Origin of the sequence: Burkholderia sp. COPS (assembly GCF_019425585.1) — a bacterium.
Taxonomy (GTDB): domain Bacteria; phylum Pseudomonadota; class Gammaproteobacteria; order Burkholderiales; family Burkholderiaceae; genus Burkholderia; species Burkholderia cepacia.
Genome location: NZ_WIXR01000047.1, coordinates 3,264 through 58,392 on the forward strand (window position 1 = coordinate 3,264; position 55,129 = coordinate 58,392).

The window sequence follows — 55,129 nt, forward strand, 5'->3', positions numbered from 1 at the left end:
CGGCAATGACCAACCGGCAGTGACCAACCGGCAGCGACCAACCGGCAATGACCGACCAGCATCTACCGCCACGGCGGCGCGCGGTCGCCCGCATGCGCGCGGCGCCGGCGTGCCGCCGCACGACTCAATGCTTCTCCATCTGCTCCAGCGCCTTGATGTCTTCTTCGGACGTCATTTCGCACGCAAGCAGCGTCTTGCCCTTCAGCGCCGGGCCCTGGCGCGCCGACACGAGGATCAGCGCGCCGCCCGGGCCGCGCACCGTCAGGCGGCGCGAATAGCCTGCCGACGACGCGCCCAGCAGGTGCCCCTTTTCCGGCGCGAGCTTGTAGCGTTGCGCGAGCTGGCCGGCGACTTCGCCGTCCACGAGCACGCCGATCCCGGTGCTGGTGAACACGACGTGCTGCGTCGTGAAGCCGTCCCGGTGGATCGGCTCCGGCAGACGGAAGACCGCGGCGCCCAGCATCGATTCGTCCGGCTTCGGATCGGTGGCCTTGACGGTGTTGTAGATCGAGTCCATCAGGTCCGACGTGAACGGCGGATTGCAGATCGCGGCGTTGAAGATGTCGGGTTGGGCGGGCGGCGCGGCGAATGCAGCGAGCGGCGCGGCGGAGAGGGCAATGGCGATGGCGGCGGCGCCGACGGCAGCGGCGCGACGCCCGGACAGGCGAAGGGACATGAATGCAGTTCTCTCAGGTTTTATTGTGAGGCTGCATGTTAATGCATCGCCGCACGCCGGCCGATCGACGGAGAGCGGCCGGGTGGCGGCAATGCAACAGGCGCGCACCCGCGCGCCGCGATCGATTCCGTTGCCGGATGATCGATGCGCGGCGCGTCGGGGCTTGCGCGTCAGGCAGCCGGTGCGATGCGGGTTCGCGTTACGGCGCGACGACCGGATGCTTCAGCGCGTGCGCGGTCTCGATCCACTGCGCGTGGAATTCGACCGCGTCGGGCTTGAGCCCGAGCTCGCCGTTGCGATAGGCCATCGCGAGCGTCTGCACGGCTTCCGGCAACTCGTGCTCGGCGGCCCGGCGATACAGCGCGAGCGCGCGTGCGTCGTCGCGCGGCACGCCGCTGCCGTCGCGGTACGCGTTCGCGAGCATGAAGTCCGCGGCCGGGATGTCCGCGCGCGACGCGACCTCGAACCAGTGCGCGGCCTGCACGGGATCGGCGGCGATCCCGTAGCCGCTGCGATAGATCAGCCCGAGGTAATACGCGGCGGCCGGGTCGCCCTGCGCGGCCGCTTCGCCGAGCAGTGTGCGGGCGCGTGCATAGTCCTTCGGCATGTCGCTGCTGCCGAGCAGCAACGCCTTGCCGAGCGCGAGCTGCGCCCGCCGGGCGGCCGGCGCGTCGGCCTTGCCGTCCGCCGTCGCGGCCGTTTCCAGCCAGCCGCGCCCCTCGTCGCGCAGCCCCGGTTCGCGCGCGTCGACGAGCGCGATGCCGAGCGCCGCCTGCGCGTCGCCCGAGCCGCGGCGCGCCAGCGTGCGCAACTGCGCGAGCGCGTGCGGCTCGGTGGCCTGCGTGACCATTGCCTGCCACTCGTCGAGCTGCGCGGCGCTCGGCGTGGAGCCGGCGCCGTGCAGGCCGGTCGCCGCGACGACGGCCGCGACGGTCACGGCCGCCGCCGCGAGCAGCGCGGCCGGCGGAAGTTTCGCGCGCAGCACGCGCCGCGCGGCAGCGGCGAGGCCGGATTCGGCCGGCCGCATCGTCCGGATCGGTTGCATCGCGTGTCTCATTGCGTGAGGTCGATCTCGTAGGTGGCGAGGTTCTTGCCCGAGCCGTCGTCGGCCGCGACCTGCGTGACGCCGGTCAGGCCGGCCGCCGCCGCGTCGCCGAGGCGGTTCGGTGCGGACGCGAACTGCACATGCGCGACCGAGCTCGCGAGCTTCGTGAAGCGCCAGCTGCGCTGCGCGCCGTCCGCCGTGCGCGTGATCGCGCCGCGTTTCTTGATGAACGCGATCAGCACGTCGCGGTTCGCATCCGGCGACGCGAAGATCGTCTTGCTGCCGTCGAGGCCCGGGAAGTTGCCGCCGCCGCTCGCGCGGTAGTTGTTGGTCGCGACGATGAACTGCGCGTTCGGGTCGATCGGCGCGCCCTTGTACGTCAGGTTCCTGATCCGGCTGCCGACCGGCTGCGTGACGTCGATTTCATACGCGAGATCGGCCGACGTGAACATGTCGAAGTTGTAGCCGGGGAAGGTGCTGACGAGCGGCTGCACGGTCGCCTTGGTCGGGTCGATCCGGTTGAAGCGCTTCGCGGCGGTTTCGAGCCAGTTCTTCACGTCGGCGCCGCTGACCTTCACCGCATACACGGTGTTCGGATACAGGTACAGGTCGGCCGCGTTGTTGATCGCGAGCGCGCCCGGTGCGACGTCGGTGTAGTCGGTGCCGCCGCCGAAGCCGCTCTTGAACGGCGCGCTGACCGACAGCACCGGCAGCGACGCGTATTGCGGCAGGTTCGCCTGCACGTAGGTCTTCACGTAGTCGGCCTGCGCCTCGTTGACGATCTGGATCGCGCCCGGATCACCGACATCGGCGAAGTACGAGTTCATCCGGTAGTCGGTCGAGCCGATCGGCGTCTTCACATAGTCGATCGTCGCCTGGTGCTCGGCGGCGATCGCGGCGGAAACCGACGGATCGGCCGCCACGTAGCTCTTGTCGGCGTTCTGGATCGGCCGCGCCTCGACGGTCGTCTGCGACTTGTCGACGCTCCACGTCTTGCCGTCGAACTTCAGGCCGAGCTTGATCACGCCGAGGTGCTTGCCCCAGTAGTTGGCCATCACGGTCGGCACGCCGTTGACGGTGCCCTTGACCTTGTCGACGCCCGGCAGGTTGAACTGCGACACGGTGCTGTTCGCGTCCGGGAACACCTGGTGCGAGTGGCCGATCAGCATCGCGTCGATGCCGGTCACCTTCGACAGCCACCAGCTGCCGTTCTCCATCGTCGGCGAATACGCGGAATTGTCGAGGCCGCCGTGCGAGATCGCGACGACGAGATCGGCGCCCTTCGCGCGCATCTCCGGAATGTACTTCTCGGCCGCTTCCTTCAGGCCGGTCGTGTAGACCTTGCCGTCGAGCCAGCGCTTGTCCCAGTTCATGATCGCGGGCGGCGTGAAGCCGATGATGCCGATCTTCACGGGCGCGCTGACCGTCTTGCCGTCCGGCGTGGTCGCGGTCACGGTGCGGGTCAGGATCGTGTACGGCGTGAACAGCGGCGCGTTGGTCTTCGCGCTGATCACGTTCGCGAGCACCTGCGGGAAGTTCGGGCCCGCGCATTTCTTCTGCTGGGCCGGCGCCGGCAGGCCGTCGACCTCGAACGTGTTGCCGGTCACCTGCGACAGGTACGGCAGCCCGTAGTTGAATTCGTGGTTGCCGATCCCGCCGCCGTCGAATTTCGCGGCGTTCATCACTTTGTAGATCGCGAGCGTCTGGTCGCAGCCGACCGGCTTCACGAGCGCCTGGTAGTCGGACAGCGCGGTGCCCTGGATCGTGTCGCCGTTGTCGAGCAGCAGCGTGTTCGGGTACTGCTTGCGCGCCTGCGCGATCAGCGTCGACACGCGTTCGAAGCCGAGCGAATTGTCGGCGGCGAGCTTGAAATAGTCGTACGACAGCACGTTGGTGTGCAGGTCGGTCGTCTCGAGCAGGGCGAGCGTGGCCGTCGTGCCGACGGGCGCCTGGGCTGCCGGCGGCGTCGCCGGCGGCGAGGTCACGTCGTCGCCGCCGCAGGCGGCGAGGATGAAGGCGAGGCTGGCGAGCGCGGCGATGGCCGGCACGCGACGGCGGGAAAGCAGGGGGAGACGCATCGGTTGTCCTGTTCGGTGTTCTGTTTTATGAAACGCGAGGTGCGCAACGATTGGCGGCGCGGGGCGCCGACGGCCTGATGTGCGGCGCGAGAGAGTATCGAAAGGAAACGTGACGGAAGAATGAAAGGTGGTGACGTCGGCATCGGGCAACGGGCGGCGGCTTCCTCCCGCACGCCGGGGCGGGCTCCCCGGCTGCGCGCCCCGAGCTGGCCGCCCGCACGGAAATCCTCACGTCGCGGCGCCGGGCGGTTCGCTACAATGGCCGCTGTCACCTTTTTGCAAACAACCTGCCCTTGGACTTCGAGACTCCTCCCGGCCTGTCGGTCGACGCCGGCGGCCAGGGCCAGACGGTGCGCCTGACCGGCCAGTGGACCGCGCTCGCGCTTGCACGCAATCGCGGCGCGGTGGCGCGCCGTATCGCGAGCATCGCGTCCGGGCGCGTGAGCGAATGGGATCTGTCCGGCATCGAGCGGCTCGACCACGTCGGCGGCCAGGCGCTGTGGCGCGTGTGGGGCCGCAAGCTGCCGGACGGCGTCGCGCTGAGCGCCACGCAGCGCACGATCTTCGAGCGCATCGAGCGGCTCGACAGCGAGCGCGAGGCGCCCGAGCGCGTCGTGCGCGTCGATCCCGTCACGCGGCTCGGCCAGGCGATCTTCCGGTTCGGCGAGCACCTGCAGGGCGGCATCGCACTGTTCGGCCTCGTGATCCTCGATGCGCTGTCGGTGTTGCGCCGTCCGCAGACGATGCCGTGGAAGGAGACCTCCGCGAACATCTACAGCGCGGGCGCCCAGGCGCTGCCGATCACCGCGCTCGTCGCGTTCCTGATCGGCATCGTGCTCAGCTACCTGTCCGCGCAGCAACTGCAGATGTTCGGCGCGAACCGCTACATCGTGAACATCCTCGGGCTGTCGGTGATCCGCGAACTCGGCCCGGTGCTGTCGGCGATTCTCGTCGCAGGCCGCTCCGGCTCGGCGATCACCGCGCAGATCGGCGTGATGCGCGTGACCGAGGAGCTCGACGCGATGCGCGTGATGGGCATCCCGCACGGGCTGCGGCTGATCCTGCCGCGCGTGCTTGCGCTCGGCGTCGCGATGCCGCTGCTCGTGATGTGGACCAACATCATCGCGCTGACGGGCGGCGCGCTCGCCGCGAAGCTCGTGCTCGGCATCGACGTCAACTATTTCGTGCGCTCGCTGCCGGGCGTCGTGCCGATCGCGAACCTGTACATCGGGGTCGGCAAGGGCGTCGTGTTCGGCATGCTGATCGCGCTGGTTGCCTGCCATTTCGGCTTCCGGATCAAGGCGAACTCGCAGAGTCTCGGCGAAGGCACGACCACGTCGGTCGTGACGTCGATCACGGTCGTGATCCTCGCCGACGCGGTGTTCGCGATCCTGTTCCAGAACGTGGGGCTCGGATGAACGCATCGAACGAAACGACCGCGCACGCCGCGGCCATCGGTGCCGGGTCGGTCGGCGAGCGGCCGGCCGCGGCGGCCGCTCCCGGCGATCTCGTGATCGAGGTGCGCAACCTGACCAAGCGCTACGGGCGCAACATCATTCACCAGAAGCTCGACTTCGACGTGCGACGCGGCGAGATCGTGTCGATCGTCGGCGGCTCGGGCTCCGGCAAGACCACGCTCGTGCGGCAGATCCTCGGCCTCGAGCGGCCGACGTCGGGCACGATCAAGGTGTTCGGCGAGGATACGGCGACGATCGACGACGCGAGCGCGCGGATGATGCGCACGCGCTCCGGGATGCTGTTCCAGCAGGGCGCGCTGTTCTCGTCGATGACGGTGTTCGACAACGTCGCGCAGCCGCTGCGCGAGCTCGGCCGCGTGCCGCCGGACCTGCTGCACGACATCGTGATGCTCAAGCTCGAGATGGTCGGGCTGCCGTGCAAGCATGCGTCGAAGATGCCGGCCGCGCTGTCGGGCGGGATGGTCAAGCGGGTCGGCATCGCGCGCGCGATCGCGCTCGAGCCCGAGCTGCTGTTCCTCGACGAGCCGACGGCCGGCCTCGATCCGCAGGCGTCGGACGAATTCGTCGAGCTGATCGCGACGCTCCACCGCACGCTCGGGCTGACCGTCGTGATGGTGACGCACGATCTCGACACGATGGTCGCGCTGTCGACGCGCGTCGCGGTGCTGGCCGACCGCAAGGTGCTGGTCGCCGCGCCGGTGGAGGAGGCCGCGAACGTCGACCATCCGTTCATCCACGAATATTTCCTGGGGCTGCGCGGGCGCCGCGCATTGCAGGCGCTGCCGCCCGAGCGGCGCGCGAAGCTGCCGAAGGCGGCCCTCGAACCGGCGCTGTCGAGCGTCGAGCTGTAGGCACGAAGGAATCCTCGAATGGAAAACAAATCACATGCGTTCTGGGCCGGCCTGTTCACGATCGCGCTGACGCTCGCGATCGCGGGCACCGTGTTCTGGTTCAACGTCGACCGCACCGTGCGCGTGCCGTACGACCTGCTCGCGCGCACCAACGTGACGGGGCTGTTCCCGGACGCGGCCGTGCGCTTTCGCGGCCTCGACGTCGGCAAGGTGCAGTCGATCGGCTTCGACCGCGCGCACCCGGGGCAGATCAGGATCCGGATCCTCGTCGACCACGACGCGCCGATCACGCAGTCGACCTACGGCAGCCTCGGCTTCCAGGGCGTGACGGGGATCGCGTTCGTGCAGCTCGAGGACACGGGCCGCGACCTGGCGCCGCTGCCGTCGTCGCCGAAGGCGATCGCGCAGATCCCGATGCGGCCGAGCCTGTTCGACCAGATCCAGGAGCGCGGCGACGTGCTGCTGCGGCAGCTCGAGCTGGCCGCGAAGAGCGCGAATGCGCTGATGTCGCCCGAGATGCGCGAGCAGTTGCGCGCGACCGCCGAAAGCCTGCAGCACGCGGCCGACGGGGCCGCCACGCTGACGAAGCAGCTCGGCCCGGCGGTCACCGCGCTGCCGGAAACGATGCACGAGGTGAACCGCGCGATGGCGTCGGCGAACACGCTGCTGCAGCCGAACGGGCCGCTCGTGTCGAACCTGAACAAGGCCGGCACGGCCGCCGAGCAGGTCGGCGTCGCGCTGAACGATCTCAACGCGCGCGTGCAGTACGACACGCTGCCGCGCTTCAACGCGCTGGCCGGTAGCGTCGGCGATGCGTCGCGGCAATTGAAGGACGTGGCCGGTGAACTTGGCCGCAACCCGCGCAGTCTGTTGTTCGGTTCGCCCGGCGCGGCGCCGGGGCCCGGCGAAGCGGGCTTCGTCTGGCCCGGCGCGACGGCCCGGCAGTGACCCCCATCGAAACCGGAAACATCATGCAGGAACACGCCATGCCACGAATCCTTGACCGCGCGCTGCGTCCGGCCGCGGCCGCGCTTGCCGTGCTGACGCTGTCGCTCGCGGCCGGCTGCGCCGGCAACAGCGCGGCGCTGTCGAATGTCCGCTACGACCTCGGGCCGGCCACGCCCGTCGTGACCGCGGGCACGGCCCCCGCGCTGAAGGTGCTCGACGTCGTCGTGCCCGACGCGCTCGACTCCGACAAATTCGCGTACCGCCTCGCGTACGTGGACGCGCAGCACGTGGCCGTCTATCGCGACAGCCGCTGGACGGCACCGCCCGCACAACTGCTCACGCAGCGGCTGCGCGGCGCGCTGTCGTCGCGCGGCACGGTGCTCGAAGGGGCCGACGGCGTGCGCGCGCCGACCCTCAAGGTCGACCTGAACGAATTCGAGCAGGTGTTCGACGGCCAGTCGCAGAGCTACGGCGCCGTCACCGCGCGTGCGACGCTGACGCTGGACGGCAAGGTGCTCGGCCAGCGCACGTTCGTCGCGCGCGCGCCGTCGAGCACGCCCGACGCGGCGGGCGGCGCCCGCGCGCTCGCGGCGGCGAGCAACGAGCTCGTGTCGCAGATCGCCGCATGGGTCGGCATCCAGGCGTACGCGGGCACGCCGTGACGCGTGCCGCGCAGCCGCGATGAGCGCGACCGGCACGCCTCGCGCATCGCCGCTCGCGCGGCAGGCCTTTGCCGCCTACGCGGCACTCATCGTCTACGCGTCGCTGTATCCGTTCGCAGGCTGGGCATCGCTCGGCATCGGGCCGTTCGACTACCTGTTCGCGCCGATGCAGCGCTACGTGACCGCATTCGACGTCGTCACGAACGTGCTCGGCTACCTGCCGTTCGGCGCGCTCGGCGTGCTCGCGCTGCACCCGCGCTGGCGCGGCGTGGCCGCGACGCTGATCGTGGCCGGGCTCGGCGTGCTGCTGTCGGGCGCGATGGAAGCGCTGCAAACCTACCTGCCGACGCGCGTCGCGTCGAATCTCGATCTCGCGGCCAACGCGCTCGGCGCGCTGCTGGGGGCGGCGCTCGTCGCGCCGGCCACCGGTGCGCTGCTCGATCGCGGCGCGCTGCGCCGGCTGCGCTTCGCGTGGTTCGAGGACGACGGTGCGACGCCGCTGCTGCTCGCCGGGCTGTGGCCGTTCGCGATCCTGTTCCCGTCGCCGTTCCTGTTCGGCATCGGCGACTGGCCGGCCGCGCTGTGGGAGCGTGCCGACGCGTCGATGCAGGACACGCTGATCGCATGGCTGCCGGCCGCGTGGCGCGTGGGCGAATGGCCCGAGCGCGTCGACGGCTGGCTGTCCGACTCCGCGTGGGAGGCCGCGCTCGGCGGCCTGATGCTGTTCGCCGCGCTGGCGATCGCGTCGCTCGCGATGCGGCCGCGCGCACCGCGCATCCGGCTGCTGATCGCGCTCGTCGCCGCGACGCTCGTGCTGAAGGCGGCCGCGACCTTCATGCAGTCGGCCACCGGACTCGTCGTCGTGTGGGCGACGCCCGGCGCGCGCCTCGGGATCGAGCTCGGCTTCGCGGCCGCGCTCGTCGCGCTGCACGTGCCGGCGACGTGGCGCGCGACACTGGCTGCGCTCGCGCTGCTGGCCGGCGTGGCGCTCGTGAACCTGCTGCCCGTCAACCCGTTCTTCGACTTCACGCTGTCGGGCTGGCGGCAGGGCCGTTACGTGCACTTCAACAGCCTCGCACGCTGGCTCGCGTGGATCTGGCCCTACGCGGCGCTGATCTGGCTCGGCCAGCGCGTCGAGCACGCATGGCTGCCGGCCGTGCTGCGCCGCTGACGCGAAGGCTGCGGCGGTTGCGCCGCGATGGCCGCGGCGGTACCGCGGGCAGCGGCGTGCGCCCCTCGTTATAATCGTCCGCACGAGTGCAGTGTTCGGCACCGATCGGCACGTGTGTGCGGCGCCTTCGCACCCGTGGCCGCGTTGCAAATCCTCGCGATGCCGCCAGGCATCGCTGCGGTTTGCGCGTCGCCACGAGCACGAATCCGCTGGCACCCAAGCGCCGCCGGGCGCCGAACACTACACGCCCGTTGCCCCGCGCAGCGGCAACCGCTCCTCTTTCCGCACGGCCTTGCGCCGGGCAGCTCGCCATCACCATGGATTCCTACTACCAGCACCACGTCTTCTTCTGCCTGAACCAGCGCGAACCGGGCGCCGAACGCCCGAGCTGCGCGCAATGCGACGCTCAGACCATGCAGGAATACGCGAAAAAGCGCGTGAAGGAGCTCGGCCTCGCGGGGCCCGGCAAGGTTCGCATCAACAAGGCCGGCTGCCTCGACCGCTGCGAGGAAGGGCCGGTGATGGTCGTGTATCCGGAAGGCACGTGGTACACGTACGTCGACCAGGCCGACATCGACGAGATCGTCGAATCGCACCTGCGCGACGGCAAGGTCGTCGACCGCCTGAAGATCTGAGCGGGCCGGCCGAATGAACGTTCATACGCAGAAATCGCTGATCGCGGGCCCGGTCGGGCAGATCGAAATCGCGGTCGACCTCCCCGATGCCGTGCGCGAAGGCGGCGCCGCGCCGCGCGGCATCGCGCTCGTCGCGCATCCGCATCCGCTGTTCGGCGGCACGATGGACAACAAGGTCGCGCAAACGCTCGCGCGCACGCTCGTGCAGTTGAACTACGTCGTGTTCCGGTCGAACTTCCGCGGCGTCGGCGCGACCGAAGGCGTGCACGACAACGGCACCGGCGAGGCCGACGACCTGCTCGCGGTGCTCGCGCACATGCGCGCGCAGCCCGCGTATGCGGACCTGCCGCTCGTGCTCGCGGGCTTCTCGTTCGGCACCTTCGTGCTGTCGCACGTCGCGAAGCGGCTGCGCGACGCGGGCGAGACGATCGAACGGATGGTGTTCGTCGGCACGGCAGCGAGCCGCTGGCAGGTGGCCGACGTGCCCGAGAACACGCTCGTGATCCACGGCGAAACCGACGACACGGTGCCGATCGCGTCGGTGTACGACTGGGCGCGGCCGCAGGAACTGCCGGTCGTCGTGATTCCCGGCGCCGAGCATTTCCTGCATCGCAAGCTGCACGTGCTCAAACGCATCATCGTCGACGCCTGGCGCTAGCCGGCACGCGGGAGGCCGGCGCGACGCCGGCCCGCACGGTGTTGCTATACGTGCTCCGGCCGGCGCCGGATGCGCGTTTCCCTTCTCGCGACATCGCGCCGCGGCGTGCGGCGCGACCCGACTTCTCCTTCGCCTGCGCACACCTTTCGCACACCTTCGCGTGCGATGACGCGCAGCTTGCCGGCACCCCGCGCCCGATGAAGATGGACGGCGATCCTGCGCCAGGTTCGCGAAAACGCGCTGCGCGGCCACGTATAATGGCCGGATTCCGCGTCGCCCGCGGCCCGGCTGGGCCCATGCGGCGCTCGTTTCGCCGCCTGTCCGCCCGCTCGCGACGGCCGCGAACCGAACGCGTCCGCACGAGTCCAACCGGCGCGTTTCGCGTCGCCCGACGATTTCGGGCGAGTGCCCGAAACGCCCGCCGCCTTGCCGTTCAACCCTGCGCGTTTCGCACCGCACTTTCTGCCATCAGCCTGAATCGATCATGCGTCTGTCTTCCCAAGGCCTCAAGTCCCTCGCTTCCTCCATCGCCTTCGGCACCGCCGCGCGCAACGTCGCGCTCGGCGTGATGCTGCCTGTCGCGCTCGCGTCGACGATCGTCGTCGCCGAGGCCAAGCCGGCCGCCAAGGCCAAGGCCGCGCATGCGGCGCCGGCCGCCGAGCAGTTCACCGGCGCGCCCGCGACCTACATGCCGGGCGCGGTGCCGCCGCCGGGCGTGAATGCGCGCTCGTGGGTGCTCGTCGATGCGACCAGCAACACGGTGCTCGCGTCGGGTAATGCCGATGAACGCGTCGAGCCCGCATCGCTGACGAAGCTGATGACGGCGTACCTCGTGTTCGAGGCGCTCGACAAGAAGAAGATCTCGATGGAGCAGATCGTCACGCCGAGCGAAGCCGTGCGCCGCGTCGGCCGCGACGAGTCGCGCATGTTCATCGAGGCGAACAAGCCGGTGTCGGTGCACGACCTCGTGTACGGGATGATCATCCAGTCGGGTAACGACGCCGCGATCGCGCTGGCCGAACTGGTCGGCGGCAGCGAAGGGCAGTTCGTCACGATGATGAACGACGAGGCGGCGCGCCTCGGCATGAAGGGCACGCACTTCGCCGACGTGAACGGCATGCCCGACCCGAACCACTACACGACGGCCGGCGACCTCGCGAAGCTGTCCGCGCACCTGATCCGCGATTTTCCGCAGTACTACAGCATCTTCTCGGAGAAGGAATTCAAGTACAACAACATCCGCCAGGGCAACCGCAACCGCCTGCTGTGGCTGGATCCGACGGTCGACGGCCTGAAGACGGGCCATACGCAGGCGGCCGGCTACTGCCTGATCGCGTCGGCGAAGCGCGCGATCCCGGGCGTGGACGGCCAGCGCCGCCTGGTGTCGGTGATGATGGGCGAGCAGAAGGAAAGCGAGCGCACGCAGGACAGCATGAAGATGCTGAACTACGGCTACAGCGCGTTCGATTCGGTGCGCCTGTTCAAGGGCGGCCAGGCGATGTCGACGCCGCGCATCTACAAGGGCAAGGAAAACACCGTGCAGGTGGGCGTGAAGGGCGACCAGTGGGCGACCGTGCCGCGCGGCCTCGGCGACAAGGTCAAGACGGAAGTCGACGTCAACGCGCCGCTGATCGCGCCGCTCGCGGCAGGCCAGCAGGTCGGCACCGTGAAGATCGTCGCCGACGGCAAGACGCTGTCCGAATTCCCGGTCGTCGCACTGCAGGCCGTGCCGGAAGCGGGTATCTTCGGGCGTATCTGGGACTCGATCCTGCTGATGTTCAGCAAGAAGAAGTAAGCACGACGGGCCTTTGTTTTCACGACTTCATCCCCATCTGTCATAACCATGAGCCAAGCCGAATTCGAACCGATCGTCTACCTCAGCGTGTCGTCGCAGGAGGAAATGGTGCCGCTGTCGGAAGCCCGTGTACCGGTGCTCGACCGCGGGTTCATCTTCGGCGACGGCGTGTATGAAGTGGTGCCCGTTTATGCGCACGACGGCGCGCACGTGCCGTTCCGGATCGAGCAGCATCTGGCGCGGCTCGAGCGCAGCCTGAAGAAGATCGGCATCGCCAGCCCGCACGACGACGCGGGCTGGCGCGCGCTGATCGAGCGCGTCGTCGCGGCGAATGCCGAAGGGCTCGGCGACGGCAACGCGCTCGTCTACCTGCAGGTGACGCGCGGCGTCGCGAAGCGCGGCCACGCGTTCCCGGCGAACGCGGTGCCGACGGTGTTCGTGATGACGAGCCCGCTGCGCCTGCCGTCCGCCGACGAACGCGCGCAGGGCGTGCGCTGCGTGACGGCCGAGGACCGCCGCTGGCTGCATTGCGACATCAAGTCGATCTCGCTGCTCGGCAACGTGCTGATGGCGCAGCATGCGGCCGAACGCGATGCGTTCGAGACGCTGCAGCTGCGCGACGGCAACCTGACGGAAGGTTCGTCGTCGAACGTGTGGATCGTGAAGAACGGCGAGCTGCTCGCGCCGCCGCGCAGCAACAAGATCCTCGAAGGGATCCGCTACGCGCTGATCGAGGAGCTGGCCGACGAATGCAAGATCCCGTTCGTCGCGCGCGAGATCAGCGAAGTGGAATTGCGCGCGGCCGACGAGATCATGATCACGTCGGCCACGAAGGAAGTGCTGCCCGTCACGTCGCTCGACGATCTGCCCGTCCATGGCGGCAAGCCGGGCCCCGTATTCGCGGCGTTGTATGACGCGTACCAGCGTGCGAAGGCGCGCGAGTTTGAACAGTTTGACCTAACCCGGAGAAAATGATGAGCGAACCGACCAAAACCATCGAGGTGACCGGCGCGATCGATACCCGGAAGGAGTCGCTGCTGGAGTTTCCGTGCGATTTCCCGATCAAGATCATGGGCAAGGCGCACCCCGAGTTCAAGGACACGATCTTCAAGGTCGTGGCCGTTCACGACAACGAGATCGACGTCGAGAAGATCGAGGAGCGTGCGTCGAGCGGCGGCAATTACACGGGCCTCACGATCACCGTGCGGGCGACCAGCCAGGAACAGCTCGACAACATCTACCGCGCACTGACCGGCCATCCGATGGTCAAGGTCGTACTTTAAGCGCCTTCCATCCTCCTTCCTGCGCGCACTCGGCGGGGGTCTTCCCCGCCGCGCGCCGCGCGTCCAGCTCGTCGCACAGCCGCTTGTATTCGGCGACTTCCTCGAACAGCCAGGTCCTGAACGCCTGCACGCGCGGCGTGTTCAGCAGCGGCGGCGGACACACGAAAAAATAGTGCCACGGGCTCGGCCCGTCGATGTCGAACAGGCGCACGATGCGCCCGTCGAGCAGGTCGTGCACCGCGAGCGAGCGGCGCACGAGCGCGATGCCCTGACCGTCGATCGCGGCCAGCAGCAGGTTCGACGAATCCTGGTACAGAATCCCCCGTTTCGGCTCGGTCAGCGTCTTGAGTCCGGCCGCGTCGAACCACGGCCGCCACAGCTCGTCGTCCGAGCGCAGCAGGTTGTAGTGCACGAGATCGGCGGGCGTTTGCGGCAGCTTGCCGCCGTTCAGCGTCGGCGCGCATGCCGGAAAGAACACTTCGTCGAACAGCGGCTCGACATGCAGCCCCGGATAACTGCCGTGGCCGAAGCGGATCGCGAGATCGACGTCGTCGCGCGCGAAATCGGTGAGCGAGTTCGTCGACTGCAGCTCGACGTCGATTTCCGGATGCCGTTCGATGAACGAGCCGATGCGCGGCGTGATGAAGCGCGCGGCGAACGACGACAGCATCGACACCACGAGCCGCCGGTCGCGGTCGCTCGCGCGCACGTCGCGTGTCGCGTCGGCGATGACCATCAGCGCGGTGCGGATCTGCTGCGCATAGCGCATGCCGGCGTCGGTCAGGCACAGCCGCTTGCCGTTGCGCGTGAACAGCTGCACGCCGAGCTCTTCCTCGAGCGCGCGCACCTGGTGGCTGACCGCGCCGTGCGTGACGTACAGCTCGTCGGCGGCGCGCGAGAAATTCTCGTGACGGGCGGCGGCTTCGAACGCGCGAATCGCGTTCAGCGCAGGCAGCTGGCGGAGGTCCATTTGCTAATTTTCCTCACATCGACGTGAAAATTGGTCGTTTTGTCGGACGCCTTGAAGTGACTACGATTGTAGCCATCGAAGCACTTATTGGCGGAGTCGATCATGCAAGAAATTTCTTCAAGCATCACGTTCGAAATCCCGGTGGGCGAAACCGTGCCGTTGAAGGTACAGCGCAGCACGCGGCTGGTGGTGCAGTGCGGGCCGGTGTGGGCGACGCGCAGCAACGACGTCGACGATTACTTCCTGGTCGACGGCGAGACGCTGAAGCTGCGCCGCGGCGAGCGGCTGTGGCTCAGCGCGGAAGGCCGGGAGGGCGCGCGCGTGGCGTTCTCGGTGTCGCGGCCGCCCCGGGAAGTCGCGCTCGGCGGGCTGGCCCGGCTGCGCGAACGCGTGAGCGCGCTGCTCCACGACGGATGGCGCACCGTCTGACCATCATTTCCTCCGACGGATACCGGCGATCCGTCCCCCTCCGAGGCCGGCGAGACCGACGGGTTTTCGGTAAACTACCGCCCATGTCCGTTTCGCCGGTTTCCATCGTGTCCACGCCTGTTGCCGTTTCCGCATCGCCCGCCGGGTCCCCGGATCAGCCGGCCCCGCCGGTCACCGTGCGGTGGCGGGGCGTCGAGACCTACGAAACGAGCTTCGACGCGATGCGCGCGTTCACCGACACGCGCACGGCCGATACCGGCGACGAGATCTGGCTGGTCGAGCACCCGCCCGTCTACACGCTCGGCCAGGCCGGCGACCCGGCCCACCTGCTGGTGGCCGACAGCGGCGTGCCGCTCGTGAAGGTCGACCGCGGCGGGCAGATCACCTACCACGGCCCCGGCCAGATCGTCGCCTACCTGCTGCTGGACCTGCGCCGGCGCAAGCTGATGGTGCGCACGCTGGTGACGAAGATCGAGGAGGCCGTGATCGAAACCCTCGCGGCGTATAATCTCGCTTCGGTCCGCAAGGCGGGCGCGCCCGGGATCTACGTCGCATCCGGCGCGCACGAGGGCGCGAAAATCGCGGCCCTCGGCCTGAAGATCCGCAACGGCTGCAGCTATCACGGGCTGAGCCTGAACGTGAAGATGGATCTGCGCCCGTTTCTTGCGATCAACCCGTGCGGCTATGCCGGACTGGAAACTGTCGACATGGCGAGCCTCGAGGTTGCCGCCGACTGGAACGACGTCGCCCATACGCTGGTGCGCCGTCTGATCGCCAACCTCGACGGCGCATCCGCGGCCGCCGACAAGCCGCAGGCACTGGAACAACATTCGAATGACTGACGTTACCGCTTCCCCCGCACCGGCCGATCCGGCCGCGACCCCTGCCTACGATCCGACCGCCAAGCAGAAGGCGCAGGCGAAGACGGCGCGCATCCCGATCAAGGTCATTCCGATCGAAAAGCTGAAGAAGCCCGAGTGGATCCGCGTGAAGGCGGCCACCGGCAGCTCGCGCTTCAACGAGATCAAGACGATCCTGCGCGAGCACAACCTGCATACGGTGTGCGAGGAAGCGAGCTGCCCGAACATCGGCGAATGCTTCGGCAAGGGCACCGCGACGTTCATGATCATGGGCGACAAGTGCACGCGCCGCTGCCCGTTCTGCGACGTCGGCCACGGCCGTCCCGACCCGCTCGACGCGGATGAACCGAAGAACCTCGCGCGCACGATCGCCGCGCTGAAGCTCAAGTACGTGGTGATCACGAGCGTCGACCGCGACGACCTGCGCGACGGCGGCGCCGCCCACTTCGTCGAATGCATCCGCGAAACGCGCGCGCAGTCGCCGGACACGCGCATCGAGATCCTGACGCCGGACTTCCGCGGCCGTCTCGACCGTGCGATCTCGATCCTGAACGCCGCGCCGCCCGACGTGATGAACCACAACCTCGAAACGGTGCCGCGCCTGTACAAGGAAGCGCGCCCGGGTTCGGACTACGCGCACTCGCTGAAGCTCCTGAAGGACTTCAAGGCGCTGCATCCGGACGTCGCGACGAAGTCGGGCCTGATGGTCGGCCTCGGCGAGACCGAAGAGGAAATCCTGCAGGTGATGCGCGACCTGCGCGCGCACGACGTCGACATGCTGACGATCGGCCAGTACCTGCAGCCGTCCGAGCACCACCTGCCGGTGCGCGCGTACGTGCATCCCGATACGTTCAAGATGTACGAGGAAGAGGCGTACAAGATGGGCTTCACGCACGCGGCCGTCGGCGCGATGGTGCGGTCGAGCTATCACGCCGACCTGCAGGCGCATGGCGCAGGGGTGGTCTGAGCCCGCTTGCTTCGTCGTCCTCTGACGAGCCAGAAAAAAGCCCGCAGCGATGCGGGCTTTTTCGTTGGTGCGGCCGCCGCCCGCGCATTCGCACGGCAATCGTCACCCGACCGGACACGCAATCCGGTCGAGCATGGAAAGCAAAGCTGAAACGGCATCGATAGCTTCGCAGGATAAGTTCGCTCCCGCCGCGCGCAAAGCTCCTATAGTCGGCTCTCCCGCAGCAATGCCCGCATTCGAAGGAGAGCCGCATGTCCCGTTTCAGCTTCATCCGCCGCGCCGTCGTCGCGCTGACCGCCTTTGCCGCGCTGGGCGCGGCGCACGCCGAATCGCGCGAAGTCGTGATCGCGTACCAGGACATGGTCGTGCCGTGGCGCTATGCGCAGGCGAGCGGTGAAGTCGAAAAGGCGACCGGCTACAAGGTCACGTTCCGCAAGCTCGACAGCGGCGCCGACGTGATCCGCGCGCTCGCATCGGGCTCCGTGCAGCTCGGCGAAGCCGGCTCGAGCCCGATCGCGGCCGGGCTGTCGCAGGGGCTCGACATCTCGCTGTTCTGGGTGCTCGACAACATCAACGACGCCGAGGCGCTCGTCGCGCGCAACGGTTCGGGCGTCACCAACATCGCCGCGCTGAAAGGCAAGAAGATCGGCGTGCCGTTCGTGTCGACGTCGCATTTCCATACGCTCGTCGCGCTGCAGGCCGCGGGCGTCAATCCGAACGACGTGAAGATCGTCAACCTGCGTCCGCCCGAAGTCGCGGCGGCGTGGGCGCGCGGCGACATCGACGCGACCTACATCTGGGATCCGGTGCTCGCGAAGGTCAAGCAGTCGGGCACCGTGCTCACGACGTCGGGTCAGGTGGCGAAGGAAAGCGGCAAGGCGACCTTCGACGGCTTCGTCGTGAGCCGCAAGTTCGCGCGCGAGAACCCCGAGTTCGTCACGCGCTTCGTGAAGGTGCTCGCGGCCGCCGATGCCGACTATCGCGCGCACGCTGCCGCGTGGAAGGTCGGCTCGCCGCAGGTCGCGGCGGTCGCGAAGGTGTCGGGCGCGAACGCGCAGGACGTACCGGCCAGCCTCGCGCTCTACGCGTTCCCGACGCCGGCCGAGCAGGCGTCGCCGACGTGGCTCGGCGGCGGTGCGCAGTCGGGCGCCGCGAAATCGCTCGCGGCCACCGCCACGTTCCTCAAATCGCAGGGCACGATCCAGACGGTGCTCGCCGACTACTCGGCCGGCGTCGATCCGCAGTTCGTGCAGAAGGCCGCGCGCTGAGTGCGGCCACTCAACCCACTCGTCGCGGAGTCCTGAACATGAGCACGCTGGAAGTCCGTCAGGTATCGGTCGACTATCCGGGCGAACGCGGCCGGCCGACGACGCAGGCGCTCGCGCGCGTCGACCTGCGCATCGAGGCCGGTGAATTCGTCGTCGCGCTCGGCGCGTCCGGCTGCGGCAAGACGACGCTGCTGAACTGCATGGCCGGCTTCGTCGCGCCGACGACCGGCGACGTGCGCGTCGACGGCGTGCCGGTCACGGGCCCCGGCGCCGATCGTGGTGTCGTGTTCCAGAAATACGCGCTGCTGCCGTGGCTCGACGTGCTCGACAACGTCGCGCTCGGGTTGCGCTTCGCACGTGTGTCGAAGGCCGAACGCGAAGCGCGGGCGCGGGAGATGCTCGCGCTCGTCGGGCTCGACAGGCATGCGCATGCGCGCGTGTACGAGCTGTCGGGCGGGATGCAGCAGCGCGTCGGCATCGCGCGCGCGCTCGCGAGCGACCCGCGCGTGCTGCTGATGGACGAGCCGATGGGCGCGCTCGACGCGATGACGCGCGGCACGATGCAGGCGCTCGTGCTCGACGTATGGGCACGTACCGGCAAGACGGTGTTCTTCATTACGCACGACGTCGAGGAGGCGCTGTTTCTCGCGACGCGTCTCGTCGTGATGACGCCCGGCCCCGGCCGGATCGCGGAAACCTTCGAACTACCGTTCGCGCGCCGCTACGTCGAATCGCGCGATGCGCGCGCGGTGAAGTCGTCACCGGATTTCATCGCATGGCGCGAACGGCTGATCGCGTACCTGCATCGCGACGAGGCCGCCGAGGCGGCGGCGTGATGCACGAACTCGCGCGACAGGGCGCGTCGGTCGGACGCGGTCGGATCAGTACCTTGCACAGGCAGGACAGCATGAGCACGCAGGATTCTTGGGCGGCCGATCGCACGGCCGCGGAGCCCGGGCAGGATCAACGCGCGACGCAACGGCGTCACGCGGCGCGTCCGGCTCGCGCATCGCATAGCTACCGGTTGCCGGGGCAGGGGAAGACAGCCGGGCTGAGCGCGGCGACGGTCGCGGCACTGGCACTGCTGTGGTGGGTCGCCACCCATCGCCAGTGGCTGCCGCCGCTGTTCCTGCCCGCGCCGGAAGCCGTGTGGACCGCGTTCGTCGATGCGTGGCACGGCCGCATCCAGGGCGGCCTGCCGTTGTCCGACCATCTGCTGTGGAGCACCGCGCGCGTGTTCGGTGCGTTCGCGCTCGCGACCGCGATCGGCGTGCCGGCCGGCATCCTGATGGGCGTGAGCCGCATCGCGCGCGGCGTGCTCGATCCGTTGCTGGAGTTCTACCGGCCGCTGCCGCCGCTCGCGTATCTGCCGCTCGTCGTGATCTGGTTCGGCATCGACGAAACCGCGAAGCTCGTCGTGATCTTCCTCGCGTGCTTCGCGCCGATCGCGATGGCCGCGCGCGCCGGCGTGCGTGCGGCAACCGTCGAGCAGATCAACGCCGCGTATTCGCTCGGCGGCAGCTTCGCGCAGATCGTGCGCCACGTGGTGCTGCCGGCCGCGCTGCCGGAAATCCTCACGGGGCTGCGGATCGCGATCGGGTTCGGCTGGACGACGCTCGTCGCGGCCGAGATGGTCGCCGCGACGGCCGGGCTCGGGCAGATGGTGCTCAACGCATCGAGCTTCCTGCGCACCGACATCGTCGTGATGGGCATCCTGCTCATCGGCGCGATCGCGTGGCTGTTCGATCTCGCGATGCGGTGGGTCGAGCGGCGGGTGGTGCCCTGGAAGGGGCGCGGTTGACGCAGCGCGCAGGGCGCTCAGATGTGCTGGTGCACGACCGTCAGCGGCCGGCCGTACGCAGCGTTGAATTCGGCGATGAACGCATCGCTCAGCAGCCAGTTCTGGAAATTGAAGCCGAGATGGCCGAAGGCCCACGGCGGATCGTAGCGCCATTGCGTGACGGGTTGCCGATGGCCGCACGCGCCGCATACGAGCGGAGCCGCATCGTCACCCTCGAACCAGTCGGAAAACGCGTCACCCCATGCGGCGCCGAGCGCGGTCTGCTCCGCGTTGCACGCCGGGCAGAAAATCTCGAGGCCGTTCCCGCCTGCATCGAAGATGCGGCGTTCCACGTCGACCTCCAGCCAGTTCGGGATGGACGGCGGCAAATTTGCGCGCGCGTCGCAGGCGTTCGCATAAAGCGGGCCGGGTGGGTAACCGGTTCGGTCGATGGCCGTCAGATCGCTCTCCTTGAGCCCCCAGGTCGCGCCCCAGTCGCGATACAGGTCGCCGACGCGCGTCGCCGCGCCGACGATTCCGCGCGCCTGCAGCCACGCGATCATGCGCTGTGCCTCGGCGGGCGCTTCAGCGAGCGAAACCACCGGATCGACCAGATAGGTGAAGTTGTCGCTCATCGCACTCACTCCCCCATCGCCACGCCTTCCCGTCGCGGATCCGCCCCGCCGAACCACACCGTCTGCCCCTGCACGTTCAGCCGCTGGATTCCCTGCAGCCCCGAGTTCATCTCGACCACCCGCACGTCGTGCCCGCGGCCCTTCAGCCCGTCGGCGAGCGCATCGGACACGCGGCCGCGTTCGAGTTGCGTCGGCCCGTTCATCGACCCGAAGTTCGGCAGCGCGATCGCCTGCTGCATCGTCATCCCCCAGTCGAGCACGCCGACCAGCGCCTTCGCGACGTGATTGATGATCGCGGGGCCGCCGGCCGAGCCGACGATCATCGTCACCTGTTTCGTCTTCTTGTCGAACACGAGTTCCGGCGACATCGCCGAGCGCGGCCGCTTGCCGGGCTGCACGCGGTTCGCGACCGGCCGGCCGTTGTCGTTCGACACGAACGAGAAATCGGTGAGCTGGTTGTTCAGCATGAAGCCGCGCACCATCAGCCGCGATCCGAACGCATCCTCGATGCTCGTCGTCATCGACAGCGCCTGGCCGTAGCGGTCGACGATCGCGATGTCGGAGGTCGACGGCAACTCGGGGCTGCGGTCGTCGGCCATCGCGAGCGTCGCGCCCTGCGGCGTGCCGGCCTGCGCGACGCCCATGCTGCTGTCGCCGATCAGGTGCGCGCGCTGCGCGAGATAGGTCTTGTCGGTGAGGCTCGCCCAGCTGCCGCCCGGCAGCGGCACGAAATCGGGATCGGCGACATAACGCGCGCGGTCCGCATAGGCGAGCCGCCCGGCTTCGCTGAACAGGTGCGCGGCGAACGGCGTCGGCTCGTAGCCGACGTCGTTGCGCACCGGCTTCTGCGCGCCGATCTGCTGCCAGTCGGGCATCGCTTCAAGGATGCCGAGCATCTGCGCGATCGCGAGGCCGCCCGACGACGGCGGCGGCATCCCGCACACCACCGAGCGCCGGTAATCCGCGCACAGCGGCGCGCGCACCTTCGCCTTGTAGCGCGCGAGATCCTGCAGCGACAGCAGGCCCGGGTTGGTCGGGTGCCTGCGCACCTTCGTGACGATGTCGCGCGCGATCGCGCCGCTGTAGAAAGCGTTCGCGCCGCGGTCGGCGACTTGCCGCAGCACGGTCGCGAGCGCGGGGTTCTTCAGCACCGTGCCGGCCGCCTTCGGCGTGCCGTCCGGGTTGTAGAAATACGCACGCGCAGCCGGATCGTTCTTCAGGTACTTGTCGTTCGCGATCAGCGTCGCGAGCCGCGGGCTGATCGTGAAGCCGTGCTCGGCGAGCCGGATCGCGGGCTGGAACAGGCGGCGCCACGGCAGCTTGCCGTGTGCGCGGTGCGCGGCGTCGAGCATGCGCAGCACGCCCGGCGTGCCGACCGAGCGCCCGCCGACGACGCCTTCGTAGAAGCTCATCGGCTGGCCGGTCGGCCCGTAGAACAGGCGGTCGGTCGCGGCGGCCGGCGCGGTCTCGCGGCCGTCGTACGCCTGCGTCGCCTTGCCGTCGAAGTACAGCAGGAACGCACCGCCGCCGATTCCCGACGATTGCGGCTCGACGAGCGCGAGCACCATCTGCGTGGCGATCGCCGCGTCGATCGCGGTGCCGCCCGCCTTCAGCATGTCGTAGCCGGCCTGCGTCGCGAGCGGATTCGCTGCCGCGATCATGAAATGCTGCGAGGTCCAGCCCGGCTTGTCGGTCCAGCCGGACGACAGCTCGGGCGCATGGACGCCGGGCAGCGGCACGGCGGCACCCGATGCGGCGGCGACGGGCACCACCGCGCCCGACGGCGGCGTGGACGGGGACGTGCAGCCGGCGTTGAACGCGACGAGCGCGACGGCGGCGAGCAGCGTCCAGGAGCGCGAATGCGGACGAATCCGGTCGAACATTGAACCCTCGGCAGCAGTGAATTCGAAGGAGGCGACGATGCCGGCGCAACGCGGCTGCCCGCCCCGGCGCGCTATTGTCGCCGCGCGGCCGGCGGGTTGTCACCCGACAGGAAACCCTGACGCATCGCGCCGGGCCCGCCCCGGCCGGTCTTTCCGGCCTGTTCGAGGATGAACTCTATGAACGTCGACGTCGCGCGCGTGTGGTGCCGGTTCGGCATGTAGAGCATGTACATGTGCGTGCCGAAGATGCTGAGCCGGTACGCGTCGAGCGACGTGACGACCGTGCCGCGCCGGATGTCGTCCTGCACCACGTAGTCGGGCACGATGCCGACGCCGATCCCGCCGAGGATCGCCTGCCGCAGGAACAGGAAGTTCTCCGAAACCAGCGTGGGCTCGAGCAGCACCTCGTGGCGCTCGTCGCCGAGATACGCGGCGATCCTGAGCTGCCGGCCCATCACCGTCGCGGTGACGACCGGGGAGGCCGACAACGCGCCGAGGCTCGCCGGCATCCCGTGCTCGGCCGCGAACGCGGCCGATGCGCACGCGACGTAGCGCACCGCACCCATGTCGCGCGCGACGAGGTTCTGCGGCGGCTCCGGCATCACGCGCACCGCGATGTCGATCTCGTCGCGCATCAGGTCTTCCACGCGGTTCTCGAACACAACGTCGAGCACGATGCCCGGATGCAGCCGCTTGAACGCGAGCAGCCAGTCGGACATCACCATCTGCCCGTAGCCGCTCGGCACCGACAGCCGCACGCGGCCCTGCAGGTCCTGGCCGAGCGTCGTCACCGACTCCTGCGCAGCGAGCAGTTCGTTGCGGATGCGCCGCCCGTGCTCGTACAGCTTCAGCCCGATTTCGGTCGGCTCGATGCGCCGCGTCGTGCGCCGCACGAGCTGCTGGCCGATCGAGCGCTCGAGCTGGTTCAGCCGGTAGCTGACGTTCGCGCGGCTCATCTTGAGCCGCTGCGCGGCCTTGCTGAGATTGCCGGCGTCGAGGATCTCGACGAGCAGCGTCAGCGCGTTCAGGTCCATGCGTCGCATCTCCTGATCCGTCCCGTTTAACGGTCGGAAGCATTCAGTGTCAAGTCAGACTTGACAGCTTGTAAAAGCGGGAGGGAATTGTCAATGAATCTCGATCAATCGAGAATCAGGTCATGCCCGGCGTACGGCCGGATCTTGTCCCGCTTCGTGCGGGACCGGGGCAGGCGCCCCGGCGCCGCTCGCGTGGCCGCGAGCCACGAACCGGCGTCGCCGCGCCTGCCGCCGCGTCAAGGAGACACGATGAACTCACCCGCTTCCCCCACCGGCCCGGCCGGCACCGTCACGCGCGAGCGGCGCGACAAGGTGCTCGTCGTCACGATCGACCACGCGCCCGTCAACGCGCTGTCCGCCGACGTGCGGCGCGGCCTCGCCGACGCGCTCGACGCCGCGCAGGCCGACGACGCGATCCGCGCGGTGCTGATCGTCGGCGCCGGCCGCAACTTCATCGCGGGCGCCGATATCCGCGAATTCGGCAAGCCGCCGGTGCCGCCGTCGCTGCCCGACGTGTGCGAGCGGATCGAATCGGGCACGAAGCCGGTCGTGGTCGCGCTGCATGGCGCGACGCTCGGCGGCGGCCTCGAAGTCGCGCTCGCCGCGCATTACCGGCTCGCGGTGCCCGGCGCGAAGCTCGGGCTGCCCGAAGTCACGCTCGGCCTGCTGCCCGGCGCGGGCGGCACGCAGCGCGCGCCGCGCCTGATCGGCGCGAAGGCCGCGCTCGACCTGATGCTGACGGGCCGCCACGCGAGCGCGGACGAAGCGCTCTCGCTCGGCCTCGTCGACCGCGTCGCACACAGCGACGACACGCTCGCCGAAGGCCTCGCCTACGCGCAGGAGCTCGTATCGCTCGGCGCGCCGGTGCGCCGCACGCGCGACGCGCAGGGGCTGGCCGACCGCGCGGCCGCGCAGGCCGCGATCGACGCGGCGCGCGCCGAGTTGCCGAAGAAGTCGCGTGGCCTGTTCTCGCCCGCGAAGATCGTCGACGCGGTCGAGGCCGCGCTCACGCAGTCGTTCGACGCGGGGATGAAGCTCGAACGCAGCCTGTTCCTGCAGTGCATCGACAGCCCGCAGCGCGCGGGCCTCGTGCACGCCTTCTTCGCGGAGCGTGAAGCGGCGAAGGTGCCCGAGGCACGTCGCGCGAGCGCGCGGCCGGTCGAGCGGATCGGCGTGGTCGGCGGCGGCACGATGGGCGCGGGCATCGCGGTCGCGGCGCTCGATGCCGGGCTGCCGGTGACGATGATCGAACGCGACGAAGCGTCGCTCGCACGCGGCCGCGCGCACGTCGAGAAGGTGTACGACGGCCTCGTCGCGAAAGGGCGGATGACGCCGGCCGCGCACGCCGCGCGGCTCGCGCGTTTCAAGGGCAGCACGTCGTACGACGCGCTCGCGCAGGCCGACGTCGTGATCGAGGCCGTGTTCGAGGACATGGCCGTGAAAAAGGCCGTGTTCGCCGAACTCGCGCGCGCGTGCAAGCCGGGTGCGGTGCTCGCGACCAACACGTCGTATCTCGACATCGACGAGATCGCCGCGAGCATCGACCGGCCGGCCGACGTGATCGGCCTGCATTTCTTCTCGCCGGCCAACGTGATGAAGCTGCTCGAGATCGTCGTGCCGGCGCGCGTGAGCGCCGAAGTGGTCGCGACCGCGTTCGCGCTCGCGAAGCAGTTGAAGAAGACGCCGGTGCGCGCCGGCGTGTGCGACGGCTTCATCGGCAACCGGATCCTCGCCGTCTACCGCACGGCGGCCGACTACCTGATGGAAGACGGCGCATCGCCGTACCAGATCGACCGCGCGGTGCGCGAATTCGGCTTCCCGATGGGGCCGTTCCAGGTCGTCGACCTCGCCGGCGGCGACATCGGCTGGGCGACTCGCAAGCGCCGCGCGGCGACGCGCGACCCGCGCGCGCGCTACGTGGAGATTTCCGACCGGCTGTGCGAGCGCGGCTGGTTCGGGCAGAAGACGGCGCGCGGCTACTACCTGTATCCGAACGGCGCGCGCGTCGGCACGCCGGACCCGGAAGTCGAGGCGATCGTCGCGGAAGAACGCGCGAAGAAGGGCATTACGCCGCGCACGTTCACCGATGAAGACATCCTGCGCCGCTACCTCGCGGCGATGATCAACGAAGGCGCGAACGTCGTGCACGAGAAGATCGCGCTGCGTCCGCTCGACGTCGACGCGGTGTTCCTGTACGGCTACGGCTTCCCGCGTTATCGCGGCGGCCCGATGCATTACGCGGACACGGTCGGCCTCGCGAACGTGCTCGCCGATATCCGCGCGTTCGCGAAGGAAGATCCGCTGTTCTGGAAGCCGTCGCCGCTGCTCGTCGATCTCGTCGCGCGCGGCGCGGATTTCGCGAGCCTGAACCGCCTCGACTGAACGCCAACCGCATTCGCCATGGACTGACGATGGACCTCAATTTCACTCCCGAAGAGGAAGCCTTCCGCACGGAAGTGCAGCGCTTCCTGCAAGCCGAACTGCCCGGGCGCATCGCGCGCAAGGTGAAGGGCGGCCTGCATCTCACGCGCGACGACATGCGCGAATGGCACGCGATACTCAACGCGCGCGGCTGGCTCGCGAGCCACTGGCCGCGCGAGTACGGCGGCCCCGGCTGGAGCGTCGCGCAGAAGTTCCTGTTCGACAACGAGTGCGCGCTCGCGGGTGCGCCGCGCATCGTGCCGTTCGGCGTGAACATGCTCGGCCCCGTGCTGATCAAGTACGGCGACGAAGCGCAGAAGCGCCGCTGGCTGCCGCGCATTCTCGACGGCACCGACTGGTGGTGCCAGGGCTATTCGGAGCCGGGCGCCGGCTCCGATCTCGCGTCGGTGAAGACGAGCGCGGTGCGCGGGCGCGACGCGCAGGGCGAGCACTACATCGTGAACGGCCAGAAGACGTGGACCACGCTCGGCCACTACGCGAACATGATCTTCTGCCTCGTGCGCACCGCGACCGACGTGCGCAAGCAGGAAGGCATCAGCTTCCTGCTGATCGACATGAACACGCCGGGCGTCGAGGTCCGCCCGATCATCACGCTCGACGGCGAGCACGAAGTGAACGAGGTGTTCTTCACCGACGTGCGCGTGCCGGCGGAGAACCTTGTCGGCGAAGAGAACCGCGGCTGGACCTACGCGAAATACCTGCTCACGTACGAGCGCACCAACATCGCCGGGATCGGTTTTTCGACGGCCGCGCTCGACCGGCTGCGTGCCGTTGCCGCGAAGGTCATGAAGAACGGCCGGCCGCTCGCGGACGATCCGTTCTTCGCGGCGCGCGTCGCGCGTGTCGAGATCGAACTCGAGAACATGCGCACGACCAACCTGCGCGTGCTGGCCGCGGTCGCGGGCGGCGGGGTGCCGGGCGCGGAAAGCTCGATGCTGAAGATCCGCGGCACGCAGATCCGCCAGGAGATCACCGCGCTGATGCGGCGCGCGATGGGACCGTATGCACAGCCGTTCATCGACGAGGCGCTCGATGCCGACTACGACGGCGAGCCGGTCGGCCCGGAAGAAGCCGCGAGCGCCGCGCAGCAGTATTTCAACAACCGGAAGCTGTCGATCTTCGGCGGCTCGAACGAGATCCAGAAGAACATCATCGCGAAGATGATGCTCGGGCTGTAACGAGGAGCGCGACGATGGATTTCCAGCACACAGAAGACCGCCGGATGCTGGCGGACACGTTGAACCGCTTCATCACCGAACAGTATGCGTTCCCGGTGCGCGATCGCATCGCGCAGTCGGCCGAGGGCTTCGATCGCGCGATGTGGCAGCGCTTTGCGGAACTCGGCACGGTCGGCGCGCTGTTCGCGGAAGCCGACGGCGGTTTCGGCGGCGCGGGCTTCGACATCGCCGTGGTGTTCGAATGCCTCGGGCGCGGGCTCGTCGTCGAGCCGTTCCTCGGTGCGCTGCTCGCGGGCCGCGCGCTGTCGCTCGCAGGCGGCGACGCGCATCGCGAGCGGCTCGCCGCGCTGATCGACGGCAGCGCGAGCGCCGCGTTCGCGCATGACGAGCCGGGCTCGCACTACGAACTGACGACCGTGCGCACGCGCGCCGAACGCTCGGGCGACGGCTGGGTGCTCGCGGGCGCGAAGGGCGTCGTCGACCAGGCCGCGCAGGCGGCGTTCTTCGTCGTCAGCGCGCGCGTGTCCGGGCAGGACGACGACGCGGCCGGCATCGGCCTGTTCGTCGTGCCGGCCGACGCGCCGGGCGTGTCGCTGCGCGACTACCGGAAGATCGACGGCGGCCGCGCGGCCGAAGTGCGCTTCGAGCGCGTCGTGCTGCCGGCCGATGCGGCGCTCGGCGCGCACGACGGCGAAGCGGGCGCCGAGTTGCTCGAACGCGTGCTCGGCTACGGGCTGCTCGCGCTGTCGGCGGAAGCGCTCGGCGCGATGGACGTCGCGAAGGAGCACACGCTCGAGTACCTGCGCACGCGCAAGCAGTTCGGGCTGCCGATCGGCAGTTTCCAGGCGCTGCAGCACCGGATGGCCGACCTGCTGCTCGAAGTCGAGCAGGCACGCTCGGCCGTGATCAACGCGGCCGCGCAGCTCGATGCGCCGCGCGTGGTGCGCGAACGCGCGCTGGCCGCGGCGAAATTCAGCATCGGGCGGATCGGCACGCTCGTCGCCGAGGAGAGCATCCAGTTGCACGGCGGGATCGGGATGACGTGGGAGCTGCCGCTGTCGCACTACGCAAAGCGCCTCGTGATGATCGATCACCAGCTCGGCGACGAGGATCACCATCTCGCGCGCTACATCGCGCTGTCGAAACAGTAAAGACGAACGACGCGAATGGAGGAGACAAGGATGACGAACGAATCGCGCGTTTTGCCGCTGGCCGGCGTGAAAGTGCTCGACTTCTCGCGCGTGCTCGCGGGGCCGTGGTGCGCGATGGTGCTCGCCGATTTCGGCGCGGAAGTGATCAAGGTCGAGCATCCGGCGCGCGGCGACGACACGCGCGACTGGGGCTTGAGGATCGGCGACACCGAAACGACCTACTTCAACAGCGTGAACCGCAGCAAGCGCTCGATCTGCCTCGACCTGCAGACCGACGAAGGGCGGCGGCTCGCGCGCGAGCTGGCCGCGCAGGCCGACGTGGTGCTTCACAACTTCAAATTCGGCGGTGCGGAGAAGCTCGGGCTCGGCTACGACGCGCTGGCCGAGCTGAACCCGCGCCTCGTGCACTGCGCGATCTCCGGCTACGACCGCTCGGGCGCCGAGGCCGCGCGGCCCGGCTACGACCTCGTCGTGCAGGGCGAGGCCGGGCTGATGGCGCTGAACGGCGAAGCCGGCCAGCCGCCGCTGAAGTTCGGCGTCGCGGCGGTCGACCTGTTCACCGGCATGTATTCGGCGCAGGCGATCCTCGCGGCGCTGTACGAACGTCATGCGACGGGGCGCGGGCGGCGCATCGAGATGGCGCTGTTCGACTGCGGGCTGATGATCACCGCGTACTACGGGCTCGACGCGCTGCTGATGGGCGAGGACCCGCCGCGCTACGGCAACGCGCATCCGTCGATCGTGCCGTACGGCGTGTTCGACGCGGCCGACGGCCCGCTCGTGATCACGGTCGGCAACAACCCGCAGTTCGCGCGCTTTTGCGATGCGATCGAGCGGCCCGACCTCGCCGCGGACGAACGCTACAAGACCAACCTCGGCCGCTCGGAGAACCGCGCCGACCTGCTGCCCGAGATTCGTCGCGAACTCGCGCGCCGTTCACGCGCGACTTTGCTCGCGGCGCTGGCCGACGCGGGCATTCCGTGCGGCGAAGTGCTCGGGTTGCACGAAGCGCTGACGTCGGAACGCGCGACGAGCGCGGGGCTCGTGACGCGGCAGCCGCATCCGGTCGCGGGCGGCGTCGACGTCCTGGCGCCGCCGTACCGGTTCGACGGCGCGCGGCTGCCGGTGCGCGGCGCGCCGCCGGTGCTCGGCGCGGATACGGAGGCGGTGCTCGGCGGCTGGCTCGGGATGTCGGCCGACGAGGTCGCGCGGCTGCGCGCGGATCGCGTCGTGTAGATCGCTTTTTTCCGCCACGGCGCGGGCGGGGTAGTCGACGCGCGCCGACCATTCCACACAACACCCTCGCAACGACGAGTTGGAAATGGAGACACCATGGAGCTTTCCGTCATCGAATCGGTCACGGCGCGCCGCGACTACCAGCAGCTCGTGCGTGCGCGGCGCCGTTTCAGCTTCACGCTGACGGCACTGATGATCGCCACGTACTACGGCTTCATCCTGCTCGTCGCGCTCGCGCCGCACGTGCTCGCGGCGCCGCTGTATCGCGGCGCGACGACGACGGTCGGAATCGCCGCGGGCGTCGCGATCATCCTGGTCGCGATCGGGTTGACCGCGTGTTACGTGCTGCGCGCGAACCGTGCGTTCGACCGCCGCGTCGACGCGCTCCTGCAGCGTTCGTGAAGGAGGCCGACATGCGACGTACCTCGATCGCGCTCCGCGCGCTTGCCGTTCCCGCGGCCCTCGTTTCGTCTGCCGCGCATGCGGTATCGGTCGCGGGCCCGATGCCCGACAAGGTCGAACTGAACCCGGTCGCGATCGGGATGTTCTTCGCGTTCGTGTTCGCGACGCTCGCGCTCACGCGCTGGGCCGCGCGCCGCACGCGCTCGACACGCGACTTCTACACGGCCGGCGGCGGCATCACCGGGCTGCAGAACGGGCTCGCGATCGCGGGCGACTACATGTCGGCCGCGTCGTTCCTCGGGCTGTCGGGGATGGTGTTCATGTTCGGCTTCGACGGGCTCATCTACTCGATCGGCTTTCTCGTCGGCTGGCCGTTCGTGATGTTCCTGATCGCCGAACCGCTGCGCAATCTCGGCAAGTTCACGTTCGTCGACGTCGTTGCGTACCGCTTCGCACAGCGGCCGATCCGGCTGCTGACGTCCGCGAATTCGCTGACCATCGTCGTGCTGTACCTCGTCGTGCAGATGGTCGGTGCGGGCAAGCTGATCCAGCTGCTGTTCGGGCTGTCGTACGGGACGGCCGAGCTGATCGTCGGCGTGCTGATGGTCGTCTACGTGTTCTTCGGCGGGATGACCGCGACCACCTGGGTGCAGGTGATCAAGGCCGTGCTGCTGCTGTGCGGCGCGACGCTGCTCGTCGTGCTCGCGCTCGCCGAATTCGGCTTCAGCGTCGACGAGATGTTCCGCCGCGCGGTGGCCGTGCATCCGGGCGCGCTGTCGATCATGGGCCCCGGCAAGCTGATCCGCGATCCGGCCAACGCGCTGTCGCTCGGCATCGCGCTGATGTTCGGCACGGCCGGCTTCCCGCACATCCTGATGCGCTTCTTCACGGTGCCGAACGCGAAGGAGGCGCGCAAGTCGGTGCTCTATGCGACCGGCTTCATCGGCTACTTCTACCTGCTGACCTTCGTGATCGGCTTTTCGGCGATCGTGCTGCTCGCGCAGCATCCGGAATTCTTCAAGCTGGGTGCCGACGGGTCCTTCAACCTGACGCACGACCTGCTCGGCGGCTCGAACATGGTCGCTGTGAAGCTCGCGCAAGCGGTCGGCGGGAACTGGTTCTACGGGTTCATCGCGGCGGTCACGTTCGCGACGATCCTCGCGGTGGTCGCGGGCCTCACGCTCGCCGGTGCGACGACGATCTCGCATGACCTGTACGCGCAGATGTGGGCGCGCGGCAAGCCCGACGAGCGCCTCGAGATGCGTATCTCGCGCGCGGCGACGATTGCGTTGTCGGCGGTCGCGATCGGGCTGTCGATCCTGTTCGAGCACGTGAATGTCGCGTTCATGGTCGGCCTCGTCGCGGCGGTGGCCGCGAGCGCGAATTTCCCGGTGCTCGCGATGTCGATCTTCTGGCGCGGGATGACGACGCGCGGCGCGGTGCTCGGCGGCGGCCTCGGCCTCGTGTCGGCGGTCACGCTCACGGTGCTGTCGAAGTCGGTGTGGGTCGACGTGCTGCATCACGCGCACGCGCCGGTGTTCCTCGACAACCCGGCGCTCGTGTCGGTGCCGCTCGCGTTCGTCGGGATCGTCGTCGGTTCGCTCGCGGATCGCGGCGAGCGTGCACGGCGCGAGCGCGACGCGTTCGCGCAGCAGGAGTTCTACGCGCAGACGGGCTTGCTGGCCGGCGAGGCCGTGCAGCACTGATTCATCTGAAGAATTCACCAATCCGTCCGAATCCCCGGACGGATATTTTCCGGAAATCCGGAAAGCCGGATTTCCTTGCCTGCCGCATTATGAGAAATACAATGAAAACAACGGCTTGAGGGGTTACGGAAACCTGGCATCGACCTTGCGATATAAAGCGCACGGCCATCCCCCGGCCGAACTACTACAGCAAGCAAGGAGACAACCGATGACCACTGCCTTCCTCCCCCTCCGGATGTCCTGAGGCATCGCTTGTTGCGGCACGGCAGCCGCGCGGGCGATTTGTTTCCCCCTGACATTCGTCCGCGCGCGTGACGCCGTTTCCATCGGCTCATCTACTTCAGCAGGAACCATCGTGAAGAAGAAACCCTTCTACAAAGTGCTCTATGTGCAGGTGATCTTCGCCATCATCGTCGGCGTGATCCTCGGCCATTTCTACCCGTCGATCGCCACCGACATGAAGCCGCTCGGCGACGGCTTCATCAAGCTGATCAAGATGGTCATCGGCCCGATCATCTTCTGTACGGTCGTCACCGGCATCGCCGGCATGGAGGACATGAAGAAGGTGGGCCGCGTCGGCGGCAAGGCACTCCTGTACTTCGAGATCGTGTCGACCTTCGCGCTGGTGCTCGGCCTCGCGGCCACGCACATCCTGCGTCCGGGCGTCGGCTTCAACATCGATCCGGCGACGCTCGACGGCAAGGCCGTCGCGTCTTACGCGGCGAAGGCGCACGGGCAGTCGACGGTCGACTTCCTGATGCACATCATCCCGAACACGATGGTCGATGCGTTCGCGCAGGGCGAGATCCTGCAGATCCTGCTGATCGCACTGCTGTTCGGCAGCGTGCTCGCGCACCTCGGCGAGCGCGGGAAGGTCGTCACCGACTTCATCGACGGGCTCACGCGCGTGCTGTTCGGCATCGTGCACATCGTCACGAAGCTGGCACCGATCGGCGCGTTCGGCGCGATGGCGTTCACGATCGGCAAGTACGGCGTCGGCTCGCTGGTGCCGCTGCTCAAGCTGATCGGCACGTTCTACCTGACGTCTGTCGTGTTCGTGCTCGTCGTGCTCGGCACGATCGCCCGCGTCACGGGCTTCTCGATCATCCGCTTCGTGTCCTACATCAAGGAAGAGCTGCTGATCGTGCTCGGCACGAGCTCGTCGGAAGCCGCGCTGCCGCAGCTGATGGAAAAGCTCGAGAAGGCCGGCTGCTCGCGTTCGGTCGTCGGCCTCGTCGTGCCGACCGGCTATTCGTTCAACCTCGACGGCACCAACATCTACATGACGATGGCCGTGCTGTTCATCGCGCAGGCGACCAACATCGAACTGACGTGGATGCAACAGCTCACGCTGCTCGCGGTCGCGATGCTGACGTCGAAGGGCGCAAGCGGTGTCACGGGCGCGGGCTTCATCACGCTCGCCGCGACGCTGGCCGTCGTGCCGACGATCCCGCTGTCGGGCATGGTGCTGATCCTCGGCATCGACCGCTTCATGAGCGAATGCCGCGCGCTGACCAACATCGTCGGCAACGGCGTCGCGACGGTCGTCGTGTCGGCATGGGAGAAGGAACTCGACCGCAACAAGCTGCGCCAGGCGCTGAAGGGCGGCGGCGAAGTCACGCCGACCGAGACGGCCGGCGTCTGACGTCATGAAGGGGCAGGCGGCGGCATCGCCCGCGGGCGGTGCGGCCCGCGGCGGCCAGGGCGGGCAGGTGGAGGCCTATGACACAATAGGCGATCCGCATCGCCAGGAAGCCTCGACCGTGACGCGCCGCCTGCTCATTCTCGTCGTGCTTGCCGCCGCGCTCGCCGCGGCGTGCACGCTGACGTGGACGATCACCTGGCGGCGCGGCGTCGCAGAGTTGCAGCGCAACGCCGCGGTGCGCGTCGACCGCACCACCAACGCGCTCAAGAGCACGCTCGACCGCTACGAATCGCTGCCTTATCTGCTCGGTAGCCATCCGTACGTGCAGGACCTGCTCGCCGAGCCGAAGCGCACCGACTACACCGCACGCGTCAACCGCTATCTCGAAGACCTCAACGAACACGCGCACGCGACCGTCACCTACGTGATCGGCGCGGACGGCCTGTGTGTCGCCGCCAGCAACTGGCGCGCGCCCGATAGCTTCGTCGGGATCGAATACCGCTTCCGCCCGTATTTCCTCGATGCGATGAACGGCCAGGTCGGCCGCTTCTTCGGGATCGGCACGATCTCGCGCGATCCCGGCTACTACATCTCGCAGCCCGTGTGGCGCGACGGCAGGATCGCGGGCGTCGTCGTCGTGAAGCTCAACCTCGAATGGTTCCAGGGCGCCGATGCGTCCGAGCCGCTCGTCGTCGCGGACGACCACGGCGTCGTGTTCCTGTCGTCGGTGCCAGCCTGGAAGTACCACACGCTGCGGCCGCTGACGGGGTCCGTCGCCGCGTCGATCTACGAGACGCGCCAGTACGCGCAGCAGCCCGTCACGCCATTGCCGCTGCGCATCGAGCAGGTGCTGGGCCCCGATGCGGAAATCGTGCGTCTCGGCGCGGGCCTGCGCGCGCCGCGCTACCTCGCGAGCAAGCGCCGGATCGGCGAGCCCGACTGGCTGCTCGTCACGCTGGCGCCGATCGCGCCCGTCGACGCCGATGCGCGCAACGCGACGATCGTCACGGGCTTCGGCTTCGTGTCGGTCGCGCTGCTCGCGTTCTACTGGCGGATGCGCCGCGCGCGCGTGCGCGAAATGATTCGCGGCCGCGCGTTGCTGCAGCAGGCGTACGCGGAGTTGAACCGGCGCGTCGAAGAGCGCACGGCCGACCTGTCGGAAGCGAACGAGCAACTGCAGAAGGAGGTCGGCGACCGGATCCGCGCGGAACAGGAACTGCGCGCCGCGCACGACGAACTGATCCAGGCGAGCAAGCTCGCCGCACTTGGCCAGATGGCGGCCGGCATCACGCACGAACTGAACCAGCCGCTCGCGGCGCTGCGCAGTTTCTCGGACAACACGCGTGTGCTGCTCGATCGCGGCGAGCAGGCGGCCGCGCGCGAGAACCTCGAGGCGATCGCCGCGCTCACGGAGCGGATGGGCAAGATCACGAACCAGCTGAAGCTGTTCGTCGGCCGCGCGAAGCCGCGCAACGAGCAGGCGCTCGTCGTGCGCGCGCTGCGCAGCGTGCTGTCGTTGCTCGACGAGCGCCTGCGCGGCGTCGCACTCACGCTGACGTTGCAGGATGCGACCGTGTCGCCCGCGCACGATGCGCCGCTCGACCTGGCGCGCGACTATCCCGAACTCGTCGCGCGCTGCGAGGACCTGCGCCTCGAACAGGTGCTGATCAACCTGCTCGGCAACGCGCTCGACGCGGTCGCCGGCGTGGCGGCGCCAGCGATCGAGGTGACGGTCGCGGTGTCGGCCGCGACGCTCGCGATCGAGGTGCGCGACAACGGCTCCGGCATCGCGCCCGACCTGCTGCCGCGCCTGTTCGAGCCGTTCTTCACGACCAAGGAAATGGGGCGCGGGCTCGGGCTCGGGCTCGCGATCTCGTCGTCGATCGCGAGCGACGCGGGCGGCGCGCTGACCGCGCGCAACGCGCCGTCGGGCGGCGCGCTGTTCGTCTTGACGCTGCGGCGCGCCCGCACGCATCATCCGGACTCCGTGTCCGAGCCGGCGGGCTCGCGCTAGGCGCGCCATGCCGCCCGCCCGATCGGTGCACGATCGGTATCAACCGACGCCGCGCGCGCTGCCGCCGTGCGGCCCGTCAGGAGCAAGTGAGTACGATGGCCAACCGCCTGCAAGTGATCTATATCGAAGACGATGCGCTCGTTCGCCGGGCAAGCGTGCAGAGCCTTCAGCTGGCGGGGTTCGACGTCGCCGGCTTCGAGTCGGCCGAGGCAGCCGAGAAGGCGATCGTCGCGGATACCGCCGGCGCGATCGTCAGCGACATCCGGCTGCCCGGCGCGAGCGGGCTCGACGTGCTCGCGCAGTGCCGCGAGCGCGTGCCCGACGTGCCCGTGATCCTCGTCACCGGGCACGGCGACATCTCGATGGCCGTGCAGGCGATGCGCGACGGCGCATACGACTTCATCGAAAAACCGTTCGCGGCCGAGCGCCTGATCGAGACGGTGCGCCGTGCGCTCGAGCGGCGCGAGCTGGTGCTCGAGAACCACGCGCTGCGACGCGAGCTTGCCGGGCAGAACGTGGTCGCGCCGCGCATCATCGGCCGCAGCCCCGCGATCGAGCAGGTGCGCAAGCTGATCGCGAACGTCGCGCCGACCGACGCGTCGGTGCTGATCAACGGCGACACGGGCGCCGGCAAGGAGCTGATCGCGCGCAGCCTGCACGAGCTGTCGCCGCGTCGCGACAAGCCGTTCATCGCGGTGAACTGCGGCGCGCTGCCCGAGCCGATGTTCGAATCGGAGATGTTCGGCTACGAGCCCGGCGCGTTCACCGGCGCCGCGAAGCGCCGGGTCGGCAAGCTCGAGTACGCATCCGGCGGCACCTTGTTCCTCGATGAAATCGAAAGCATGCCGCTCGCGCTGCAGGTGAAGCTGCTGCGCGTGCTGCAGGACGGCGTACTGGAGCGGCTCGGCTCGAACCAGCCGATTCGCGTGAACTGCCGCGTCGTCGCGGCCGCGAAGGGCGACATGAGCGAGCTCGTCGCGGCCGGCACGTTCCGGCGCGACCTGCTTTACCGGCTCAACGTCGTGACGATCGCGCTGCCGCCGCTTGCCGAGCGCCGCGAGGACATCGTGCCGCTGTTCGAGCACTTCATGCTCGATGCGGCCGTGCGTTACGCGCGGCCCGCGCCGGTGCTGACCGACCGGCAGCGCGCGAGCCTGATGCAGCGCGACTGGCCCGGCAACGTGCGCGAGCTGCGCAACGCGGCCGACCGCTTCGTGCTCGGCGTGGCCGACATGCCGCAGGAGACGGGCGCGAACGGCGGCGATGCCGACAACGAGCAGACGCTGAAGGAGCGCATCGAGCAATTCGAGCGCGCGGTGATCGCCGAGGCGCTGAACCAGACGGGCGGCGCGGTCGCCGCGACGGCCGACCGGCTGCATGTCGGCAAGGCGACGCTGTACGAGAAGATGAAGCGCTACGGGCTGTCGGCGAAAGGCGAAACCGAGCGCTGAAAAGCGAACGGACCGCGGAACCGGGTTGCCCGGTCGTGCGGTCCGTCGTGCGGGGAAGGGCGCGGCGCGCGGCCCTTCGAGCCGGATCGGGCGGCGCTCAGGCCGCGTTGCTGTCGAGTGCCTTCTTGAGCAGTGCGTCGAGTTCCGCGAACTGCGGTGCGCCGACGTAGCGCTTCAGGATCTTGCCGTCCTTGTCGACGACGAAGGTCGTCGGCGTGAGCTGCACGTTGCCGAACTGCTTCGCGACGCTGCCGTCGTCGAGCGCGACCTTGAACGGCAACTGGCGCGTCTGCGCGTAGTTCGCGACGTACATCGGCGGATCGTAGTTCATCGCGACCGCGACGAACTCCAGCCCCTGACCCTTGAAGCGATTGTAGGTATCGACCATCTGCGGCATTTCCTGCATGCAGGTCGCGCAGCTCGTCGCCCAGAAGTTCACGAGATAGACCTTCCCTTTCAGGTCGCCTGCGGTCGAGACCTTCTGGCCCGACAGCAGCGTGAACGTGGCGTCCGGCACGGTGGACTTGCCGTTGAACGCGAAGAAGCCGGCAACGGCGATCGCCGCGACGACGGCGGCGGCGACGATGTAGCGGACGGGGCCGGCGCTGCGCCGGGCGGGAGGCGTGGTGTTCATCTGGGGCTCTCGGAGTCGGTCGATGACGCGGATCGAAGCAAAGGACATCGAAATTCGGCGCTCATTTTAGCGCGAATGCGGGATGTGCACCGACGGCGGCCGCGCATCCCGGAATTCACGTTCGGCGGATAATGCCCGTTTTGCCTGCCCGCTCCACGCCATGCCGAAGGAAGTCACCGATTCGTTGCGCCCCCTTTTTCGTCCGCTGCGACAGTTCGCCGCGCTCGCGTGCATCAGCGTCGCGCTGGCCGCGTGCTCGCCGTCGTACGACTGGCGCACGCTGCACAACGACGCCGGCTACACCGTCGACCTGCCGGCGAAGCCGACCGTCGAGCAGCAGCCAGTGGCGATCGGCGGCGCGTCGATGCCGATGCGGATGCAGGCCGCGCACGTGGACGGCGCGGTGTTCGCGGTCGGCACGCTGACGCTGCCGGACGACAGCGACGACACGCGCCGCGCGGCGCTCGAGTTCCTGCGCACCGGGCTGTCGCGCAATCTCGAAGGCGCGCCGCAGACGGCTGCGGTGCCGGTGCCGCTTGCGGCCGGCGGCGCGGTGAACGGGCTCGAGCTGCGCATCGCGGGCGCGGCCGCCGGCGGCGATCGCGCGCGCAAGACGATCGTCGCGCGGCTTGTCGCGCGCGGCCGGCATGCGTACCAGGCCGTCGTGATTGCCGACGGGCCGCTTGCCCAGGAGCAGCTCGACCAGTTTTTCGGGTCGTTCAAGCTCGACTGACGGCATCGGCGAGCGCGCCGGGGCACTCCCTGACAACTGAAAGTTCGTTCGCAACTTTCGGCGCTAGTCGCCGGATTTTGCGAGGTTTTTTCGGCTATCCACAGCGCATGTGGATAACTTTGTTGAAAAGTTGCCCGAATTTCCCGCCAAGCCGCGCGGGACGGCCTTCCGGCCCATTTGGTCGCACGCTCGCGTTTTTGGAAAAGCCAATCAAAACAACGAGATACGGATTCCGTGCTGCAAAGGTCCCGCCGAGCCCCGATCCGGGGCCGGATTGGTGGAGTTGTGCATAAGTCAAGTCTTGACAGCCGGATTTTGTCCTCCGAGGGCACTCACAGCGCCGTCAGCGCGCGCCGGTAGCGGATCGCCTCGGCGATTTGCGCGGCCGTCGGCAGCGGGTCGCCGGCCAGGTCGGCGATCGTCCGCGCGACCTTCAGCACACGGAAATACGCGCGCGCCGACCAGCCGAAACGCTCGCCGGCCTCGCGCAGCAGCCGCTCGCCTTCGTCGGTCGGCCGGCACAGGTCGTCGGTTTCGCGGCCGCTCAGCATGTGATTCGTCTTGCCCTGCCGGTCGAGCTGCAGCGCACGCGCGTGTGCGACCCGTGCGGCCACCGCGGCACTCGGCTCGCCGGGCGCCGTCGCGCGCGACGCGAGTTCGGCCGGCGACAGCGCGGGCAGGTCGATCTGGATATCGATGCGATCGACGAGCGGCCCCGACAGCTTGCGCAGGTAGCGCGCGGCGACGTCCGGCGTGCAGCGGCAGCGGCCGGACGGATCGCCGTGCCAGCCGCACGGGCAGGGGTTCATCGCGGCGATCAGCTGGCACGCGGCGGGAAAGTCGGCCTGCTGCGCCGCGCGCGAGATCGTAATGCGGCCGGCTTCCAGCGGCTCGCGCAGCATTTCGAGCACGTGCCGGTCGAATTCCGGGAGCTCGTCGAGAAACAGCACGCCGAGATGGGCGAGCGTGATTTCGCCCGGTTGCGGCGGGTTGCGGCCGCCGACCAGCGCGGCGGCGCTCGACGAATGATGCGGGGCACGGAACGGCCGCCGGCGCCACTGTGCCGGTGAAAAGCCGACGCGGCTGGCGGAGAGGAGCGCCGCCGACGTCAGCGCCTCGTCGTCGGTCAGCGGCGGCAGGAGGCCCGGCAGCCGTGCGGCCAGCATCGACTTGCCGGCGCCCGGCGGCCCGACCATCAGCATGTGATGGCCGCCCGCGGCCGCGACTTCCAGCGCGCGGCGGGCACCGCGCTGGCCGACCACGTCGGCGAGATCGGGGGCGGCCGGCATCGGCAGGCCGTCGAGGCACGGTGCCGCGACCGGTGGGAGCCGGGCGTCGGGCGTGCCGGCGAGGTGGGCGCACAGCGCGGGTAGGTCCGGCGCACCGAACACGGTGACGCCCGGCACGAGCGCCGCCTCGGCGGCGCTGGCGAGCGGCAGGTACAGCTCGGGAGCATTTGACGCGACGGCGGCCGGATCGGGGGCGGCTCGTTGATCACCGCTGCCCGAACCGGAACCCGCACCGTTTTCCGCGACCTGCGAGTCCCGCGCGACCCCGCACGCCATCGCGAACGCGCCGCGCATCGGCCGCAGCGCGCCGGTCAGCGACAGTTCGCCCGCGAATTCGCGGCCGGCCAGCGCGTCGGCCGGGATCTGGCCGTTCGCGGCGAGGATGCCGAGCGCGATCGGCAGGTCGAACCGCCCCGACTCCTTCGGCAGGTCGGCCGGCGCGAGGTTGACGGTGATGCGGCGCACCGGAAATTCGAAGCCGCAGTTCTGCAGCGCGGCACGCACGCGCTCGCGGCTTTCGCGGACCTCGAGATCGGGCAGGCCGACGATCGAGAACGACGGCAACCCGTTGGCGAGATGGACTTCGACGGTGACGTCCGGCGCACGGCCGGAGGCGGGCGCGCGACTGCGCACCACGGCGAGCGACATGGCGAGGCTCCTGTAAACAAGACGGACGGGCGACGCTGTTCGTGGCCGCGTGCCGCGGTAATCGGAGAAATCGGTGCGCGCTTGCCGGCGTGGCGCGAGGAAAGAACGAGGTGTTGCGAACGACGAACAGCGAAGAGCGGAGGTGCTGCGAAGAGCGATGAACGGCTAAGAGCGGCGTGCTGCGAAGAGCGATGGACTACGAAGAGCGGAGGGTGCTGCGAAGAACGACGGACGACGAAGTGCGGAGGAAGGTGCCGGACGCGGGCCGCACGAGGCGGCCCGCGTCCGGACCTTGCGGCCGGGTGGGGCGTCAGGCTTGCGGCGCGGCGAGCTTCTGCTCGAGTTCGGCGACGCGCTTTTCGAGTTCCTCGAGGCGCACACGGGTGCGGGCGAGCACTTGCGCCTGCGTGTCGAATTCCTCGCGCGTGACGAGGTCGAGTTTCGAAAAGCCTTGCGACAGCATGGCCTTCACGTTGCGCTCGACGTCCTTGGCCGGCGAATTTTTCAGCAGATCGCTGACGCGCGACTGCAGATCGTTGAAAACGTCGCTGGGTTGCTTCATGTGATTCCCCTTCCTTGCACAAAAAATGTGCATCTTCGGTTGCGTACGTGCCCATGATGCACGCATGACCGGAAATGGTGCGCCGGGAGCGCGAATTCCGGGCATGGCGCCGGCATGGGTGAATGGCCCGGTGACCCGGGACGTGCGTGCACTCTAGCAACGTTCCTTTCGCCGCGCCAGCAAACCCGCCCGCGTTGGCCATTCGGCCGGGCTTGCGCACCTTACATCGCGGGATGCGACCCCTTGATGAAGCCCTTTGAAACGGTGCTCGAACCGACATGGCATGCGAGTTGCTGAGGAGAGTCCGTTACAACATTCCAACCAATTCGACGGGACAACTCAGCGAGAGGACTTCATGAAACTCATTACCGCAATCATCAAGCCGTTCAAGCTCGATGAGACGCGCGAGGCGCTGTCGGCGCTTGGCGTCTCGGGAATCACGGTGACCGAGGTAAAAGGGTTCGGCCGCCAGAAGGGGCACACCGAGCTGTATCGCGGCGCCGAATACGTGGTCGATTTCCTGCCGAAGATGAAGATCGAGGCAGCGGTGTCCGACGATCTCGTCGACCAGGCGGTCGAGGCGATCGAGCGGGCCGCGCGCACCGGCAAGATCGGCGACGGCAAGATCTTCGTCACGGCGATCGAACAGGTGATCCGGATTCGCACCGGGGAGACGGGCGCAGACGCGCTGTAACAGAACAGACAAGACAAGCGACAAGAGGAAACCCAAGATGCGCAAACTTCTGATGTCCCTGCTGATGGCCGGCTCGCTGATCGCGGCAGGCGTCGGCTCCGCGCTCGCCGACGACGCGGCGTCCGCCGCCGCTGCGTCCGCGCCCGCCGCAACGGCTTCCGACGCCTCGGCTGCCGCCGCGCCGGCCGCTTCGGCACCGGCCGCAACCGATGCATCTGCACCGGCCGCTGCCGCGGCACCGGCTTCGGGCGCCGCCGACGCATCGGCCGCCGCCGCCGCGTCCGCGCCGGCCGCACCGGCTGCGCCGACCGCACCGTTCTCGGTCGATTCGTCGAAGATCAGCGCGGGCGACACCGCGTGGATGCTGACGTCGACCGCGCTCGTGCTGTTCATGACGATCCCGGGCCTCGCGCTGTTCTACGCGGGCATGGTCCGCAAGAAGAACGTGCTCGCGACCGTGATGCAGAGCTTCGCGATCACCGCGGTGATCACGGTGCTGTGGACGGTGGTCGGCTACAGCCTCGCGTTCACGCCGGGCAACGGCTTCATCGGCGGCCTGTCGCGTGCATTCCTGCACGGCATGAACTACATCAAGGGCGACAAGGCGACGACGCTGACCGTCAGCCATCTCGCGACGACGATTCCGGAATCGGTCTACTTCGTCTACCAGATGACGTTCGCGATCATCACGCCGGCGCTGATCTGCGGCGCGTTCGCCGATCGCATGAAGTTCTCGGCGATGCTCGTGTTCATGACGCTCTGGTCGCTGATCGTCTACGTGCCGGTCGCGCACATGGTGTGGGAGCCGACCGGCTGGCTGTCGGCCGACGGCGTGCTCGACTTCGCGGGCGGCACGGTGGTGCACATCAACGCCGGTATCGCGGGCCTCGTGTCGTGCCTCGTGCTCGGCAAGCGCGTCGGCTACGGCCGCGAATCGATGGCGCCGCACAACCTCGTGCTGACGATGATCGGCGGCTCGATGCTGTGGGTCGGCTGGTTCGGCTTCAACGCGGGCTCCGCGGTTGCCGCTGACGGCCGTGCCGGCTTCGCGATGCTGACCACGCAAGTGGCGACCGCCTGCGCGGCGCTCGGCTGGATGTTTGCCGAGTGGATCGCGAAGGGCAAGCCGTCGGTGCTCGGCATCGTGTCGGGCGCGGTCGCGGGTCTCGTGGCGATCACGCCGGCCGCCGGTTTCGTCGGCGTGGCGGGCGCACTGGTGATCGGCATCGCCGCCGGCGTCGTCTGCTTCTGGTCGGCGACCTGGCTCAAGTCGAAGCTCGGCTACGACGATTCGCTCGACGCGTTCGGCGTGCACGGCATCGGCGGGATTCTCGGCGCGCTGCTGACGGGCGTGTTCGCGGTCAAGGACATCGGCGGCGCCGACGGCAGCCTGCTGCTGCAGGCGAAGGGCGTGCTGATCACGCTGGTCTACAGCGGTGTGCTGAGCTTCGTGCTGCTGAAGCTGATCGACCTGACGATGGGCCTGCGCGTGTCCGAAGAGGAAGAGCGCGAAGGTCTCGACGTGATCCTGCACGGCGAGCACGTGGAATAAGTCTCACGAATCAATGGCGGGCCGCCGCGACGACGGCGCCCGCCCCGAATGAGCGCAGCGACTTCGGCCCGCCCACCCGGCGGGCTTTTTTTCTCCTGTCACGCACTGACGTAGCGGATAACCCTTCACTCTATCGGGTCAATAGCCGAAAACTTCCTGCATATCCTTGTGAAGCCGGGAACAATCCCCAAATGGGCAAGGCAATTGCTCTACAATCTTCATTCTCCCGCTCGCGAGTGATTCATGGTTCCCCACCTCGTTACGGCGTTGAACGGTCCGCTGCTCGAACTCGAGCAGAAGATCCTCGACGCGACGCCTGCGATCGAACGCTGGTTCAGGCTCGAATGGCAGGAACACACCCCGCCGTTCTATTGTTCGGTGGACCTGCGCAATGCCGGCTTCAAGCTGGCGCCCGTCGACGCGAACCTGTTTCCCGGCGCGTTCAACAACCTGCCGTCCGAAGTGCTGCCGCTCGCCGTGCAGGCCGCGATGGCCGCGATCGAGAAGATCTGCCCGGACGCGAAGAACCTGCTCGTGATTCCCGAGCTGCCGACCCGCAACGCGTTCTACCTCGAAAACGTCGCGCGTCTCGCGACGATCATGCGCCAGGCCGGCCTGAACGTGCGCTTCGGCTCGCTCGACCCGAGCATCACCGACATGACGCCGATCACGCTGGCCGACGGCCAGAAGATCGTGCTCGAGCCGCTCGAGCGTTCGCAGCGCCGCCTCGGCCTGAAGAATTTCGACCCGTGCTCGATCCTGCTGAACAACGACCTGTCGGCCGGCATTCCGGCCGTGCTGGAAAACCTGCACGAGCAGTACCTGCTGCCGCCGCTGCACGCGGGCTGGGCCGTGCGCCGCAAGTCGACGCACTTCGCGTGCTACGACGACGTCGCGAAGAAGTTCGCGAAGATGGTCGGCGTCGATCCGTGGATGGTGAATCCGTATTTCGCGCACGTGGAAGGTGTCGACTGGCAGGCGCATGAAGGCGAACAGGCGCTCGCCGACGCGATCGACGGCGTGCTGAAGAAGATCGCGCGCAAGTACCGCGAATACGGGATCAGCGAGAAGCCGTACGTCGTCGTGAAGGCCGACGCGGGCACGGCGGGGCGCGGCGTGATGACCGTGCACGACGCGGCCGAGATCGGCCGGATGTCGAAGGCCGAGCGCGCGCAGATGGCCGAGTCGAAGGCCGGCCTCGCGGTGCGCGATGTCATCGTGCAGGAAGGCGTGTATACGTTCGAGCGCGTCGGCGACGAAGTGGCCGAGCCCGTTGTATACATGATCGACCGCTACGTGGTCGGCGGCTTCTACCGCACGCACGCCGGCCGCGAGCGCGACCAGAACCTGAACGCGCCCGGCATGCACTACGTGCCGCTCGGCTTCGAGCACACCGCGCTGCCGGATGCCGGCGCGAAGCCGGGTGCCGCGCCGCCGAACCGTTTCTACATGTACGGCGTCGTCGCGCGGCTGTCGCTGATCGCGTCGTCGATCGAACTGGAAAAGACCGACCCCGAAGCCATCCAGGTATAACGGACCTTCGCCACGTACAGGACCTCATGGACATTCTCTTTATCGCCGACCCGCTCGAGCGCTTCAAGATCTACAAGGATTCGACCTACGCGATGATGGCCGAGGCCGCGCGGCGCGGGCATGCGGTGTACGCGTGCCAGCCGCACCAGCTCGCATGGACGGGGAGCGGTGTCGAGGCGGACGTGCAGCGCGTGACGATCGTCGGCGACACGGCCGACCTGCACCGCGAACCGTGGTACGAGGCGGCCGCTCACGAGTCGCGTGCGCTGACGTCGTTCGGCGCGGTGCTGATGCGCAAGGATCCGCCGTTCGACATGGAATACGTGACGGCCACGTGGATGCTCGAGCTTGCCGAACGGGCGGGCGCGCGTGTGTTCAACAAGCCGCAGTCGATTCGCGATCACTCGGAAAAGCTCGCGATCGGAGAGTTTCCGCAATTCGTCGCGCCGACGCTCGTCACGCGCGATGCGGCGCGCCTGCGCGCCTTCCACGCCGAGCACGGCGACGTGATCGTGAAGCCGCTCGACGGGATGGGCGGGATGGGCGTGTTCCGCGTGAAGGCCGACGGCATGAACCTCGGTGCGATCATCGAGATGCTCGGCCATGACGGCACGCGCTCGCTGATGATCCAGAAGTTCATTCCCGAGATCAAGGCCGGCGACAAACGCATTCTGCTGATCGCGGGCGAGCCGGTGCCGTATTCGCTCGCGCGGATTCCGCAGGGCAGCGAGGTGCGCGGCAATCTCGCGGCGGGCGGGCTCGGGGTCGCGCAGCCGCTGACCGCGCGCGATCGCGAGATCGCCGACACGCTCGGGCCCGTGCTCGCGGCGCGCGGGCTGTTGCTGGTCGGCCTCGATGCGATCGGCGACTGGCTGACCGAGGTGAACGTCACGAGCCCGACGTGCTTCCGCGAGATCATGGAGCAGACGGGCTTCGACGTCGCCGCGATGTTCATCGACGCGCTGGAGCGTGCGGCCGCGTAGGCCGTCTCCCGCGCAACCCCGGCGGCGGCCGCGCAGGTCCCCCGTCGCCGGAGCAGCTCGACCGGCCTGCTACAATGCCCGCTTGCCCGGTGCCGCGATCGCGCACCAAAGGCCCGGCGGTCGGGCCGAAACTGTTGCAAGGCTGACCATGAAACGTTTCCCACACTCGCTACGCTCATTGCCCCGCCGCGGGGTATCGGCCCGCCAGGGGCGGCCGGGAGCGATCTGACATGGCCGGGATCCTGATCATCGCGCACGCCCCGCTCGCCACCGCGCTGCGGGACTGCATCGCGCACATCTATGGCGGCGTGCCCGCCCGCATCGGCTGTATCGACGTGATGGCGGACAGCGATCCGGCCCAGGTGATGGCGTTCGCGCATGCGGAGCTCGCGCGGCTCCGGGAAGACAACGGCGTGGTCGTGCTGACCGACATGTACGGCGCGACGCCGGCGAACATCGCCGGCCAGCTCGCGAAGCTCGACAACGTGCGCGTGCTGGCGGGCGTGAACCTGCCGATGCTCGTGCGGGCCGTCTGCTACCGCACCGTGCCGCTCGACAAGCTCGTCGACAAGGCGCTGTCCGGCGGCGCGAAGGGCGTCCACGAAGTGTCGGCCGGCACGCCGCCGCCGCCGACGGAAACCGGCTGCGGCCAGTGCGCGCCGATTCCGCCGGAACCGCAACCGCGCACCGAGTCGCACTGATTTCCCGTTTTCCGTTTTAGACAGCACCGCCGGCGCGCGCCGCCGGCGATCCCGACCGACCCGACCGAGAATCATGCTTCAACAAGAAACCACCATCGTCAATAAATTGGGGCTCCATGCGCGCGCATCGGCCAAGCTTACGCAACTGGCCGGCAACTTCCAGTCGGAAGTCTGGATGACGCGCAACGGGCGCAAGATCAACGCGAAGAGCATCATGGGCGTGATGATGCTGGCGGCGGGCATCGGCAGCACCGTGACGATCGAGACCGAAGGGCCCGACGAGCGGGAAGCGATGGACGCACTGCTGAAACTGATCGCGGACAAATTCGGCGAAGGCCAGTGATCCGCGCGCGCCGCGCACGGGATCGTTGCCGTTTCCAGTCAGAATGCCGCGGATTCCGCGGCATTTTTTTCGTCGGAAGCATTGATGCGGAATGCGCAATGCTGCGGTGCATGCAGTCAGCGGGGAGTCGCGGAATTTATAATCGCTAACCGGGGTCATAAGCGCATCGCAGCAGTGTGCCGCGGCTTTACTTGTACAGAGGAGGTGCGCGTGTCCTTCACGCTGCATGGCATTCCCGTCTCACGAGGTATCGCGATCGGGCGAGCGTACCTGATCGCGCCGGCGGCGCTCGACGTCGCCCATTACCTGATCGACGCAAACCAGACCGATGCCGAGGTCGAGCGCTTCCGCACGGCGCTCGATGTCGTGCATCACGAACTCGAGGCGCTGCGCGCCGACCTGACCGACGACACCCCGAGCGAGGTCGGTGCATTCATCGACGTCCACGCGATGATCCTGGGCGACGAGATGCTCGTGCAGGAAACCATCGACCTGATCCGCACGCGCCGCTACAACGTCGAGTGGGCGCTGACCGAGCAGCTCGAGCTGCTCACGCGTCACTTCGACGACATCGAGGACGAGTACCTGCGCGAGCGCAAGGCCGACATCGAGCAGGTGGTCGAGCGCGTGCTGAAGGCGCTCGCCGGTGCACCGTCCGCGTCGCAGGCGCTCGACCGCGCGGCCGCGAACGGCACGAACGAGATGATCGTCGTCGCGCACGACATCGCGCCGGCCGACATGATGCAGTTCAAGTCGCAGTCGTTCCAGGCGTTCGTCACCGACCTCGGCGGCCGCACGTCGCACACGGCGATCGTCGCGCGCAGCCTCGGCATTCCGGCCGCGGTCGGCGTGCAGCACGCGAGCGCGCTGATCCGCCAGGACGACCTGATCATCGTCGACGGCGACCAGGGCATCGTGATCGTCGATCCGGCGCCGATCGTCCTCGAGGAGTATTCGTACCGGCAGTCCGAGAAGCTGCTGGAGCAACGCAAGCTGCAGCGTCTGAAGTTCTCGCCGACGCAAACGTTGTGCGGCACCAAGATCGACCTGTACGCGAACATCGAGCTGCCCGACGACGCGAAGGCGGCCGTCGAGGCCGGCGCGGTCGGTGTCGGGCTGTTCCGTTCCGAGTTCCTGTTCATGCATCAGAAGGAGATGCCGGAAGAGGAGGAGCAGTTCGCCGCCTACAAGCGGGCCGTCGAGTGGATGAAGGGCATGCCGGTGACGATCCGCACGATCGACGTCGGCGCGGACAAGCCGCTCGAGGCGCTCGACGAAGGCTACGAGACGGCGCCGAACCCCGCGCTCGGCCTGCGCGCGATCCGCTGGAGCCTGTCCGAGCCGCAGATGTTCCTCACGCAGTTGCGTGCGATCCTGCGTGCGTCCGCGTTCGGCCAGGTGAAGATCCTGATCCCGATGCTCGCGCACGCGCAGGAGATCGACCAGACGCTCGACCTGATCCGCGAGGCGAAGCGCCAGCTCGACGACGCGGGGCTCGCGTACGATCCGAACGTGCGCATCGGTGCGATGATCGAGATCCCGGCCGCGGCGATCGCGCTGCCGCTGTTCCTGAAGCGGTTCGATTTCCTGTCGATCGGCACGAACGACCTGATCCAGTACACGCTCGCGATCGACCGTGCGGACAACGCGGTCGCGCACCTGTACGACCCGCTGCACCCGGCCGTGCTGCACCTGATCGCCTACACGTTGCGCGAAGCGAAGCGCGCGGGGGTATCCGTGTCGGTGTGCGGGGAGATGGCGGGCGACCCGGCGCTCACGCGCCTGCTGCTCGGGATGGGGCTCACCGAGTTCTCGATGCACCCGAGCCAGCTGCTCGTCGTGAAGCAGGAGATCCTGCGCGCACACCTGAAGGCGCTCGAAAAGCCGACGGCCGACGTGCTCGCCGCGTTCGAGCCGGAGGAAGTGCAGGCCGCGCTGCAGCGCCTGTCGGTCGCCGAGCCGCGCGCGGATGCGGCCGCATAGGCGCCCAAGCCGCCGCTAAGACAGTAGCGAAGTGTCACCACGCATGCGCCGCCTGGCGCATGCTCGTCGCGCGTCAGTGCCGGCCCCCGCACACGGGGCAGTCGGCCTGGCGCGCGATTTTCATCGTCGTCCATTCCATCCGCAGCGAATCGAGCATCATCAGCCGCCCGTTGAGCGTCTTGCCGATGTCGCCGATCACGCGCAGCGCCTCGGCGGCCTGCATCGCGCCGATGATCCCGACCGTCGGCGCGAACACCCCCATCGTCGCGCACGCGACCTCCTCGAACGGCTGGTCTTCCGGAAACACGCACGCATAACAGGGCGCGGCCGGGTCGCGGAAATCGAACGTGCTGATCTGGCCGTCGAAGCGCAGCGCGGCGCCCGACACGAGCGGCACGCCGTGCGCGACGCACGCGCGGTTGATCGCGTGTCGCGTCGCGAAGTTGTCGGTGCAGTCGAGCACGACGGTCGCGCCCGGCACGTGCGCGTCGAGCCATGCGTCGTCGACGCGCGCGGCGACCGCGTGCACCTTCACCTCGGGGTTCAGTTGCGCGAGCGTGTCGCGCCCCGATTCGACCTTGCTGCGGCCGACCGAGGCCGTCACGTGCAGGATCTGCCGCTGCAGGTTCGTGAGATCGACCGTGTCGGCGTCGACGAGCGTGATCGTGCCGACGCCCGATGCCGCGAGATACATTGCGGCAGGCGAGCCGAGGCCGCCCGCGCCGACGACGATCGCATGCGCATCGAGAAAGCGCTGCTGCGCCTCGATGCCGATTTCGTCGACGAGGATGTGGCGGGAGTAGCGAAGGAGTTGATCGTCGTTCATGGGGGAGTCGTGGGCGAAGCGGCGGACGTGTCGTTATTTTAGGCGCGCATGAAAAACGGGCCATCGCGGTCTTCCCGCGATGGCCCGTCGGATGCCGGCCGGCGCTTACTTCGGCGCCGACGCGGGCTTCGGTGCGGAAGCCGGCTTCGCGCTTGCGCCCGATGCCTTCGGGGCCGTGGCGGCCTTGCCGGCCGTGGCCTTCGTGCTTTCGGCGAGCAGCGACTTCGATTCCTGCACCGGCTTGCCTTCGAGCTTGTTGAGCGCCTGCTGCATCATGAAGTCGTCGGCGCTGCCGAACTCGATCGGCTTGCGATCGCGATCCTTCTGGCGCTGCTCCGGCGTCTTCTTGTCGTTCTGCTCTTCGAGGACGCGCAGTTGATCCATCCGGCGCTGCTCGCGCTCTTCCTGTTCCTTCTTCTCGTTCGGATCCTGCGTGTTCGCGAGGTGGTTCGTGTAGTCGACCTCGCGCGTCACGAGCACGTCGTCCGGATCGCCGTCCGCGTACTGATCGACCGGCACGTCCGGCGTGATGCCCTTGTTCTGGATCGAACGGCCGCTCGGCGTGTAGTAGTACGCGGTGGTCAGGCGCAGCGCGGTGTCGGCCGTCATCGGGCGGACCGTCTGCACCGAACCTTTGCCGAACGTCGTCTTGCCCATGATCTGCGCGCGCTTCGAATCCTGCAGCGCACCGGCGACGATTTCCGACGCGGATGCCGAATAGGCGTTCGTCAGCACGATCATCGGCACCGTCTTGAAGACCGGCGGCAGGTTCTTCAGCGGATCGCCGTCGAAGGACGGCAGGCGATAGTTGTCGTACGTATCGCGGTAGACCTGCTTCGAATCGGGGATCTGGCCGTTGGTCGACACGACGACGGAGTCGGGCGGCAGGAACGCGCCGGCCACGCCGACCGCGCTCTGCAGCAGGCCGCCGCCGTTGTTGCGCAGGTCGAGGACGAGGCCCTTCAGGTTCGGCTGCTGGCGTGCGATGTCCTGCAGCTTCTGCGCGAGATCGGGCGTCGTGCGTTCCTGGAAGCTCGTGATGCGGACATACGCATAGCCCGGATCGAGGATCTTCATCTTCACGCTCTGGACCTTGATGATCGCGCGCGTGACGGTGACCGGGAACGTGCGGTCGTCGCTCTTGCGGAAGATCGTCAGCGTGACCTTGGTGCCCGGCTCGCCGCGCATCTGCTTCACGGCCTTGTCGAGCGTCATGCCGCGCACCGGCTTGTCGTTGATGCGCGTGATCAGGTCGCCCGGACGGATGCCGGCGCGGAACGCGGGCGTATCTTCGATCGGCGAGATCACCTTGACGAGGCCGTCTTCCTGCGAGATCTCGATGCCGAGACCCGCGAAGCGGCCCTTCGTCTGCTCCTGCAGCTCGTCATAGTCGGTCTTGTCGAGGAACGACGAGTGCGGATCGAGGCTCGACACCATGCCCTTGATCGCGGCCGTCAGCAGCTTCTTGTCGTCGACCGGTTCGACGTACTCGCGCTTGATCTGTCCGAAGACTTCCGCGAACAGGCGGAGCTGGTCGAGGGGAAGCGGCGCCGTGGCGGTCTGCTCGGCCGATGCGGAAACCTGCAGCGTGGCGAACACGCCCGTGGCGAGGCCCGCGGCAATCAGGCCGATGTTCTTCAATTTCATTCGCATAGAGATCTGGTGCGGTCGGGAAGCGCGTGGCGGTAGCGGGGATGTAGCGGACAAGTATAACTGTTCGTCCGAAGACTCAGTGGAACGGCGCGAATTGCGTCGCAGCGGGCGTCGCGGCGGCCCCGGAAGGCGGCCCGGCCGGGCACCGCGGGACGCGCCGCGGGTTCGAAAGCGGTTTCGACAGCGCCGGGGGCACGAAGGTTCGCGCGGTGCGCCGGCAAGGGGCGGGGCCGGGGTCGGGCCTGCCGGGCCGGACGCGGCCCGCCCGGCCCGGCAGGCTCACTCGGCCGGTTCGGTCGGCCGACTCGCCCGGCCGACGGGCGTCAGCCCGCCTTGCCCTGCTTCGCGACGGCGGCCTGCGCCTGCGCGATCGCGTCCTGATCGCCGAGGTAATAGTGCTTGATCGGCTTCAGGTTCTCGTCGAGTTCATACACGAGCGGCACGCCGTTAGGGATGTTCAGGCCGACGATGTCGCTGTCCGAGATGCCGTCGAGGTACTTGATCAGCGCGCGCAGCGAGTTGCCGTGTGCGGCGATCAGCACCTGCTTGCCGGCGCGGACCGCCGGGGCGATCGACTCGTTCCACAGCGGCAGCACGCGCGCGACCGTGTCCTTCAGGCACTCGGTGAGCGGCAGCTGCTCGCGCGGCACCTTCGCGTAGCGCGGATCGTTGAACGGCGCGCGTTCGTCGGTCGGCTCGAGCGCGGGCGGCGGCGTGTCGTAGCTGCGGCGCCACACGAGCACCTGGTCGTCGCCGAACTTCGCGGCCGTTTCCGCCTTGTTCAGGCCCGACAGCGCGCCGTAGTGGCGCTCGTTCAGGCGCCACGAGTGGACGACCGGCAGGTACATCAGGTCCATCCGGTCCTGCACGTGCCACAGCGTGCGGATCGCGCGCTTGAGTACCGACGTGTACGCGATGTCGAACGTGTAGCCGGCCTCCTTGAGCAATTCGCCGGCCTGGTAGGCCTCGTTGCGACCCTGTTCGGTCAGGTCGACGTCGACCCAGCCGGTGAAGCGGTTTTCCTTGTTCCACGTCGATTCGCCGTGGCGGATGAGAACGAGTTTGTACATGGATCTTGCGGTCGGTAGTGATAGGGAAGCGGGGCGCGTCGTACGGGACCCGACCGGGGCCCGCCATCGCGCAAGACGGTTATTTTATAATGGCGGGATTGTCCTCATCCGATTTCTCTTTTTCCGGCGGAATTCCGTGACGTTCTTTACCGATTACACCAACCTGGCCCTTATCGCGATCCTGGTGGTATCCGGCGGCCTGCTGGCCTGGCCCGCGCTGCGCCGCGGTCGCGGCGGCCTGTCGGCCGCAGAGGCGACACAACTCATCAACCGCCGCAACGCGGTCGTGATCGACGTGCGCGCCGCGTCCGACTTCGCGGCCGGCCACCTGCCGTCGGCCCGTCAGGTCGCGGCGGGCGAGATCGGCGCGAAGATCGCGCAGGTCGCGAAGAACAAGAGCACGCCGGTGCTGCTCGTCTGCCAGAACGGCCAGCAGTCGCAGAAGGCGGCGCGCGAGGTCGAGGCGGCGGGCTACGCCGAGGTGCACGTGCTCGAGGGCGGCGTGGCTGCCTGGCAGCAGGCCGGGATGCCGGTCGTCAAACAAGGAGTGGCGAAGTGAACAAGGTTTTGATGTACAGCACGCAGGTGTGTCCGTATTGCATCCAGGCCGAGCGCCTGCTGAAGCTGCGCGGTGTCGAGCAGATCGAGAAGGTGCTGATCGACCGCGATCCGGCCCGCCGCGACGAAATGATGTCGCGCACGGGGCGCCGCACGGTGCCGCAGATCTATATCGGCGACACGCACGTCGGCGGCTACGACGATCTGTCGAAGCTCGACCGCGAAGGCGGCCTCGTTCCGCTTCTGCAAGCGGCCTGATTAGGGCAGAATGGCCGCCGGCCGCGCCGCGGCTTGGGCGCGCAGGATTCATCCGTGGCGGCCGGCGCGAAGCCGGGCCGCCCCGTCACCACTTTTAGGGAAACACCATGTCCGACGTCGAAAACCAACCGTTCTTCAACATCCAGCGCGTCTACCTGAAGGATATGTCGCTCGAGCAGCCGAATTCGCCGGCGATCTTCCTCGAGCAGGACATGCCGTCGGTTGAAGTCGAAGTCGACGTGAAGGCCGACCGCCTCGCGGAAAGCGTGTTCGAAGTGGTCGTGTCGGGCACCGTCACCGCGAAGGTGAAGGACAAGGTCGCGTTCCTGATCGAAGCGAAGCAGGCCGGCATTTTCGACATCCGCAACATTCCGGACGAACAGCTCGACCCGCTCGTCGGCATCGCGTGCCCGACGATCCTGTTCCCGTACCTGCGTTCGAACATCGCCGACGCGATCACGCGCGCGGGCTTCCCGCCGATTCACCTGGCGGAAATCAACTTCCAGGCGCTGTACGAACAGCGTCTCGCGCAGCTTCAGCAGCAGGCCGGTGCCGCAGCAGGCGCGCCGAACGGCACGACGCTGAACTGACGTTTTGCTCGGAGGACCGGTGCTGGGTATGAAAGTAGCCGTTCTCGGCGCCGGTGCCTGGGGCACCGCGCTCGCGGGCCATCTGGCCGCGCGGCACGATACGCTTCTGTGGGCGCGCGATGCCGCGCTCATCGCCGGGCTGCAGGCCCGGCACGAAAATTCCCGCTATCTGGACGGCATCGCGCTGCCTGACGCGTTGCGCTACGACGCCGATCTCGGCGCCGCGCTCGCGCACGGCGCCGCGGACGACGCTCTGTGCGTGATCGCCGCGCCGGTGGCCGGGCTGCGCACGCTGTGTCACGCGATGCGCGCTGCGGGCTGCGTGCCCGCGCACATCGTCTGGGTCTGCAAGGGCTTCGAGGCCGATACGCATCTGCTGCCGCACCAGGTGATCGCGGCCGAGCTGCCCGAACAGCACAGCAACGGCGTGCTGTCGGGGCCGAGCTTCGCACGCGAGGTCGGGCAGTCGCTGCCCGTCGCGCTGACGGTGGCGAGCACGTCCGCCGAATGCCGCGAGCGCACGCTCGCCGCGTTCCATCACGGCGCGATGCGGATCTATACGGGTGACGACGTGGTCGGCGTCGAGGTCGGCGGCGCGGTGAAGAACGTGCTCGCGATCGCGACCGGTATCGCCGACGGCCTTGGCCTCGGGCTGAACGCGCGTGCCGCGCTGATCACGCGCGGCCTCGCCGAAATGTCGCGGCTGGGCGTCGCGCTCGGCGGCCGTGCGGAAACCTTCACGGGCCTGACCGGCCTCGGCGACCTGATCCTCACCGCGACGGGCGACCTGTCGCGCAACCGCACGGTCGGCCTGCAACTGGCGGCCGGCCGCACGCTGAACGACATCCTTGGCGCGCTCGGCCACGTGGCCGAAGGCGTGCGCTGTGCGCAGGCCGTGCTGGCCATCGCGCGGGCGCAGTCGATCGAAATGCCGATCACCGAAGCCGTGTGCGGCGTGCTGTTCGACGGCATCGCGCCGCGCGACGCCGTCAGCGGCCTGCTGCGGCGCGACGCGCGCGCCGAGTAGCGCGGCCGGGCGCGGCCGGGCGCCGTGTTCGCCGCGGGCGCGCGGCGTCAAAGCGCGCTACGCTTGAACAGTCTCCGGCGTTCCGGGAGGTTGTCATGCTGCAGATCCATTCCACCACGCTCGATGCGCAGGTCGTCGACATCACGACGCTCGATGTCGACGCGATCGTCAACGCCGCGAACGGCTCGCTGCTCGGCGGGGGCGGCGTCGACGGCGCGATCCACCGCGCGGCCGGCCCCGGCCTGCTCGCCGAGTGCCGCACGCTCGGCGGCTGCGACACGGGCGACGCCAGGCTCACGCGCGGCCACGGGCTGCCGGCGCGTTACGTGATCCATGCGGTCGGGCCCGTGTGGCATGGCGGCGGGCGCGGCGAGGCCGACCTGCTCGCGTCGTGCTACCGCCGCGCGATCGAGCTGGCCGAGGAGGTCGCGGCGACGTCGATCGCGTTCCCGGCGATCAGCTGCGGAATCTATCGTTATCCGGCCGAAGAGGCCGTCGACATCGCCGTGGGCACCGTCGCCGAAATGCTGCCGCAGGCGCCGAACCTCGCTCGCGTGGTGTTCGCGTGCTTTTCCCCCGACATCTACGACCTGTACCGCGCGCGGCTCACGCGGATGTGACGCCTTCCGCGGGGCGGGAGGCGCCGTCCCGGCGTCATGCGCCGCCTTCGAACCCGGCCTGGCGCCACGCCTCGAATACGACCACCGCGACCGTGTTCGACAGGTTCAGGCTGCGGTTGTCCGGCCGCATCGGCAGGCGCACGCGCTGTTCGTTCGGGAAGCGCTCGAGCAGTTCGGCGGGCAGGCCGCGCGTCTCCGAGCCGAACACGAACCAGTCGCCCGGCAGGAATGCATGATCGTGGAAGCGGCCCGAGCCGCGTGTCGTGAACGCGAACATTCGCGTCGGATCGGGCGTTTCCGCCGCGATGAACGCGTCCCAGTCGCGGTGTACGCGCATCTGCGCATACTCGTGATAGTCGAGGCCCGCACGGCGCATCCGCGCGTCGTCGAGCGGGAAGCCGAGCGGCTCGATCAGGTGCAGGCGCGCGCCCGTGTTGGCGCACAGGCGGATCACGTTGCCGGTGTTCGGCGGGATTTCGGGGGCGACGAGGACGACGTTGAACATGTTCCGGTTTGGCTGGGCCGGCCGGGGCGGCGCTAC

52 protein-coding genes are annotated in these 55,129 nt (G+C 68.5%); 38 read left to right on the forward strand and 14 right to left on the reverse strand.

Annotated features, from left to right (window positions below):
* Positions 1-124: 124 nt before the first annotated feature.
* From FOZ70_RS30710 to FOZ70_RS30720, 3 genes are all read right to left on the reverse strand, one after another.
* On the reverse strand, positions 125-676 hold the full coding sequence (locus FOZ70_RS30710; RefSeq protein WP_048023872.1) for a hypothetical protein: 552 nt from the start codon (positions 674-676) through the stop codon (positions 125-127).
* Between the two features lie 199 nt (positions 677-875).
* Positions 876-1,721, reverse strand: coding sequence for a tetratricopeptide repeat protein (locus FOZ70_RS30715; RefSeq protein WP_124627928.1), 846 nt, complete (start codon positions 1,719-1,721; stop codon positions 876-878).
* Between the two features lie 8 nt (positions 1,722-1,729).
* Positions 1,730-3,799 carry a bifunctional 2',3'-cyclic-nucleotide 2'-phosphodiesterase/3'-nucleotidase gene (locus tag FOZ70_RS30720; protein WP_124627926.1) on the reverse strand — a complete coding sequence of 690 codons (2,070 nt, stop codon included), beginning with the start codon at positions 3,797-3,799 and terminating at the stop codon, positions 1,730-1,732.
* Positions 3,800-4,092: 293 nt separating this feature from the next.
* Here FOZ70_RS30720 and FOZ70_RS30725 point away from each other — a divergent pair, with 293 nt between their 5' ends.
* The 10 genes from FOZ70_RS30725 to FOZ70_RS30770 all read left to right on the forward strand — a co-directional run bounded on the left by FOZ70_RS30725 (position 4,093) and on the right by FOZ70_RS30770 (position 13,280).
* The gene (locus tag FOZ70_RS30725; protein WP_021164213.1) at positions 4,093-5,217 is read left to right on the forward strand and encodes an ABC transporter permease; all 1,125 of its coding nucleotides are present in this window, start codon (positions 4,093-4,095) and stop codon (positions 5,215-5,217) included.
* Positions 5,214-6,128 (forward strand): ABC transporter ATP-binding protein, encoded by a 915-nt coding sequence (locus FOZ70_RS30730; protein WP_021164214.1) that lies wholly within the window; start codon positions 5,214-5,216, stop codon positions 6,126-6,128. The genes FOZ70_RS30725 and FOZ70_RS30730 overlap by 4 nt, the downstream gene beginning before the upstream one ends.
* Positions 6,129-6,146: 18 nt before the next feature.
* Positions 6,147-7,076: an MlaD family protein gene (locus FOZ70_RS30735; protein WP_021164215.1), complete on the forward strand. Its 930-nt coding sequence runs from the start codon at positions 6,147-6,149 to the stop codon at positions 7,074-7,076.
* A 38-nt stretch (positions 7,077-7,114) separates the two neighbouring features.
* Positions 7,115-7,738: an ABC-type transport auxiliary lipoprotein family protein gene (locus tag FOZ70_RS30740; protein WP_048023905.1), complete on the forward strand. Its 624-nt coding sequence runs from the start codon at positions 7,115-7,117 to the stop codon at positions 7,736-7,738.
* Positions 7,739-7,757: 19 nt separating this feature from the next.
* Positions 7,758-8,909 carry a VanZ family protein gene (locus FOZ70_RS30745; RefSeq protein ID WP_219707481.1) on the forward strand — a complete coding sequence of 384 codons (1,152 nt, stop codon included), beginning with the start codon at positions 7,758-7,760 and terminating at the stop codon, positions 8,907-8,909.
* Positions 8,910-9,226: 317 nt separating this feature from the next.
* Positions 9,227-9,544 (forward strand): ferredoxin, encoded by a 318-nt coding sequence (locus FOZ70_RS30750; RefSeq protein ID WP_011694422.1) that lies wholly within the window; start codon positions 9,227-9,229, stop codon positions 9,542-9,544.
* A gap of 13 nt (positions 9,545-9,557) precedes the next feature.
* Complete coding sequence (locus FOZ70_RS30755) at positions 9,558-10,202, forward strand: alpha/beta hydrolase (RefSeq protein ID WP_021157030.1); 645 nt, start codon at positions 9,558-9,560, stop codon at positions 10,200-10,202.
* 484 nt (positions 10,203-10,686) lie between these two features.
* Positions 10,687-11,997 (forward strand): D-alanyl-D-alanine carboxypeptidase family protein, encoded by a 1,311-nt coding sequence (locus FOZ70_RS30760; protein WP_021157031.1) that lies wholly within the window; start codon positions 10,687-10,689, stop codon positions 11,995-11,997.
* 48 nt (positions 11,998-12,045) lie between these two features.
* Complete coding sequence (locus FOZ70_RS30765; protein ID WP_027789029.1) at positions 12,046-12,972, forward strand: D-amino acid aminotransferase; 927 nt, start codon at positions 12,046-12,048, stop codon at positions 12,970-12,972.
* Positions 12,972-13,280, forward strand: coding sequence for a YbeD family protein (locus FOZ70_RS30770; protein ID WP_011353335.1), 309 nt, complete (start codon positions 12,972-12,974; stop codon positions 13,278-13,280). Before FOZ70_RS30765 ends, FOZ70_RS30770 begins: the two co-directional genes overlap by 1 nt.
* Here FOZ70_RS30770 and FOZ70_RS30775 read toward each other — a convergent pair.
* Positions 13,264-14,250, reverse strand: a complete 987-nt coding sequence (locus FOZ70_RS30775; RefSeq protein ID WP_048023881.1) for a transcriptional regulator GcvA — start codon at positions 14,248-14,250, stop codon at positions 13,264-13,266. The two genes, FOZ70_RS30770 and FOZ70_RS30775, sit on opposite strands and share 17 nt — an antisense overlap.
* Before the next feature lie 102 nt (positions 14,251-14,352).
* Between FOZ70_RS30775 and FOZ70_RS30780 the strand changes: the two genes are divergently transcribed.
* From FOZ70_RS30780 to FOZ70_RS30805, 6 genes are all read left to right on the forward strand, one after another.
* Positions 14,353-14,679 carry a DUF2917 domain-containing protein gene (locus FOZ70_RS30780; RefSeq protein WP_021157035.1) on the forward strand — a complete coding sequence of 109 codons (327 nt, stop codon included), beginning with the start codon at positions 14,353-14,355 and terminating at the stop codon, positions 14,677-14,679.
* An 83-nt stretch (positions 14,680-14,762) separates the two neighbouring features.
* Positions 14,763-15,521: a lipoyl(octanoyl) transferase LipB gene (gene lipB / locus FOZ70_RS30785; RefSeq protein WP_027789031.1), complete on the forward strand. Its 759-nt coding sequence runs from the start codon at positions 14,763-14,765 to the stop codon at positions 15,519-15,521.
* Positions 15,514-16,506: a lipoyl synthase gene (gene lipA, locus FOZ70_RS30790; protein WP_011886137.1), complete on the forward strand. Its 993-nt coding sequence runs from the start codon at positions 15,514-15,516 to the stop codon at positions 16,504-16,506. Before lipB ends, lipA begins: the two co-directional genes overlap by 8 nt.
* A gap of 251 nt (positions 16,507-16,757) precedes the next feature.
* Entirely contained in the window at positions 16,758-17,774 is a 1,017-nt protein-coding gene (tauA, locus tag FOZ70_RS30795) for a taurine ABC transporter substrate-binding protein (protein ID WP_027789032.1), read from the forward strand.
* A 38-nt stretch (positions 17,775-17,812) separates the two neighbouring features.
* The gene (locus FOZ70_RS30800; RefSeq protein ID WP_048023884.1) at positions 17,813-18,610 is read left to right on the forward strand and encodes an ATP-binding cassette domain-containing protein; all 798 of its coding nucleotides are present in this window, start codon (positions 17,813-17,815) and stop codon (positions 18,608-18,610) included.
* On the forward strand, positions 18,610-19,575 hold the full coding sequence (locus tag FOZ70_RS30805; protein WP_219707504.1) for an ABC transporter permease subunit: 966 nt from the start codon (positions 18,610-18,612) through the stop codon (positions 19,573-19,575). The genes FOZ70_RS30800 and FOZ70_RS30805 overlap by 1 nt, the downstream gene beginning before the upstream one ends.
* Positions 19,576-19,592: 17 nt before the next feature.
* Here FOZ70_RS30805 and FOZ70_RS30810 read toward each other — a convergent pair whose 3' ends face one another.
* The 3 genes from FOZ70_RS30810 to FOZ70_RS30820 all read right to left on the reverse strand — a co-directional run bounded on the left by FOZ70_RS30810 (position 19,593) and on the right by FOZ70_RS30820 (position 23,106).
* Positions 19,593-20,189, reverse strand: coding sequence for a hypothetical protein (locus tag FOZ70_RS30810; protein WP_219707482.1), 597 nt, complete (start codon positions 20,187-20,189; stop codon positions 19,593-19,595).
* Between the two features lie 5 nt (positions 20,190-20,194).
* Entirely contained in the window at positions 20,195-22,072 is a 1,878-nt protein-coding gene (gene ggt / locus FOZ70_RS30815; protein WP_219707483.1) for a gamma-glutamyltransferase, read from the reverse strand.
* A gap of 71 nt (positions 22,073-22,143) precedes the next feature.
* On the reverse strand, positions 22,144-23,106 hold the full coding sequence (locus FOZ70_RS30820; RefSeq protein WP_059486914.1) for a LysR family transcriptional regulator: 963 nt from the start codon (positions 23,104-23,106) through the stop codon (positions 22,144-22,146).
* Positions 23,107-23,355: 249 nt separating this feature from the next.
* Between FOZ70_RS30820 and FOZ70_RS30825 the strand changes: the two genes are divergently transcribed.
* From FOZ70_RS30825 to FOZ70_RS30865, 9 genes are all read left to right on the forward strand, one after another.
* Positions 23,356-25,488, forward strand: a complete 2,133-nt coding sequence (locus FOZ70_RS30825) for a 3-hydroxyacyl-CoA dehydrogenase NAD-binding domain-containing protein (protein WP_219707484.1) — start codon at positions 23,356-23,358, stop codon at positions 25,486-25,488.
* 29 nt (positions 25,489-25,517) lie between these two features.
* Positions 25,518-26,726 carry an acyl-CoA dehydrogenase family protein gene (locus FOZ70_RS30830; RefSeq protein WP_219707485.1) on the forward strand — a complete coding sequence of 403 codons (1,209 nt, stop codon included), beginning with the start codon at positions 25,518-25,520 and terminating at the stop codon, positions 26,724-26,726.
* Positions 26,727-26,740: 14 nt separating this feature from the next.
* On the forward strand, positions 26,741-27,877 hold the full coding sequence (locus tag FOZ70_RS30835) for an acyl-CoA dehydrogenase family protein (protein ID WP_059586558.1): 1,137 nt from the start codon (positions 26,741-26,743) through the stop codon (positions 27,875-27,877).
* A gap of 30 nt (positions 27,878-27,907) precedes the next feature.
* Positions 27,908-29,113, forward strand: a complete 1,206-nt coding sequence (locus FOZ70_RS30840; protein ID WP_060218611.1) for a CaiB/BaiF CoA-transferase family protein — start codon at positions 27,908-27,910, stop codon at positions 29,111-29,113.
* A 96-nt stretch (positions 29,114-29,209) separates the two neighbouring features.
* Positions 29,210-29,515 carry a DUF485 domain-containing protein gene (locus FOZ70_RS30845; RefSeq protein ID WP_048023901.1) on the forward strand — a complete coding sequence of 102 codons (306 nt, stop codon included), beginning with the start codon at positions 29,210-29,212 and terminating at the stop codon, positions 29,513-29,515.
* An 11-nt stretch (positions 29,516-29,526) separates the two neighbouring features.
* Positions 29,527-31,221 (forward strand): cation acetate symporter, encoded by a 1,695-nt coding sequence (locus tag FOZ70_RS30850; RefSeq protein ID WP_048023909.1) that lies wholly within the window; start codon positions 29,527-29,529, stop codon positions 31,219-31,221.
* Between the two features lie 355 nt (positions 31,222-31,576).
* Positions 31,577-32,866, forward strand: a complete 1,290-nt coding sequence (locus FOZ70_RS30855; RefSeq protein WP_059489813.1) for a dicarboxylate/amino acid:cation symporter — start codon at positions 31,577-31,579, stop codon at positions 32,864-32,866.
* A 4-nt stretch (positions 32,867-32,870) separates the two neighbouring features.
* Complete coding sequence (locus FOZ70_RS30860; protein ID WP_059489815.1) at positions 32,871-34,880, forward strand: ATP-binding protein; 2,010 nt, start codon at positions 32,871-32,873, stop codon at positions 34,878-34,880.
* 95 nt (positions 34,881-34,975) lie between these two features.
* A complete protein-coding gene (locus FOZ70_RS30865; RefSeq protein WP_027789045.1) occupies positions 34,976-36,331 on the forward strand; it encodes a sigma-54 dependent transcriptional regulator in 1,356 nt (451 codons plus the stop codon).
* Positions 36,332-36,428: 97 nt separating this feature from the next.
* Here the strand turns inward: FOZ70_RS30865 and FOZ70_RS30870 are convergent, their stop codons facing one another.
* Positions 36,429-36,965, reverse strand: coding sequence for a TlpA disulfide reductase family protein (locus FOZ70_RS30870; protein WP_027789046.1), 537 nt, complete (start codon positions 36,963-36,965; stop codon positions 36,429-36,431).
* A 160-nt stretch (positions 36,966-37,125) separates the two neighbouring features.
* Between FOZ70_RS30870 and FOZ70_RS30875 the strand changes: the two genes are divergently transcribed.
* Positions 37,126-37,698, forward strand: coding sequence for a hypothetical protein (locus FOZ70_RS30875; protein WP_059651350.1), 573 nt, complete (start codon positions 37,126-37,128; stop codon positions 37,696-37,698).
* Positions 37,699-38,030: 332 nt separating this feature from the next.
* Here FOZ70_RS30875 and FOZ70_RS30880 read toward each other — a convergent pair whose 3' ends face one another.
* Complete coding sequence (locus FOZ70_RS30880) at positions 38,031-39,635, reverse strand: YifB family Mg chelatase-like AAA ATPase (RefSeq protein ID WP_219707486.1); 1,605 nt, start codon at positions 39,633-39,635, stop codon at positions 38,031-38,033.
* A 310-nt stretch (positions 39,636-39,945) separates the two neighbouring features.
* Complete coding sequence (locus tag FOZ70_RS30885; RefSeq protein ID WP_006489451.1) at positions 39,946-40,197, reverse strand: accessory factor UbiK family protein; 252 nt, start codon at positions 40,195-40,197, stop codon at positions 39,946-39,948.
* Between the two features lie 355 nt (positions 40,198-40,552).
* On the opposite strand from FOZ70_RS30885, the gene FOZ70_RS30890 reads away from it, so the two are divergent.
* The 7 genes from FOZ70_RS30890 (at position 40,553) to ptsP (ending at position 47,986) form a co-directional block, all read left to right on the forward strand.
* Positions 40,553-40,891: a P-II family nitrogen regulator gene (locus tag FOZ70_RS30890; protein ID WP_027789049.1), complete on the forward strand. Its 339-nt coding sequence runs from the start codon at positions 40,553-40,555 to the stop codon at positions 40,889-40,891.
* A 37-nt stretch (positions 40,892-40,928) separates the two neighbouring features.
* Positions 40,929-42,443 (forward strand): ammonium transporter, encoded by a 1,515-nt coding sequence (locus tag FOZ70_RS30895; protein WP_059489822.1) that lies wholly within the window; start codon positions 40,929-40,931, stop codon positions 42,441-42,443.
* 243 nt (positions 42,444-42,686) lie between these two features.
* Positions 42,687-43,976, forward strand: a complete 1,290-nt coding sequence (gene gshA, locus FOZ70_RS30900) for a glutamate--cysteine ligase (protein WP_021164335.1) — start codon at positions 42,687-42,689, stop codon at positions 43,974-43,976.
* 26 nt (positions 43,977-44,002) lie between these two features.
* The gene (gene gshB, locus FOZ70_RS30905; RefSeq protein WP_027789051.1) at positions 44,003-44,959 is read left to right on the forward strand and encodes a glutathione synthase; all 957 of its coding nucleotides are present in this window, start codon (positions 44,003-44,005) and stop codon (positions 44,957-44,959) included.
* 230 nt (positions 44,960-45,189) lie between these two features.
* Positions 45,190-45,660: a Sugar transport PTS system IIa component gene (locus FOZ70_RS30910; protein ID WP_021163157.1), complete on the forward strand. Its 471-nt coding sequence runs from the start codon at positions 45,190-45,192 to the stop codon at positions 45,658-45,660.
* Between the two features lie 73 nt (positions 45,661-45,733).
* Complete coding sequence (locus tag FOZ70_RS30915; RefSeq protein WP_006477716.1) at positions 45,734-46,003, forward strand: HPr family phosphocarrier protein; 270 nt, start codon at positions 45,734-45,736, stop codon at positions 46,001-46,003.
* A 210-nt stretch (positions 46,004-46,213) separates the two neighbouring features.
* Positions 46,214-47,986: a phosphoenolpyruvate--protein phosphotransferase gene (gene ptsP, locus FOZ70_RS30920; protein WP_021163156.1), complete on the forward strand. Its 1,773-nt coding sequence runs from the start codon at positions 46,214-46,216 to the stop codon at positions 47,984-47,986.
* Positions 47,987-48,059: 73 nt separating this feature from the next.
* On the opposite strand, the gene moeB is transcribed toward ptsP, so the two are convergent.
* From moeB to gpmA, 3 genes are all read right to left on the reverse strand, one after another.
* On the reverse strand, positions 48,060-48,812 hold the full coding sequence (moeB, locus tag FOZ70_RS30925) for a molybdopterin-synthase adenylyltransferase MoeB (protein ID WP_021163155.1): 753 nt from the start codon (positions 48,810-48,812) through the stop codon (positions 48,060-48,062).
* Positions 48,813-48,917: 105 nt separating this feature from the next.
* The gene (locus FOZ70_RS30930) at positions 48,918-50,465 is read right to left on the reverse strand and encodes a S41 family peptidase (protein WP_021163154.1); all 1,548 of its coding nucleotides are present in this window, start codon (positions 50,463-50,465) and stop codon (positions 48,918-48,920) included.
* 323 nt (positions 50,466-50,788) lie between these two features.
* Positions 50,789-51,535 carry a 2,3-diphosphoglycerate-dependent phosphoglycerate mutase gene (gene gpmA, locus FOZ70_RS30935; RefSeq protein WP_021164239.1) on the reverse strand — a complete coding sequence of 249 codons (747 nt, stop codon included), beginning with the start codon at positions 51,533-51,535 and terminating at the stop codon, positions 50,789-50,791.
* Positions 51,536-51,671: 136 nt separating this feature from the next.
* Between gpmA and FOZ70_RS30940 the strand changes: the two genes are divergently transcribed.
* The 5 genes from FOZ70_RS30940 (at position 51,672) to FOZ70_RS30960 (ending at position 54,588) form a co-directional block, all read left to right on the forward strand.
* Positions 51,672-52,094: a rhodanese-like domain-containing protein gene (locus FOZ70_RS30940; RefSeq protein WP_021164238.1), complete on the forward strand. Its 423-nt coding sequence runs from the start codon at positions 51,672-51,674 to the stop codon at positions 52,092-52,094.
* The gene (gene grxC / locus FOZ70_RS30945; RefSeq protein WP_021164237.1) at positions 52,091-52,351 is read left to right on the forward strand and encodes a glutaredoxin 3; all 261 of its coding nucleotides are present in this window, start codon (positions 52,091-52,093) and stop codon (positions 52,349-52,351) included. The genes FOZ70_RS30940 and grxC overlap by 4 nt, the downstream gene beginning before the upstream one ends.
* Before the next feature lie 107 nt (positions 52,352-52,458).
* A complete protein-coding gene (secB, locus tag FOZ70_RS30950) occupies positions 52,459-52,941 on the forward strand; it encodes a protein-export chaperone SecB (RefSeq protein WP_011353285.1) in 483 nt (160 codons plus the stop codon).
* A 28-nt stretch (positions 52,942-52,969) separates the two neighbouring features.
* Entirely contained in the window at positions 52,970-53,968 is a 999-nt protein-coding gene (locus FOZ70_RS30955; RefSeq protein ID WP_027789057.1) for an NAD(P)H-dependent glycerol-3-phosphate dehydrogenase, read from the forward strand.
* 95 nt (positions 53,969-54,063) lie between these two features.
* Positions 54,064-54,588 (forward strand): O-acetyl-ADP-ribose deacetylase, encoded by a 525-nt coding sequence (locus FOZ70_RS30960; RefSeq protein WP_048025694.1) that lies wholly within the window; start codon positions 54,064-54,066, stop codon positions 54,586-54,588.
* Positions 54,589-54,622: 34 nt separating this feature from the next.
* On the opposite strand, the gene trmL is transcribed toward FOZ70_RS30960, so the two are convergent.
* On the reverse strand, positions 54,623-55,093 hold the full coding sequence (trmL, locus tag FOZ70_RS30965) for a tRNA (uridine(34)/cytosine(34)/5-carboxymethylaminomethyluridine(34)-2'-O)-methyltransferase TrmL (protein WP_219707487.1): 471 nt from the start codon (positions 55,091-55,093) through the stop codon (positions 54,623-54,625).
* Between the last annotated feature and the right edge of the window lie 36 nt (positions 55,094-55,129).

Excerpts from the sequence above, each read along its gene's own strand:
- FOZ70_RS30960 (WP_048025694.1), top strand. The coding sequence starts at position 54,064 with ATGCTGCAGATCCATTCCACCACGCTCGATGCGCAGGTCGTCGACATC.
- FOZ70_RS30775 (WP_048023881.1), bottom strand. The coding sequence starts at position 14,250 with ATGGACCTCCGCCAGCTGCCTGCGCTGAACGCGATTCGCGCGTTCGAA.
- FOZ70_RS30910 (WP_021163157.1), top strand. The coding sequence starts at position 45,190 with ATGGCCGGGATCCTGATCATCGCGCACGCCCCGCTCGCCACCGCGCTG.
- FOZ70_RS30825 (WP_219707484.1), top strand. The coding sequence starts at position 23,356 with ATGAACTCACCCGCTTCCCCCACCGGCCCGGCCGGCACCGTCACGCGC.
- FOZ70_RS30720 (WP_124627926.1), bottom strand. The coding sequence starts at position 3,799 with ATGCGTCTCCCCCTGCTTTCCCGCCGTCGCGTGCCGGCCATCGCCGCG.
- secB (WP_011353285.1), top strand. The coding sequence starts at position 52,459 with ATGTCCGACGTCGAAAACCAACCGTTCTTCAACATCCAGCGCGTCTAC.
- FOZ70_RS30850 (WP_048023909.1), top strand. The coding sequence starts at position 29,527 with ATGCGACGTACCTCGATCGCGCTCCGCGCGCTTGCCGTTCCCGCGGCC.
- ggt (WP_219707483.1), bottom strand. The coding sequence starts at position 22,072 with ATGTTCGACCGGATTCGTCCGCATTCGCGCTCCTGGACGCTGCTCGCC.
- FOZ70_RS30805 (WP_219707504.1), top strand. The coding sequence starts at position 18,610 with ATGCACGAACTCGCGCGACAGGGCGCGTCGGTCGGACGCGGTCGGATC.
- FOZ70_RS30860 (WP_059489815.1), top strand. The coding sequence starts at position 32,871 with ATGAAGGGGCAGGCGGCGGCATCGCCCGCGGGCGGTGCGGCCCGCGGC.
- gshB (WP_027789051.1), top strand. The coding sequence starts at position 44,003 with ATGGACATTCTCTTTATCGCCGACCCGCTCGAGCGCTTCAAGATCTAC.
- FOZ70_RS30760 (WP_021157031.1), top strand. The coding sequence starts at position 10,687 with ATGCGTCTGTCTTCCCAAGGCCTCAAGTCCCTCGCTTCCTCCATCGCC.
- FOZ70_RS30930 (WP_021163154.1), bottom strand. The coding sequence starts at position 50,465 with ATGCGAATGAAATTGAAGAACATCGGCCTGATTGCCGCGGGCCTCGCC.
- FOZ70_RS30870 (WP_027789046.1), bottom strand. The coding sequence starts at position 36,965 with ATGAACACCACGCCTCCCGCCCGGCGCAGCGCCGGCCCCGTCCGCTAC.
- gpmA (WP_021164239.1), bottom strand. The coding sequence starts at position 51,535 with ATGTACAAACTCGTTCTCATCCGCCACGGCGAATCGACGTGGAACAAG.
- FOZ70_RS30830 (WP_219707485.1), top strand. The coding sequence starts at position 25,518 with ATGGACCTCAATTTCACTCCCGAAGAGGAAGCCTTCCGCACGGAAGTG.
- FOZ70_RS30885 (WP_006489451.1), bottom strand. The coding sequence starts at position 40,197 with ATGAAGCAACCCAGCGACGTTTTCAACGATCTGCAGTCGCGCGTCAGC.
- FOZ70_RS30820 (WP_059486914.1), bottom strand. The coding sequence starts at position 23,106 with ATGGACCTGAACGCGCTGACGCTGCTCGTCGAGATCCTCGACGCCGGC.
- FOZ70_RS30840 (WP_060218611.1), top strand. The coding sequence starts at position 27,908 with ATGACGAACGAATCGCGCGTTTTGCCGCTGGCCGGCGTGAAAGTGCTC.
- FOZ70_RS30845 (WP_048023901.1), top strand. The coding sequence starts at position 29,210 with ATGGAGCTTTCCGTCATCGAATCGGTCACGGCGCGCCGCGACTACCAG.
- FOZ70_RS30765 (WP_027789029.1), top strand. The coding sequence starts at position 12,046 with ATGAGCCAAGCCGAATTCGAACCGATCGTCTACCTCAGCGTGTCGTCG.
- FOZ70_RS30735 (WP_021164215.1), top strand. The coding sequence starts at position 6,147 with ATGGAAAACAAATCACATGCGTTCTGGGCCGGCCTGTTCACGATCGCG.
- FOZ70_RS30780 (WP_021157035.1), top strand. The coding sequence starts at position 14,353 with ATGCAAGAAATTTCTTCAAGCATCACGTTCGAAATCCCGGTGGGCGAA.
- FOZ70_RS30955 (WP_027789057.1), top strand. The coding sequence starts at position 52,970 with ATGAAAGTAGCCGTTCTCGGCGCCGGTGCCTGGGGCACCGCGCTCGCG.
- FOZ70_RS30710 (WP_048023872.1), bottom strand. The coding sequence starts at position 676 with ATGTCCCTTCGCCTGTCCGGGCGTCGCGCCGCTGCCGTCGGCGCCGCC.
- FOZ70_RS30895 (WP_059489822.1), top strand. The coding sequence starts at position 40,929 with ATGCGCAAACTTCTGATGTCCCTGCTGATGGCCGGCTCGCTGATCGCG.
- lipB (WP_027789031.1), top strand. The coding sequence starts at position 14,763 with ATGTCCGTTTCGCCGGTTTCCATCGTGTCCACGCCTGTTGCCGTTTCC.
- FOZ70_RS30715 (WP_124627928.1), bottom strand. The coding sequence starts at position 1,721 with ATGCAACCGATCCGGACGATGCGGCCGGCCGAATCCGGCCTCGCCGCT.
- FOZ70_RS30770 (WP_011353335.1), top strand. The coding sequence starts at position 12,972 with ATGAGCGAACCGACCAAAACCATCGAGGTGACCGGCGCGATCGATACC.
- FOZ70_RS30810 (WP_219707482.1), bottom strand. The coding sequence starts at position 20,189 with ATGAGCGACAACTTCACCTATCTGGTCGATCCGGTGGTTTCGCTCGCT.
- lipA (WP_011886137.1), top strand. The coding sequence starts at position 15,514 with ATGACTGACGTTACCGCTTCCCCCGCACCGGCCGATCCGGCCGCGACC.
- FOZ70_RS30750 (WP_011694422.1), top strand. The coding sequence starts at position 9,227 with ATGGATTCCTACTACCAGCACCACGTCTTCTTCTGCCTGAACCAGCGC.
- FOZ70_RS30740 (WP_048023905.1), top strand. The coding sequence starts at position 7,115 with ATGCCACGAATCCTTGACCGCGCGCTGCGTCCGGCCGCGGCCGCGCTT.
- tauA (WP_027789032.1), top strand. The coding sequence starts at position 16,758 with ATGTCCCGTTTCAGCTTCATCCGCCGCGCCGTCGTCGCGCTGACCGCC.
- FOZ70_RS30835 (WP_059586558.1), top strand. The coding sequence starts at position 26,741 with ATGGATTTCCAGCACACAGAAGACCGCCGGATGCTGGCGGACACGTTG.
- moeB (WP_021163155.1), bottom strand. The coding sequence starts at position 48,812 with ATGAACGACGATCAACTCCTTCGCTACTCCCGCCACATCCTCGTCGAC.
- FOZ70_RS30800 (WP_048023884.1), top strand. The coding sequence starts at position 17,813 with ATGAGCACGCTGGAAGTCCGTCAGGTATCGGTCGACTATCCGGGCGAA.
- FOZ70_RS30875 (WP_059651350.1), top strand. The coding sequence starts at position 37,126 with ATGCCGAAGGAAGTCACCGATTCGTTGCGCCCCCTTTTTCGTCCGCTG.
- gshA (WP_021164335.1), top strand. The coding sequence starts at position 42,687 with ATGGTTCCCCACCTCGTTACGGCGTTGAACGGTCCGCTGCTCGAACTC.
- FOZ70_RS30890 (WP_027789049.1), top strand. The coding sequence starts at position 40,553 with ATGAAACTCATTACCGCAATCATCAAGCCGTTCAAGCTCGATGAGACG.
- FOZ70_RS30880 (WP_219707486.1), bottom strand. The coding sequence starts at position 39,635 with ATGTCGCTCGCCGTGGTGCGCAGTCGCGCGCCCGCCTCCGGCCGTGCG.
- FOZ70_RS30745 (WP_219707481.1), top strand. The coding sequence starts at position 7,758 with ATGAGCGCGACCGGCACGCCTCGCGCATCGCCGCTCGCGCGGCAGGCC.
- FOZ70_RS30865 (WP_027789045.1), top strand. The coding sequence starts at position 34,976 with ATGGCCAACCGCCTGCAAGTGATCTATATCGAAGACGATGCGCTCGTT.
- FOZ70_RS30730 (WP_021164214.1), top strand. The coding sequence starts at position 5,214 with ATGAACGCATCGAACGAAACGACCGCGCACGCCGCGGCCATCGGTGCC.
- FOZ70_RS30755 (WP_021157030.1), top strand. The coding sequence starts at position 9,558 with ATGAACGTTCATACGCAGAAATCGCTGATCGCGGGCCCGGTCGGGCAG.
- FOZ70_RS30915 (WP_006477716.1), top strand. The coding sequence starts at position 45,734 with ATGCTTCAACAAGAAACCACCATCGTCAATAAATTGGGGCTCCATGCG.
- trmL (WP_219707487.1), bottom strand. The coding sequence starts at position 55,093 with ATGTTCAACGTCGTCCTCGTCGCCCCCGAAATCCCGCCGAACACCGGC.